The organism is Marinobacter azerbaijanicus (genome assembly GCF_030250645.1).
Taxonomy (GTDB): domain Bacteria; phylum Pseudomonadota; class Gammaproteobacteria; order Pseudomonadales; family Oleiphilaceae; genus Marinobacter; species Marinobacter azerbaijanicus.
On the sequence record NZ_JASSVS010000009.1, the window covers coordinates 1 to 57,671 of the forward strand.

A 57,671-nucleotide genomic window follows, 5' to 3' on the forward strand; every position below is an offset into this window, starting at 1 on the left:
ACATTTTTTTCTGTAAGTTATATACTCTTTTTGTTTGTGGTGTGTGGTTTTTTTTTGTTATGATGCTTTTTTGGTCTTTCCTCAAACTTTAATTAAAAAAAAAAAAAAAAACCCCCCCCCACGCCCCTCCCCCAACCCGACCAGTCTTGACCAAAGCAGAACCAATGCTCCCAATCACCCAAATAATCCCGGACCTCCTGAAAACCCTGGAATCCGAAACCACGGTCCTGCTCCAGGCCCCACCCGGTGCCGGCAAAACCACCAGGGTCCCCCTGGCGTTATTGGATGCACCTTGGCGACAAGGCCGCAGGATTCTGATGCTGGAGCCGAGACGGCTGGCTGCCAGGTCGGCGGCACGGTATATGGCCGGGCAGATGGGGGAGAAACCCGGCCAGACGGTGGGTTATCGAACGCGGCTGGATACGCGGGTGAGCTCCGCGACCGTGATTGAGGTGGTGACGGAAGGCATTCTTACCCGGCTGATCCAGAACGATCCCGTGCTGGAAGACTATGCAGTGGTCATTTTCGACGAATTTCACGAACGATCCCTGCAGGCTGACTTAGGTCTGGCTCTGGTGCGGGAGTCGCGGCAGGCGTTGCGGGAGGATCTGCGGGTGATCGTCATGTCGGCAACCCTGGATACCGCTCCCATTGCACGCCTGCTGGGCGACGTACCGGTACTGACCAGTGAAGGCCGTGCTTTTCCTGTGGAAGTGGCCTATCGACCGCTTCCCCGAAATGGCCGGATGGTAGAGCAGGTAGTGTCGGTGATTCAGGAGGCGCTGGAGGCCCAGACCGGGTCGCTGTTGGTATTTCTTCCGGGTGCCGGGGAAATACGACGGGCCGAAAGACAGCTTCAGGGACAGGTACACAGCAGCGTAATTGTCGCCCCCCTTTACGGCAACCTGAAGAACGACGAACAGGACCGCGCGATTGCGCCAGCGCCCGAGGGTTATCGCAAGGTAGTCCTGGCTACCGCCATTGCGGAATCCAGCCTGACCATCGAGGGTATCCGTGTGGTTATCGACAGTGGCCAGCAGCGCCGGGCTGTGTTCGACGCCAACAGCGGCATGACACGGCTGGTGACCGGCTGGGTTTCAAAGGCATCGGCGGAGCAGCGTAAGGGGCGCGCCGGCCGAATCGAACCGGGTTGCTGCTACCGGTTGTGGAGTGAGTCGGCCCAATTTGGTCTGGCGGAATTCACCCCGCCGGAAATACAGGAGGCCGATCTGGCGCCTCTGGTGCTGGAATTGGCCAAGTGGGGTGCACGGTCGCCGGAACAGCTGGACTGGATTGATCCGCCGCCTGCAGCACACTGGCAGCAGGCTGTGGAGTTGCTGCAATGGCTGGATATGCTTGATGTCGACGGGGCGATAACCGAACACGGCAAGGCAGCGCGGGATATGGGTGTGCACCCGCGGCTGGCCCATATGATTCTCCGGGCTCGTGACCTGGGCCATGGTTATCTCGCGGCGGAGCTTGCAGCTTTGCTCGAAGAACGGGATCTGGCCGGGCGATCAGCCGGAGCGGACATGCAGGAACGGGTACGGATCCTTCGGGGGCAGGGCCCTCGATATGGGATCGATGTGGCAAGGGTAAAAGCCATTGGCAAGTCGGTGTCGCGGTTGGCCGGTCATCTGGAGCGCCCGAACGAGATGCCCGCCGACGACGAAGTGGGTCGTCTGCTTGCCCTGGCCTATCCGGACCGGGTTGCCCGTAAACGCCGCGGAGACGCTCCCCGATACCAACTCAGTAACGGGCGAGGTGCGGCCCTTCGGGACGACGACCCGCTGGCCCGACACCAATGGCTGGCGACGGCCGAGCTTGATGGCGAGGCCAGGGAGGCGACAATCTATCTGGCCGCACCGCTTGACCCTGCGCTACTGGAACAGGACCTTGCCAATCATATTCATGAACGGGAGGAAGCGGCCTGGGACGACAGCCGCGGAACAGTCGTGGCCCGCCGTGTCAGAAAACTGGGGCAGCTGGTGCTGGAAGAAACGGCCTTGCCTGCTCCGTCTGCCGAGCTGGTACAGCAGGGGCTGCTTGCGGCGGTAAGAAAAAAGGGTCTCAAAAGCCTGCCCTGGACGCCCTCTGCAGAGCAGTGGCTTGCCAGGGTCGCCCTGCTGGCCCGTTGTTTCCCGGAAGAATGGCCGGAGGTTGGCGAACGCTGGCTCACGGACAACCTTGAAGCCTGGCTTGGGCCCTTCATGGCAGGAATGACTCGCTGGCGTGATCTTGAAAAGCTCAATCTTTGTCAGGCCCTTGCCAGCCTGCTGGATTACCGGCAACAAAAAGCGCTGGATGAGCTGGCGCCAACCCACCTGACTATCCCTACCGGCCAGTCGGTAACGCTGGACTACACCGGCGAAAGCGGCCCGGTGCTGGCGGCGAAACTCCAGGCCCTGTTCGGCTGGACGGAGACTCCGACTGTGGCCGGTGGTCGGATACCCGTCGTTATCCATCTACTCTCCCCGGCGCAACGCCCACTGGCTGTCACCGCGGACCTGGCCAGCTTCTGGCGCAATGCCTACCCGGAAGTACGCAAGGACATGCGCGGGCGCTACCCGAAACACCCCTGGCCGGAGGACCCGTTTACTGCTGAGGCGAGTCAGGGAACGAAAAAGCGCCCTGCTCGTTGATCCCGCCCGTCACCAGGGATTCCGGAACGGTTTCGAAATAGATGTTCCGGGGGGTAATCCAGTCCCCTTCTGGTGCGTGCAATTCGCTTACCGGCATTTCTTCCAGAGTGACGTCATCACTGGCCTGGTCACTTTTCCTGAAACTGTCTCCCAGCACCCAGAACGGTTTGTGGTGGGCGCGGGCCGCCAGGGCGAGCAGACAGGTCCCACTCTTATTGATGAAGTGCCCATCCGCCAGCCAGGTATCGCAACCGGTTATCACCACATCCGCCCGGGATACGAACAGGCCCATCTGGGCATCGGTAATCAGCGTGACAGCAATGCCCAGATCGTTCAGGGCGAGCGCCAGTTGGTGCCCCTCCATGCCGGGACTGCTCTGGGTGCAGATAACGGAAAACCGGTGCTGCTTCCGGGCAAGCAAACGAAACAGTGCCAGCACAACCGAGCTGGCACTGTGGGTCATGACTACGGCATTGGCGGGAATCTTACTGATGGCATGCCTGGCTATGGCTGAACCGGCGTTGTCCAGTTCACGGGTAACCTGGTTGACTACAGCTTGGGGCATGTCGCCGCCATTTAACAGCGCCTCCACCTTCGCCATGGCGTTACCAATGACAATCATGCTGGGGCGGGCGTTGCGGAGTTCATGCAGCAGAGGGGTGAGATCGGTCGGATGCGGGTCAGTTGCCTCCACATAGGCCGCCAGGCCCCGGAGCGTGTCCAGGGCCAGTGCAGTGGCCCCGGACTCGTAATCCTCCCGGAGCCGGTTCAGTAGTTCCTGTGCTCTGTCATCAAAACGGGTCATCGCTGCTACTCCCTGCCATTCAGGTTCAAGGGTAGCAGCGGGAATACCGGTTGTCCGCGAGGTTTATTCAATCACCGTGCGGCTGGTTTCCAGATACTCTTTGCCATTACTGGCGACGCCTTCGGTATCGGCACTCTCCGAGGCCAGGTGGATCTCTTCCAGCGTTTCCGCCAGTTCGTCAAATTCCTCATTGATGGTGCCGAGGGCGTTTTCCAGCGTGTAGGTAAGCTGATGGATCTCGTTCATGGCTTCTGGAGTCAGTTCTCCGTCCAGGATTTTCTCGAGCTTTTCGTTGTACTCGGAAAAATTGGCCACGGCTTCTTTCAGGTTGGCGGATTCCTTGCCTTCATAGTGTTCAACCTCGTCAGCAAACGAAGACACTGGAAGCGTCAGGGCAACACAGGCGAGCAGTGCCAGGGTCTGTTTTCTCATATCGCTTTCTCCTTGTCGATATCAATAATGATAATAGTTCGCGTTCAAGGTTAGGGTAAGTTTGTTGTGGTGGCAATGATTTCTGTCAGTTTTTTGGGCTCTGGCTTCTGGTAGGACTGGTGATTTTGGTGGGGATCGGGGTGGTGGGGGTATTTTTCCTTGGGAATGGAACTCGCTTCGCTCAGACACCCATTCCTGGCGGAAAAATACCCCCACCACCCCGCTCTTGCTGAAAATGGTGATGTCGTTACTGAAAGCGTTGGTTGGGCTGTGGTTTGACTTCAGATCTTTTCGGATGGACACCCTTGCAGGTGTGGAGATAACAGATTTCCAGATAAGCCCGGGCAAAATCCAGGCAGTTCGTAGCGACAACTGGAGTTACCTAAGGGTATGGGGGTGTTTTATTTTTCAATAAAGAAAATGGTGTCTGAGCGAAGCGAGTTCATTTTCATTTGAAAAATAAAACACCCCCATACCCCTCCTCCAACTCCAACAGTCCTACCAAGCGAATAACCATTGCACCCAACCAAAACCCGTATAAAATGCGACCAACTCAACCAAGCACCCACGCACATGAAACTGGTTTCCTTCGACATATTCCGAACCCTTGGCTTCCCGGACACCAAAGTACTCAAACCCGAACAGTTCCTGGCCCACAAGGAACTGCTGAGAGACGCAGACTGGGTATTGTTCCCGGAATACTGGCAGTTGAACGCCCTGGTCTATGGTTTGAAATGCCGGGTGTTTCCCAGCGTTGCCAGCTATCGCATTGGCCACGATAAGGTGGAGATGACCCGTGCTTTCCAGGTGGTGGCTCCGGAGCACACGCCATGGACATTGATAGAGGCCAATGGCCCCGAGGAACAACAGGCGGTTTGGGATGCCATGGTACTGCCGTTTGTGGCCAAGTTACCGAAGGCGAGCATGGGCGAAGGAGTATGGCTGATCGAGAACCGGGCCGACTGGCAACGTTACTGTGAGAAGACCCCTGTGCTGTATGCACAGGAATACCTGCCGATCGACCGGGATGTGCGGGTGGTGATTGTCGGGGACCGGGTGGTCTCTGCCTATTGGCGGACGCAGGCGGATCAGGGATTCTACAATAACGTGTCGCAGGGCGGACGTATCGATAAGGGCCGGGTGCCGTCCGTGGTAACGGATCTGGCGTTGCGTCTGGCACGGGAGCTGGGTGTGGATCATGCCGGTTTCGACATTGCCCTGGTGGAAGGCTACCCCTACGTGCTCGAGTTCAACCGGTTATTCGGAAACCAGGGGCTGGGACAGGGAAGCGATCTGAAGACTGCAATTCTCGACTACCTGCAGCAACACGCCGAGCCGGAAGATCCCGACGGACCTACCGGGCCGGCGCCGCTTTGGCCGGTTGCGGTGTAGTTCGGGGCGGGCTGAAAGCTGGCGTGGGAGTATGGGTAGATATGCTCATATCCGAGCCGGCGAAAAAGCCCGATGATCGCGCGAATTCACCGGGGAAATCCATCCATGACCGAGTCTGCCAACGCCATCATCGCTGATTACTACGACGCCGAGACCTTTGCCCGTATCAAGGCTTTTGCCGATACCAAGGAAACTCCGTGCGTGGTGATCGACACCGCCACCATCGACCGTCAGTACGACGAACTGGTGGAAGGCTTTCCCTATGCCAACGTCTACTACGCGGTCAAGGCTAACCCGGCCCCGCAGGTTCTGACCATGCTGCGGGACAAGGGTGCCAGCTTTGATATTGCGTCTGTGTATGAACTTGAAAAGGTCATGGGTCTGGGCGTAACCGGCGATCGCATCAGCTACGGCAACACCATCAAGAAGGCAAAGGACATCCGCACCTTCTACGAAAAGGGCGTGCGGCTGTTTGCCACCGACTCCGAAGCGGACCTGCGGAACATCGCCAAGGCTGCCCCGGGCTCGAAGGTGTATGTTCGCATCCTCACCGAAGGCACCCTGACCGCCGACTGGCCCCTTTCCCGCAAGTTTGGCTGCCAGACCGACATGGCCATGGACCTGTTGATCCTCGCCCGTGACCTGGGCCTGGTGCCTTACGGTGTCTCTTTCCACGTGGGTTCCCAGCAACGGGAAATCGGCGCGTGGGACGCGGCCCTGGGCAAGGTGAAAGTGATCTTCGAGCGCCTGAAGGAAGAAGACGGCATCGAGCTGAAGATGATCAACATGGGCGGCGGCTTTCCCGCCAACTACATCACCCGCACCAATGACCTGAAAACCTATGCTGAGGAGATCAAGCGTTTCCTTGATGAGGATTTTGGTGATGATTTGCCGGAAATTATTATCGAGCCGGGCCGCTCGTTGATTTCCAACGCCGGTATTCTGGTCAGTGAAGTGGTGTTGATTTCCCGTAAGTCGCGCACTGCCTTGCACCGTTGGGTATTTACGGATGTTGGTAAATTCGGTGGCCTGATCGAAACCCTGGACGAATCCATCAAGTTCCCGATCTACACCGAAAAATCCGGAGAAGGCGAAGATTGTGTGATCGCAGGGCCGACCTGTGACAGCGCCGATATTATGTATGAGCACCACAAGTACCCGTTGCCGTTGAATCTGGCGATTGGAGACAGAATGTACTGGTTGTCTACGGGTGCCTATACGACCACCTACAGCGCCATTGAATTCAACGGGTTTCCTCCCTTGAAGGACTATTACATCTAAGCTTGAGGTAAGGACGTGGGGTGGGAGGTATATTTTCAGCCAGAAATGGGTGTCTGAGCGAAGCCAGTTCCATTTCCAAGGAAAATATACCTCCCACCCCGCGGCCAGGCACAGCATAGATCAATGGCACCAAACAAAGGGTCAACCCTCGGGTTGGCCCTTTTGTCGTTTCAGGTCCAGGGTAAATGTCAGGGGAAGTACCAGAACGCAGTAGGCGATGATGAAACCCACGGCGTATCGGGCGTCGTTGCCCCAGTCGGCTAACAAGCCGCCAATCATGGGAACTGAAAACGCCAGGGTATAGCCGACCAGGAAGTTTCCTGCTGACAATCTTCCGGTTTCTTTGGATTCCACCAGTACCGGTGGTAACGCCACCAGCAGAATAAGCAGAATACCCGCCGTAAAGCTCATGAACGTTGCACTTGCGATAGCCCACGAGCCGGTAAACAACAGCGTGCCAACTGTACCGATGATGCTGCAACTCGCGGTCACGATGATGGGAAATTTCCGGCCCACCCAGTATCTCGCCATTTTCAGCATAACCAGCGATGCGATCACTTGGGCAAAGTTGTACCAGAACAGGGCGTCCGCAAGCATGTCGAAGTTGCCCTGTTGTTCCAGCAGGTTGCCCATGTAGGCGTTGAGGCCGAAGAACAGGGAGCCGGACAGGCCGAGCAGGAGGCCTATTTTCAGGGTGAGGGGGTTTTTCCAGTCAGGCAGCCATGCGGGTTTTTTTACCGGCCGCGACATTTCTCTTTTGGGCAGGAACAGCGCTGCGGCCACCAGTAAAGCCGGCAATGACCAGGCCAGCAGAGTCGCTCGCCAACTCTCGTCCATCAGCGGCATCAATACCGGCAGGGTGATGCCCGCGCCGATGAACTCTCCCATCAGCATGCCGTTCATGTAGATGGCGGAGCCGATGGCGAGGTGGTGGGGTTCCAGCCATCTGGGTAGCAGTGCGGGCAAAGATGGCTGCATCATGGCAATGCCCAGGCCCATGACGGCGCTGGCCAGCATCAGGGTGACGGTGTCCGGGGAGAGGCCGCGGCCGGCCGAGCCGATGACCATGATCATCATGGCCAGGGCCAGTGTGTTCCGTGGGCCCAGCCGGGCGATGGCCAGGGAGCCGGGCATGGAGCCGATGGCCAGCATCAGTATGGGCAGGGTAGTAAGTGCCCCGGTCAGGGCCTGGGAGAGGCCGAGTTCATCGCTGATGAACGGAGCCAGTGGCGGTGCCACCAATATCGGTATACGCAGGTAAATGCCGGCCAGCCAAAGCAGAACCGCCACCGGGAGCAACTTTGCTACGGGTGGCGGTGCGGTGGTATCTGAGGATTCAGCCACGGTGGCGGGGCTTAAATGTCGCTGGTGTCCAGAGTATAGGCGCCGTCTTCGTCATGGACTTCGCGGCCGGTGACGGGCGGGTTGAAGGCGCAGATCAGGCGCATGTCTTCGGTTCCACCACGGAGAGTATGGGGGTCATTCTTGTCCAGTGCGTACAGGGTGCCGTCGGATATCTCGTGGGTTTCGCCGGTCTCCTTGTCGGTAATGGTGCCGTTGCCCGCGACGCAGTAAACTGCTTCCAGATGGTTCTTGTACCAGAGGTTAAGTTCGGCGCCGGCAGGGATAATGGTCTCGTGAAACGAGAAGCCCATGCCGTCTTTTTTGAGCAGCATACGGCGGCTGGTCCAGCCCGGTCCGGTGACTTCCCGCTCGGTGCCGATGATGTCCTCAACTCGTACAATTTTCATACTTATCCCTCGTTTTTTGGTGGAGCAGTTCTTTAGTATACACGTCCTGGTCAGGTTCGGTTCAACCGCCAGTCGTCGTAGGCGCCCATGGCCTGTTCAATGGCCGTGGTCAATGCCATCCGGGTTCTGTCGTCCAGAGCTCGCTGTTTACGGCAGCGTTCAAGGGCACGGTGAATGATCTGTCGGTTGGCCCGGTCCAGGTGCTCCAGCCAGTGGTTATCTGCCGGCGCCAGGTCCAGCAGTTCGCGACCGGCGTGATTGCGGTGGCTGATATGCCACCAGTGATTGATCGCCCTTCCCAATACAACATAGCCGAACTGGCTGTCCTGTACAGGACCAAAAGTGGCGGTTCTGAGCCCGTTGCTCAGTACACCGGTATTCAGTACCGGTAAAGTCAGGCGGTCGCCATAAAAATAGCTGCCCGCAGCGCCGATCAATCCGCCGACCAGTGTACCGGCTCCCAATGAATGGCCAAGGGCCAGTGCATCCACGCCCGCGCCGCCCACAGCGCCGGCTCCGAATCCGGCTGTCGCCAGGTAGCGGCGGTTAACGCCCCAGGCCTTGCGGCTGTCCTCGCTGAACAGGTCATGCTCATTGTGCCATTCGAGTTCGGCTTCCTGGCGCTCCACGCGGTGATGCTCATAGAGTTTTTCGATGGCAATTCGCAGATGCTGCTCCCGCTTTCGCTGGTTGTGATACCAACTGGCTCGCAACTGCCTGGCCAGTTCCTCATCGGACAGTTCACTGGTCTGTAGTGTCGTCAGCGTTCGTTTCTCGCGGAACGACATCATCTCTTCCAGGGTGCGGGCGATCAGGGCAGCCGCTTCGGTCCTGCGTTGACGCCGCTGGGCCAGGAGAAAGGCGGTTGCCTTCTCCAGGGGTTCTTCCCAGGCGGGCTCAAGCTGGCCAAACGCCCGTAAAAGGCTGATATGTTGCTGAAATGGAGCGCGAACCGCATCGAATTTGCGGACAACCTGGAAGAACTGGCCAAGCGCCATTGTCCAGGTGTCGCTGTAATCATCCTCACCGATGCTGTTGATCAGCGCCAGGCTGGGCCTCCCGGTCCAGCGCAGGATGGTCATTTCGGCTTCATGCTGTGCGCTGTAGGGTACAGAGCCGTCAACCACGTAAATAATGCCCGCGCCCTCGATCAGTGGTGTCAGCAATTCACACTCATCGGTGAATCCGCCATCACCACGATGTTGGATCACAAATGCCCTTACGGTTTCTGCCCGGTCCGAGGCGGTTACGCTGTGGGCTTCCAGCCACTCGAGTACACGGCGGGGACGCTGGAAACCGGGAGTGTCAACCAGGGTGTAGAGGATCTGGCCATCCACTGTCAGCGGGTATTCCTGGCACTGTCGGGTCGTTCCCGGTTCCAGGGCGATTGCGATGGCATCGTTCTGTGACAGGGTGGCGACAATGCTCGATTTTCCCTTGTTGGGATGGCCAACCACGGCAAACACTGGCGCTCTCATGATTGGTATCCGTCCTGCAGAGCGCGGTGTATGCGGGCCTCCGGTGAAGCCATATCAGGAGCGCTGACGACGATCCGGCTGTCTGCGAACCTGTCGACGAAGCGCAGCCATTGGTTCAGTTGATGTTCAGGGGGCGGCTGGTCTGGTTCTGCAGCCACTGGCACCAGGGCAACCAGAGTGGTTGGCGGCCAGGACTTTCGGGCGCCGTGCAGAAAATCCGCCAATTCACCGGTTGGCGGCTCCCAGCTGCGGGTAACGATCACCACCGCCGGTTCGGCGGCGCCAGCAAGCAGTTGACCTGCCTTCTGGATGACATGGTCATCATGCTCAAGGGACGCATTGCCACCCGCTGCGAGCACGTCCTGGTAGCCCACAGTCAGGGCATCGGGAAGTTCGGGTTCACCGGCACCGGCCCAACGGATCAGGACCTGTCCTCCAGGCAGCGGGTGCAACTGCCCATTGGTGCTGGTGTCGGGCTGGTCGGCAGCATCATTATGAAGGTTGCCGGTATCCAGGGCCGGGGTTTCCATACGGTATTGCAGGGCAATCATTCCGGGATGCCGGGCAAGTTCCCTGCGGGCCCTTATGCCGGGATGGATAGTTGCAAGAGCCAGTAGCACCAGCCTTGGCAGGATCACATAGGTGCTCCAGACCATGGCGACAAATGGCCACCACTGGCCCCAGAGTGCGGGATTCCCGGAGCCATCGCTGCCACTGCGGTAAAACCGTGTGGCTTCCACCAGATCCCGGTCGGGAAATGCGGCGGGCCAGAGGTTCTGCCAAGGCTTGGCGAGGGCTGCCAGCAGCTGGTAATAGCTGTCGGACCCCGCCTCGAGGGTCGTACTCCAGCCAAACGCAAGATCCTGAACCACGACAAGTACCAGCAGAGTGAGCAGTCCGGCCAGACCAAACATCAGCCCGCCGGTGTGGGCGGCACGGGCCATCAGCATGGGTTGCAGTGGCCGCAGTACATCGGGTGGGCGGGTCCGGAACAGCTTTCGTAATAACCAGCGCCAGGGCTGCCAGCCGGCAAAGGCCTGCACGGTAGTGATTACGGCCAGCAAACACTGGAGCAGTACGAACGCCAGGATAACCGTCAGGTTGATCCTATTGCCGCCGTCGTAAAACAGAAGCCCAAGCATGGCCATAACACCGGTGATCAGGCCCGCGATGGCAAACCCTGCGGTCAGATGCCGCCACCGGCGCAAGGGGTCTTCGGTCGGTAACGGTGTCCGTAGTCGATGCACATGCTCAAGCCATAGGTCAGGGCTGGGAAGCTGGCCCTTGTCATGGCAGTTCAGTGCGAAACGGCGGTCTCTCCGATGCAGGAACGCCTGCGACTGATCGCTGTCCCGCTGGACCTGGCTGTCAAACTCCAATAATCGTCGAATGGCGCTGTCTGGCATTGATTATCCTGGTGTACTGGGCGGTGTGAGCCGTCCTGGAATGCTAGGATAAGGGTATCCCATAACCTGGTGCCAGACATAACATGACCAACCATCTGATGAACCTGCGTCACGTGCCCGACGACGAGGCGGATGAAATCCGTGACCTGTTCGAGGCCCACAATGTGCCCTACTACGAAACCCCGCCCAGCCGTTGGGGTATCAGCATGGGTGGTTTCTGGGTTAACGATGACGAGGAGGCCCGGCGAGCGAGGGAACTGCTGGATAACTACCAGCGGGAACGTCTGCAACGCCAGCGCGAGATCTACGAACAGGATCTGGCGGCCGGGCGGACAGGCGGGGTCTGGCACCGTTTGCGGCAGAGGCCGGTTACGACCATTGCAGCCTGCCTGGCCATTATTGTCATTCTCGGGCTGACCATAGCTCCTTTTGTCACCCTTTAATTGCCCGCTCTGACTGTTTCCCGGGTGGTCCGGGTGTGCCGAACCAGAAAGCCAGTGGCCTTTTCAACCGCATTACCGGCGGTAAGGAAGCTGGTGACATGGCCCCGCAGATGCATCAGGTAGAGTTCACTCTCAACGCCTTGGTCGGTCAGTCGGGCCCGGAACTCTTTCGCCTGGCTGAAAGGTACCAGCATGTCCTGGGCGCCATGGAAAAGAAAGAATGGCGGCGCGCCGGCAGTAATGTGGGTAATCGGTGAGGCAGCCCGGTAGACACCGGGAATGTCTTCCTGTTCGCCACCAAGAAACTGGCGGATCAGTTTTCCCGAGCCGAAGGCGCGAAGATCGCTGGGCAGTCCTCCCGCAACAACGGCTACTGGCCGGGCATGCTTACCTCCGTAAGGTTGGTTTAACGGGTGTCGGGATTCGGCGACCAGTGCCATCAGGCTGACGAGGTGGGCACCGGATGAGAACCCGAACGCTGTGAAGGCGTCCCGGTCCAGTTGGTAAGTATCTGCCTCTTCATGGAGCCAGTGCATGGCCATCTGCAGATCATACAGTTGAGCGGGAAAGATGTGCTCCGGCGCAAACCGGTAATCAATATTCATGACTGCAAAACCCCTGCCGGCAAGATGCTCGGCAATCCACGTCATATCCTCCCGTGAGCGCCGTTCCCATCCTCCGCCGTGGACAAGAAGCACGGTAGGGAGCGGTTGGTTGCCTTCGGGCAGGTAGAGGTCAGCCTTCAGGGTCTGGGGCCAGCCATCCGGGGAAAAGGTGATGCCTGTTGACGTGTTGAAGCTGGTCTCCGGTGCCTGCTCTACCTGCTCCGGTGCGTTCTGGTGAGAAGCGCAGGCAGTCAGCAGGGCACCAGCGAAAATAACCAGCAGGTAAAGGGGATTCATTCGTTTTCCGTCAGTTTACCGAGCGACACAAACTGATACGGGGAGATGCCGCTGGTGGATGCCTGGCCCAGCGGGAATCGCGCCTATCAAATGTGGACTGTCTGGCAAACAGGACAGTGTTCGGATATCGCTACAGATGCTCGCCGCGGTCCCTGGAGCGCTGAGTGCAGGCTTTTTCGTCTTCTCATCGGGTCTGCATTGTCCGGTTATCCGGAAACCAGCTTCCCGGATTTCAGAAGTTTCTTCATTTCATCTTTAATATCAAAGACCTGCTTTTTTGGCACAGGATACGCATGGCTGCACAACAGGTGCCCGGTGTTCTTCTTGTGCGCCGGGTTCCCAGTGTCAAACAAAAACAACAGGGAATGATCATGAAAACACTACTGCAATGCACGTTAATCGGTGCGGTCACGTTAACCGTGTCTGCCTGCAAGGAAAGTGGCTTACCGTTCAACCAGCTCCCGGACTTCATTCAGGGCGACGTTCAATCAAGTCAGTACGATGGCACTACCAACGACCTGCTGACCGGTGGGCTTGGCGCCAGTGGCCTTGCCAGTGGAACAGCGCCTGCGTTTGACGATCCCATCAATCCAACGGCCGAGGAATTGCGGACGTTGGCTATCTACAATAATTACCGGGCCCTGGTGGACACCGTGCCTGGTGGTGGTTATGGCGAATTCTTCGGACCCCAGGTGGGCAATGGGGGCGAAGGCATGATCCCCGGGGAAGAGCACCTGGCCTATATGTCGGTTGAGGACAGTGATGTACCGGTGACTGTGATGGTCCAGGTTCCGGACAGTTTTGATCTGGACCAGGCCTGCATTGTTACAGCGCCCTCGTCGGGTTCACGGGGTATCTACGGAGCTATCGGCACTGCCGGTGAATGGGGCCTGAAGAAAGGATGTGCGGTGGTTTATACCGACAAGGGTACTGGCACCGGCTCCCATAATCTGGCCACCAATGCCGCGCAACGTATCGATGGAACACTCACCCAGGCCGATGAACCGGTGCAGTTTCGTGCCGATCTGGATGACCAGGCGCGGGCGGATTTCGACGCCACCTGGCCAGACCGTTTTGCCTATAAACATGCCCATTCCCGTGTCAATCCCGAGGCAGACTGGGGTCGGCATGTACTCCAGTCGATCGAGTTCGGCTTTTACGTGTTGAACGAGAAGTTTGGACAGGAAACCGGCATCGGCCTCAAGGTCGTGAAGGTGAAGCCGAAAAATACCCTGGTGATCGCTTCCAGTGTCTCAAATGGAGGCGGTGCGTCCGTTCGCGCGGCGGAACTGGATGATAGCGGGCTGATCGATGGCGTGGCGGTATCGGAACCCAACGTTAACCCGCAGGTGGATACCAGCTTCACCATCCGTCAGGGTGACGGCCCTGTGCTCGCCGAGCACAGTCGTAGCCTGCTGGATTACACCACGGCGCTGGCGGTGTACCAGGGTTGCGCGAATATTGCGCCGGAAATTCGTGATGATGCACCTCTGAACGCTGTGTTCAACAATTTCACCATCGCAGAAAATATCTGTAACTCACTGGCAAACAAGGGTCTGGTTTCCGGTGCTACCACGGATGACCGGGCATCTGATGCACTTCGCATCCTGGAAGAAGAGGTGGGCATCCAGCCCGAACAGAACCTGCTTGCGCCCGTGCACTTCGGCCTGTCGGTGGCTCAGGGAATTTCCGTGACTTACGCCAATGCCTACGGCAAAGCCGGTGTGGAAGACAGCCTGTGTAATATCAGTCTCGCTGCCACGGGAGCCGGGGGAGCGGTTACGCAGCTCAGCGACGCCCAGGAAGCCGCGCTATTCTCGGCAAGCAATGGTATTCCACCCAGTGCCGGGGTGAACCTGGTGTATGACAATGCGGAAGGTCAGCCCACGAACCTCGCAGTCAGCGCCTCGCCCAGTTCCAGCCAGCAGGATTTTGGTCTGGATGCGCTGTTGTGTCTGAGGAGTCTCGCGGTCGGGACGGATGTTGTCTCTGGAGTACCGCTTTCCGGCGCCGCTGCTGACATGTCCGACCGGATTGCCGATGGCATTGGCCAGATTCGCGCCACTGGAAACCTGCAGGGTAAGCCGACGGTTTTCGTAACCGGTCGTGCTGACGCCATCCTGCCCATCAACCATACATCCCGGCCCTATTTTGGCCTGAACCAGCGGGTAGAGGGTAGTAATAGCAATTTGCGGTACTATGAGATCCTCAATGCCCACCATCTTGATGTCCTGAATGGATTCCCGGGACTGGCGGATCGGTATGTGCCCCTGCACCATTACTTCTTCCAGGCGCTGGATCTGGTGTGGGCCAACCTTGCCGACAAGCAGGCATTGCCACCCAGTCAGGTGGTCAGAACAGTGCCGCGGGGAGACATTACGACACCACTGTCGGAGGCCAACCTGACTCCGATTTCGGGCAATCCTGATGTAGGTGACCGCATTGTGTTCGCCGATGATCAGGTAAAGATCCCGGACTGAAGCGCCCTTCAGGCGGCCTGCCGGGGTTGCGGGCCGTCATTATTTGCCCCCGTTCCGGGGGAGCCATATACTTCCGTCACTGCACCCGGTTCGCCGGGTGCCATGGATATTGCCATGAATAACATCCAACCCGGTGGTGCAGGGTACATGACAGAGCTGTTTAGCGAGAATAATAAAAGTGGCCTGACCAGGGACCTTATCGAAGCGCTGTTCCCCATGTTTGAAGAGGCCAGTGCAGGCGCCATAGCGGTGGATCACGAAAGCCGTATTACCTGGATCAATAGCAGTTATTCCCATCTGCTGGGTCTTGGTGACCCTGTCAGTGTGATTGGCAAGCCGGTACGCCAGGTGATTCCCCGGACCCGTATGCCGGAAGTGGTGGAGACGGGTAAACCGCTTTTGCTCGACATCATGGAACACAATAACCAACAGCTGGTGGTAACCCGTTTGCCCTTCTATGACGACGAGGGTCGGATTGTGGGGGCGGTGGCGTTTGTTCTGTATGACGATCTGCAGCCTCTGACGCCACTGGTCGCCAAATATCGACGTCTGCATCAGGATCTGGCAGCGGCCCGCAAGGCGCTGGCGAAAAAGACACGGGGAACCCGCTACAACCTTGCAGACTTTGTCGGAGCCAGTCCCGCGGCTCTGGAGGTTAAACGCCGGGCCCGGTTGGCGGCGGGTCGGGATATGCCTGTGTTGTTGCTGGGTGAGACGGGCACCGGCAAGGAAGTGCTGGCGCAGGCAATTCACGCCGTGTCCACGCGTGCGGAGAAGCCGTTTGTGGGTGTGAACGTTGCGGCCATTCCTGACAACCTGTTGGAAGCGGAGTTTTTTGGTGTTGCGCCAGGGGCCTATACCGGCGCGGACCGACGCACCCGCGAGGGCAAGTTCCAGCTGGCGAACGGCGGTACTCTGTTTCTGGATGAAGTCGGGGATATGCCGTTACCGCTGCAGGCAAAGCTGCTACGGGCTTTGCAGGAAGGTGAAATTGAGCCCCTGGGTTCGAACAAGGTGGCGTCAGTGGATGTGCGCGTCATTGCCGCCACCAGCCGAAACCTGGAGGCAATGATCGCCGAGGGCGAATTCCGCTCGGATCTGTATTACCGGCTGAACGTACTGGAAATACCCATTCCCCCTCTGCGGGATCGGCTCGCCGATCTGGGTGTGCTATGTGAGGCTTTGCTGGGTGAGATCTGTGATGGCCTCGACATGAGGGGAGAGATCACTGATGCCGGTGTTGCTGCTCTGGGCGGTTACGACTGGCCAGGTAACATCCGTGAACTGCGGAATGTTCTGGAGCGGGCCCTGACCATGGGGGAGGATGGTGGTTTGCTGGATGCCGATGCCATTTTCAAGGTATTGCCCCGCAGTGGCAACAGGCCTGCCTCGTCGTTGGTCCCGCAGCCAGTGCGCCCCCTTGCCAAAACCCTGGCTGACGCCGAGGCACAGGCTATTGAGGAAGCGCTGGTGGCAAGCCGTGGCAACCGGACCCGTGCAGCCAAACTGCTGGGTATCTCACGATCAGTGCTTTATGAGAAGCTGGCGAAAATGTCCTGAAACCCGGACACCTGTCCAGCTATCAGCACAAACCCCTACGACTGACGTCTATATGCGTCCGGAAATCCGGACGTTCCTGATTGTTGTGCATTTTTGAGAATTTCTATCTTGCTGATTAATATATTAAAAAAATGATTGGCATAGTGTCTGCTACATCCCGGTTGCAGGACGTCAGAACAACGCAGAAAACAAGACTGGCGCTTTCGTTGGACCCAAATTAAATCTTGTCTGTCTCGTTTCCTGCGATGTCTGACTACACTTGGATCAGGCCCCTCGGGATGCCCCTGTGCGGCCGAATACAACAACAATGTTAGGAGACTTGCCAATGAAACTCTTCAAGGCCCTTACCGGTATCGCCGGTGCGATCGCCCTGACTTCGGGATCGGCTTTCGCGGATGACCTGCGCTGGAAAATGCCGGTCGCCTTCGCCACCAATCTTCCGGGTCTGGGTTCACCTGCCGCCTGGGTTGCCGATAACCTTAACACCGCCTCCGATGGCAGCATCCAGGTTCGCGTCTATGAGCCGGGTAAGCTGGTGCCACCTTTCGATATTCTGCAGTCTGTTTCCGATGGCAAGGTTTCTGCCGGTTATACCTGGATCGGTTATGACCAGGGTAAAGTCCCGGCGATTCCCCTGTTTGCCGCTGTACCCTTCGGCATGAAGCCACCGGCTTACATTGGCTGGTATTACTTTGGTGGCGGTCATGAAATGCTGCAGGAAACCTACGCCAACAAGGGCTTCGATGTGCATGCCCAACTGTGCGGTATTATCGGGCCTGAAACAGCGGGTTGGTATTCAGAGCCAATCGAAACACTGGAAGATTACAAAGGCCTGAAGATTCGCTTCGCAGGTCTGGGTGGCAAGGTTCTGGAAAAACTCGGAGCTTCCGTCACCATGATGCCGGGTGGTGAGCTTTACCAGGCACTGGAGAAAGGCACCATTGATGCGACCGAATTCTCCATGCCTGCCATCGATCAGATCCTCGGCTTCAATCAGGTGGTCAAGTACAACCTGTTCCCGGGCTGGCACCAGCAGTTCACCGCCCAGTACATGCTGATCAACAAGGACGAGTGGAACAGAGCCACTGCTGCGCAGAAAGCACTGGTTGAGGCTTCATGCACCGCTGCTACCACCCGTGGCCTCGCCGAGGGTGAGTACAAGAACGGCAAAGTGCTTGCTGAATTCCAGGACAAGGGGGTTCAGGCTGACCAGATTCCCCGCGATGTCCTGAAAGAGCTGAAGGCGGTTACTGAGGAAGTGCTGGAAGAAGAAGCGTCCAAGGATGCCGACTTCAAGCGTGTTTACGAAAGCCAGCAGGAATTTATGGAAACGTACAAGATATGGGATACACGCGCCTATGTTCCGGCTGATCTGTAAAGTCGGGGGCTGACCTTGAACACCGGAAACAACTCCGGTGTTCTGTGATCAAGTCTGGATGGCCCTTCGGGGCCATCCTTGTTTCACGACAGGCTTTCTGAACGAGGAACTGTTGTATGACAGTGTCTGGAAAAGACTCACCGCAGGATGTGCGGGCATCCGTGTCCGACGCCGGTAAGTTCATTCATCATCACACGGAATTTCCCACAACCTGGCCCAGCCAGGTTATAGACGGTGCAATTTCGGCAATTGGCAAGAGTGCTTCCTGGCTCTGGGTGGTGGTCACCGGCGTGATCATCTATGCAGTGGTGGGCCGCTATGCTTTTGGGCAGGGTTCGGTAATGCTCGAAGAAGTCCAGTGGCACCTGGCTGGTGCCGGCTGGTTGTTGGGGCTGGGCTACACACTGGTGACGGATGATCATGTGAGGGTGGACGTGATTCATGAACGCCTGTCGCTCAGAGGCCAGGCCTGGATCGAACTGTTCGGCCTGGTATTCCTGTTGTTACCTTTTCTCGGGCTGGCGGTTTACGAAATGGTTCCCTACGCCTTCAGTTCCTGGCAACAGGGTGAGACCAGTCAGGCACCTGCCGGGCTTCCTTACCGCTGGATTCTCAAGAGCGTTCTGGCTCTGTCTTTTGTGCTTCTGATCATCGCTGCCCTGTCCCGTCTGCTGAAAGTAACTGCTCTGCTTTTCGGCTTTCCGAAGCCAATCCGGGTCGAGTCCGGCAATAACAAGAAAGAGGATGCGTCCTGATGGAGCTTGAAACCCTATTTGTAATCGGCATGTTCCTGACGTTCGGGGCATTGTTGATGACCGGTTTTCCGGTGGCCTGGGTCCTGGGTGGCACCGCAGTCATCTGGACGGTTGTCGGTGTGGTGGCTGTTGAAAATTTTGGCGCCAATCTGTGGTTTGATTATCCCTCCTCCATGGGGCTGGTGCCTGAGCGGATATGGAAGGTCGTAAACAGCGAGACCCTTGTGGCTCTGCCCATGTTTATCTTCATGGGCATCATGCTTGACCAGTCCGGTGTTGCCGAACGACTGATGAATGCCATGGTAAAACTCTTTGGCGCGGTTCGCGGCGGCTATGCGGTCACGGTCATTGTCATCGGTGTATTGCTGGCGGCCACCACCGGTATCATCGGCGCCTCTGTGGTGCTTCTGGGCATGCTCTCCCTGCCGGTGATGATGGAGAACAAGTACGACAAGGGATTTGCCGTAGGCACTGCCTGCGCCACAGGCACCCTGGGGATCCTGATCCCGCCATCCATCATGCTGGTGTTGATGGCGGACAGGCTGGCGGTGCCAGAAGCATCGGTGGGTGATCTGTTTATGGGCGCGTTCTTCCCCGGTTTAATGCTGGGCGCCATGTACGTGGCCTATGCCATTCTCCGTCCCATGTTGCAGCCTCACATTGCGCCGGTGCCTGAAGGTACCCTGAAAGTATCCTGGAGTATTGTCTGGGAAGTGGCCAAGGCAGTGGTACCCACGGCTGCGCTGATTCTGGGTGTACTTGGTTCCATCTTTGCCGGTATAGCCACGCCGACGGAGGCTTCCGGCGTTGGTGCCCTGGGCGCTCTGATACTGGCGTTGATGGCCAGACGCCTGAACCTGAAAGTACTCAACTCATCGTTGCAACAGACCACTCGCACGTCTGCCTTCATCTTTGCGATTTTCCTGGGTGCGACGGCATTCTCCGTGGTGCTCCGTGGCCTGGGTGGCGACCAGGTGATCGAAGACGCGCTGTTGGGTCTGCCATTCGGACCCTATGGCGTGGTGTTGACCATTCTGTTCGCGGTGTTCCTGCTTGGCTTCTTCCTGGATTGGGTTGAGATCACCCTGATCATCCTGCCGCTGGTGGCGCCAGTGGTTCAGACGCTGGGTTTTGATCTGGTGTGGTTCACCATTCTCTTTGCCATGTGCCTGCAGACGTCGTTCCTGACGCCACCGGTAGGCTTTGCCCTGTTCTACATCAAAGGTGTCGCACCGCCGGAAATCGACGTGATGGACATCTACAGGGGGGTCATACCTTTCATCATCATTCAGCTGGTGGGACTGGCGATCGTGTTCCTGGTGCCCGAGATCGCTACCTGGCTGCCCGGTGTCGCTTACAACTAAGGAGATAATAAAATGCGTCTAGAAAACCGAATAGCCCTGATTACCGGGGCGGGTCGTGGAATCGGCCGGGCCATTGCCGAACAGTATGGCCGCGAGGGCGCCCGTGTTGCCGTGGCCGATCTCACCCTCGAGAGTGCCCAGGAAGCTGTCGACGCTATCGAGCGGGCCGGCGGCACCGCCATGGCCCTGGCCATGGATGTTACTGACGAGAACGCGGTTGACCGGGGGGTTGCCGCCATCGTGGAGAAATGGGGGGGGCTTGATATTGCTCTTGCCAATGCCGGTATCCAGCATATTGACCCGTTGCACAAACTGGCCTTTGCCGACTGGAGCAAGGTGATGAGCGTCCACCTGGACGGTGCGTTCCTGGTTACCCGCGCAGCCCTCAATCAGATGTACGCTGGTGGTGGCGGCACCATACTGTATATGGGATCCGTGCATTCGCTGGAAGCCTCGCCCTTGAAGGCGCCCTATGTGGCGGCCAAGCACGGGATGTTGGGGCTGTGCCGTGCCGTAGCGAAGGAAGGCGCCGAGCACGGTGTCCGCAGCAACATTATCTGCCCGGGATTTGTCCGTACACCACTGGTGGACAAGCAGATCCCGGAACAGGCGAAGGAGCTGGGTATCTCCGAGGAGGAGGTGATCAGCAAGGTGATGCTGAAGAACACTGTCGACGGCAAGTTCACCACCCTGGAAGACGTTGCCGAGCTGGCGGTGCACCTGGCAGCCTTCCCCTCGGCGGCACTGACCGGACAGTCCATTGTGGTCAGCCATGGCTGGCATATGCAGTAAGCAACAGGAGAGACGGATGAGCAACACAGAACAATCACCGGTAGTCTGGTCTCCCTCGGAAGACACACTGAAAAACTGCCAGATGGGTAAATTTCGGGGTTGGCTGGAGCAACAGGGCTTCGGCCCGTTTGCCGATTACCACGCCCTGCACCAGTGGTCGATTGATAACCTTGAGACCTTCTGGCAGAAGGTCTGGGACTACTGCGGACTGGTGTGCGACACCCCGGCCGACAGGGTGCTGGGCAAGCGGGACATGCCGGGTGCGGAATGGTTCCCGGGCATGAAACTGAACTTTGCCGCCAACCTGCTGCGGCTGGCGGAAGGCGAGCACGCCGATCACGAGGCCGTGGTGGCCTACTGCGAAACCCGTCCGGTACTGCGCCGCACCTATGCCCAGCTGAAAGCCGATACCGGTGCCCTGGAAGCCTTTCTGCGCAACAAGGGTATCAAGCAGGGCGACCGCATCGCCGGCGTTGTGACCAATGGCTATGAGGCACTTGTGGGCATGCTGGCGGCCACCAGCATGGGTGCAATCTGGAGCTCCGCCTCCCCGGATTTCGGTGTTGGGGCGATTCTCGACCGCTTCGGCCAGATTGAGCCGGCGGCCCTGATTGTGGTCAACGGCTACGGCTACGGCGGCAAGGTGTTCAAACGCCAGGACGACTTTGCGGGCCTGATTGATGGCCTGCCAACTTTGCGCTGTGTGGTCAGCATCGAACAGTTGCCGGGCGAGCCCGCCATACCCGGTGACAGGGTGACCCACTGGAGCGATGCCCTTGCCGAGGGCCAGGGCCAGGCGCCTTCGTTCACCCCGCTGCCACCGGACCATCCGGTGTATATCCTGTATTCCTCCGGTACCACCGGCAAGCCCAAATGTATTGTCCATGGCAATGCCGGCCTGTTGGTCAACCATGCCAAGGAGCTGATGCTGCACGGTGACGTGGGCCCGGACGACCGCTTCCTGTACTTCACCACCTGTGGCTGGATGATGTGGAACTGGCAGGCATCCGCCCTGCTCACCGGTGCGGCGGTTATAACGGTCGACGGTTCTCCCGGGTACCCGGATCTCAACTATCTGTGGCAGGTCGTGGCTGATGAGAAAGTCACCCATTACGGCACCAGTGCCCGCTTCATTGCCGGCTGCCGCAAGGCGGAACTCGCCCCGGCAAAAAACCTGGACCTGAGCGCCCTGCGTGTGGTGTTTTCCACGGGCTCACCACTGTTGCCCGAAGACTACGACTGGGTCTACAGCGACGGCGCCCCGAACGTACTGCTTGGCTCGATCGCCGGCGGAACCGACATCTGCGGCTGTTTCGTCGGCTCCACACCGCTGCTGCCGGTGCGCAGAGGCGAAATCCAGTGTCGCTTCCTGGGTGTTGATGCCGTTGCCTATGGTGACGATGGCGAACCGGTTACCCACGGTCGCGGTGAACTGGTGTGCCGCCAGCCGCTGCCCTCCATGCCAGTGTGCTTCTGGGACGATCCTGGCGACGAACGCTACAAGGACGCTTACTTCAGCACCTTCCCGGGCGTCTGGGCCCATGGCGACTTCATCGAGTTTACCGAGCACGGCGGCGCCATCATCTATGGCCGCTCCGACGCAACCCTGAACCCCGGCGGCGTGAGAATCGGTACGGCGGAAATCTACCGTCAGGTAGAAACCGTGGCGGAAGTAAAAGACAGCCTGGTCGTCGGCCGCCAGATCGACGGCGACGTGGAAGTGGTGCTTCTGGTAGTACCGGCGGACGGGCAGGCCCTTACCGACGACCTGCGGAAAACCCTCAAAACCCGCATCCGCCAGGGCGCCAGCCCCCGCCATGTGCCCAGGCATATTATCGAGGTGCCGGATATTCCGTACACACGCAGCGGCAAGAAGGTTGAGCTGGCGGTGGCCCGGCTGATCAACGGCTCATCCAAAGCGGATAACCGGGATGCATTGGCGAATCCGGAGGCGTTGGACCGGATTGGTGAGTGCCTTGATGAGGCGGGGTTGTTGCCGAAGGGGTGAGTTCGCCGTTGGGTTGATTGTCGGATTACGCTTCGCTAATCCGACCTACGGTTATTTGTAGGTCGTATAGAGCGGAGCGAAATGCGACGGGGGTGCCGAGTGGACCTGTTGTCGGATTACGGCTACGCCTAATCCGACCTACGCGGAGCCATGGATGGCGGAGCTCAAGCCGCACAGGGATGTCTTGAGGCGGGTTTTGGGAGACAGCCTCTTCACCACGATCCCCCATGCTCCGAAATCCCCAAAATGTCCGAAAGTTTCGTAAAATCCTGCCTTTTCATCGTCCTGTAACGGGTTTTAGCGCATTTTTAGTCGGTTCTTATACTAAGATCGTAACCAGAATTAGCAAAAAAATGCTATCTTAGTAGACCTATCAAAAGTTCCCGAATCAGTCATTGCTCAGGTCGGGCGTTCACAAGACACCTGACCCTGCCATGACCGTCCTGAACTCACCCATTAGCCTGAGGACGAAAATGACATCATCCAAAGCCAAGATCATCTATACACTGACCGACGAGGCCCCCGCCCTCGCTACGAGGTCCCTGCTTCCCATACTGGAAACCTACGCCAAGCCGGCAGGCATTGAATTTGAAACCAGCGACATCTCCCTGGCAGCCCGCATTCTGGCGTTGTTTCCCGATTACCTTGAGGAAGACCAGCGAGTCCCCGACGACCTGAAAGAGCTGGGTGAGTACACCAAGGATCCGGAAGCCAACATCATCAAGCTTCCCAATATCAGCGCCTCGATTCCCCAACTGCGGGCAGCCATCAAAGAGCTCAACGAGCAGGGCTACAAGGTTCCCGAGTACAAGGAAAACCCCGAGACCGACGAAGAAAAGGAAATCCACGCCCGTTACTCCAAGGTACTGGGTAGTGCGGTTAACCCGGTACTGCGTGAGGGCAACTCCGACCGTCGCGCACCGACAGCGGTCAAAGCCTTTGCCCGCAAGCACCCCCACACCATGGGCGAGTGGAGCCCGGCGTCACGCACCCACGTGGCCCACATGCGCGGTGGTGATTTCTACTCCAACGAGCAGTCACTGACTCTGGACAAGGCCACTACTGCCCGCATCGTCTTTGAAAATACCAAGGGCGAGCAGACCGTACTGAAAAGCGAGCTGCCTCTGCAGGAAGGTGAAGTACTCGACGGCATGTTCATGAGTTGCAGGGCACTGCGCAAGTTCTTTGAAGACTGCATCGAAGACTGCGAGAAGACCGGCGTGATGTTCTCCCTGCACGTCAAGGCCACGATGATGAAGATCTCCCACCCGATCGTATTCGGCCACGCGGTGAAGATTTTCTACAAGGAGCTTTTCGACAAGTACGGCGAGCTGTTCGATGAACTGGGCGTGAACCCGAACAATGGCCTGTCCAGCGTTACCGAAAAGATCAAGCAGCTGCCGGAATCCAAGCAGGAGCAGATCCTCGAAGACCTGCACGCCTGCTACGAGCACCGTCCGGAAATCGCCATGGTGGACTCGGTGAAGGGCATTACCAACCTGCACGTGCCCAGCGACGTGATTGTGGATGCCTCCATGCCGGCGATGATCCGTAACTCCGGCAAGATGTGGGCCCGGGACAACAAGCTCAAGGACACCAAGGCGGTCATGCCTGAGTCCACCTACGCCACCATCTACCAGGAAGTGATCAACTTCTGTAAGACCCACGGTGCCTTTGATCCCACCACCATGGGTACCGTGCCGAACGTTGGTCTGATGGCCCAGAAGGCTGAGGAATACGGATCCCACGACAAGACCTTTGAAATCAAGGAAGACGGTATTGTTCGTGTGGTTGCCGAGGATGGCACCGTGCTGACCGAGCACAAGGTTGAGAAGGGTGACATCTGGCGCGCCTGCCAGACCAAGGACCTGCCGATTCGCGACTGGGTCAAGCTGGCGGTAAATCGCGCCCGTGCCACCGGCATGCCCGCGGTGTTCTGGCTGGACGACGAGCGTCCCCACGATGCCGAGCTGATCAAGAAAGTAAATATGTACCTGAAGGACCACGATACCGAAGGTCTGGAGATCCATATCAAGTCTCCGGTACGCGCCATTCGCTGGACCATGGAGCGATTGATCCGTGGCCTGGACACCATCTCCGTGACCGGCAACGTGTTGCGTGATTACCTCACCGACCTGTTCCCGATTCTGGAGCTGGGTACCAGTGCCAAGATGCTGTCCATCGTGCCGCTGCTTAATGGCGGTGGACTGTATGAAACCGGCGCCGGTGGTTCCGCACCCAAGCATGTTCAGCAGCTGCTGCAGGAGAATCACTTGCGTTGGGACTCGCTGGGTGAGTTCCTGGCGACGGCGGTTTCCCTGGAAGAGCTGGGCGAGAAGCAGAACAACGAGCGGGCCCGCCTGCTGGGCCTGACCCTGGACAAGGCCACCGAACGTCTGCTGGAGAATAACCAGTCTCCATCGCGCAATACCGGTGAGCTGGATAACCGAGGCAGCCATTTCCATCTGGCCCGTTACTGGGCGGAAGAGCTGTCAAAGCAGGACGACGACAAGGAACTGAAAGTCTTCTTCGAGAAGCTGTCGAAGCAGCTTGAAGACAACAAGGACAAGATCCTGGAGGAAATGAGCGTGATTCAGGGCCATCCGGCAGACATCGGTGGTTACTACCACCCGCCTGCGGAAAAGGTCTGCAAGATCATGCAGCCAAGCGAGACCTTCAACAGGATCCTGGCGGATGCCCGGGCATCTGTGAAGTAACCCGGTTAGAACAGAAAAAACCGGACAGCCCCCAGGGGCTCTCCGGTTTTTTTGTGCCCGGATTCCGCACTACGCTTTCGAGCGTTGGTCCAGGGCGTTGGTAAAGGTTTGAAGGTCTGCCAGTGACAGGGCCCGCGAGTACCAGAAGCCCTGGTAACCACTGCACCCGAATTGCTGCAGTAACCTGAACTGTTCCTCGGTTTCCACCCCCTCGGCTACCACGCTCATTCCCAATTCTCTGGCCATGGACAGGGTTCCCCGTGTTATGGCGGCATCACGTTCGTTGGAGATAATGCCATTAACGAAGGTACGATCGATCTTGATCCTGTTAACCGGCATATCGCGCATGTAACTGAGGCTTGAGAATCCGGTGCCGAAGTCGTCAATGGCCACTTCGATGCCCATGTTCCTGATCTCCCGTAACTGTCTGATCACATCCTTGGGGTCCTTGAGAAACACGTTCTCGGTTATTTCTACACAGAGCTGGCCAGGCGCCAGCTGATGCCGCCTGTTCAGATCAGCCAGCAGCTTCACCAGGTTATGGCGGTGAAACTGCACTGGTGACAGGTTGATGGAGATGCTCGGCACGCCGAGTTTTGCCAGTTCCCCTGCCCTGGCAAAGGCCTCCTGCATGACCCATTCACTGATCGGGAGGATCTGGCCCGTGCGTTCTGCCAGGGGAATGTACTCCGCGGGTGAAATGTAGCCACGGTCAGGGTGTTGCCAGCGAATCAGCGCTTCGACCCCGATAATCGACAGGTCGTTGTTGAACAGGGGTTGGTAGAAAAGCTCGAACTGGTTCTGGGTCAGTGCCTGCTGAAGCTGCTGGCGCAACGCCACTTCGTGCTGGACTCGACGGTCCAGCGCCTGGTTGAACCATTGCCAGTTGTTCCCGCCCAGCTTCTTCGCCTCGAACATCGCCATGTCGGCGTGCTGGATCAACAGCATGGAGTTGTCAGGCGCATCGGTGCCGGTCGTGATGCCAATAGCCGCAGACAGGGTGATTTCCACATCCTCGTTCAGAAAAGGCCTGGAGAACTGGTCAAGGATCAGGTCGGCAACCCGGCCAACGCTCTGGCTGTCGGTGGGGCCGGGTACCAGCGCGACAAATTCATCCCCGCCAAACCTTATCAGGGTCGCGTCATCCGGCAGGGCTGCTTCCAGCCGTCGCGCTGTCTGGACAAGTATTTCATCGCCAAAGGCATGGCCGAGGCTGTCATTAATGGGCTTGAAACCATCCAGGTCGATGAAAAGGGCATGGATCACCAGTTGCCGGGCCTGGGCCCGTCGACAGATACCCTCGAGGTGGGATTCCAGGTAAATGCGGTTGGGAAGCCCGGTCAGCGAATCATGGCTGGCCTGGAAGGTGAGAACCTCTTCCTGTCGGATGCGGTCACTGATATCAGTCTGGATGCCGATGAAGTGCGTCACCTCTCCAGCGGTGTTTCTAACCGGTGCAATGTAGAGATCGTTCCAGAAGCTGCTGCCATCCTTGCGGTAGTTCACCAGCGATGTGTGGACCTCGCGTAAGGCAGCGAGGCCGGAGCGGATTCTCGCGATGGCAACGGGATTGGTGTCAGGCCCCTGGAGGATACGGCAGTTGCGGCCAATCATCTCTTCCGCGTGGTAGCCGGTCATCCGTTCAAACGCGGGGTTCACGTAGATAAGCGGGAGGTCGGGCATGGTGGCGTCAACAATGGTTACTCCACTCGAAGACGCTTCCACGCTGCGCTCCAGGATGCGCAGGCGGGCCTCTGTTTCGCGCTCACGGGTCCGGTCCCGGGCCTGCCCGTGTACACCGGTAACCTGACCGTCGACGATGATGGGGATATTGAGCACGTCCAATTGCAGAATATCACCGTGTAAATTCTTAATACGGGTTTCGTAGCGCTGATGGTTTCCAGCAAGGGCCTCTTCGAAATGGCGGCGGGTGCGATCCAAGTCGTCGGCCACGATCAGCATTTCATAGTGCTGGCTGATAATGTCTTCTTCTTTTGCCTTGACCAGGTCACAGCCTGCCTGGTTGATCTGCACGAACTCCCCTGCGGGATTCAGGGTAAAAACCGCATCGGGATTATAGGTAAACAGCGAACGATAATGTTGCTCGTTGTAGTCGTGGGAATGCGATAGTGACACCGTTTACCTCTCGGGCTTTGTCAGCGAAGCGTGACGGGATGTCCTGTCATCCTACACCAGGCTGGTTAATGACGAATATCATCTCTGGTGTGTAAACGTAATCAATTGAAACAATACCTCGACGCCCCTCACCTCAGTGACTAACTTCAGGGTATACCATACTCTTGATTATTGATTCCCCCGGTGTACGCGACACCGGGGGCCGAGGCGGAACCCAGGGATACAGACTGAATGGAAAGACTTAAAGGCCGCCTGACGCCGTTACGACGATCCTTGTGGGTTGTGGGCGTCTATCTGTTGGCGGGATGGTTCTGGATCACTTTCTCGGATTATCTGGTCGAACAATGGTTTCCAGATCCGGAAACACTGAGCCGTGTGCAGACATACAAGGGCATACTGTTCGTTCTGGTAACGGCGCTGGTGCTGTTTCTGGCACTGATGCGGCAATTTAGCAGGGATCGGACCCTATTGTCGCTGCATTACCACCAGCGCGAAGAAATCCAACAGCTGAACCAGTTCCGTGAAAGCGTGATCGAGCGGGCCAATGTCTGGATCAACGTGCTTGATCCTTCGGGGCGAGTCGTGCTGTGGAACCGGGCCGCGGAGGAAATCAGCGGGTACCAGCGGGACGAGGTGCTGGGCTCAGACGAGGTCTGGCAGTGGCTTTACCCGGATGAGGAGGAGCGGGCAGGAATCCGTGCCCGTGCCCAAGAGATTCTCCGTGATGAGGGTGAGGTGGTTGGTTATGAAACCTGTATCACCACCAAGGCTGGTCGCAAGCGGCGGGTGTCCTGGAATTCACGCAGCCTGCGGGGTCAGGACGGTGAGATAGTTGGCTCAATAGCCATTGGCCAGGACGTCACTGACATTCGTGAGGCGGAGATCACCATACGCCACCATGAGCGCCAATTGTCCACGCTTATGGACAACCTGCCGGGTATGGCCTACCGCTGCCTTTATGACGAATACTGGACCATGCTGTTTGTGTCCAGTGGATGCCGTGACCTGACCGGGTATGAGCCGGATGAACTGGTCAACAATAAACGGGTCAGCTATGCCGAGCTGATTGCTGACGGCAGTAACGACGAGATCGTGCGTGCCGTGGAGTCGGCCATCGGTAACGCCGAGCCGTTTTCCATTGAATACACTATTATCCGCAAGGATGGTCAGCGTATCTGGGTATGGGAGCGGGGAAGAGCTGTTGAGGACGACGATGGTCTTGTACTTGAAGGCATAATTCTTGATATTTCCGAACGTAAGGCGCTTGAGCAGGAACTGTCCGAGTTGGCAACCAGAGACCCGCTGACAGGCCTGTTCAACCGTCGTGAGATGACCCGGTTACTGGATGAGGAAATAGCCCGGGCCAAACGTTATGACCGTGCCCTTTCGCTACTGTGGATTGATTTTGATCACTTCAAGAGAATCAACGATGAATATGGCCATGCGGCCGGCGATTCTGTACTGAAAGCCACCAGTAAACTGTTGGCGGACAGTGTCCGCAGTGTGGATGTGATCGGCCGTATCGGAGGGGAAGAGTTTGTTGTTCTTCTGCCCGAGATGGATCGGGTCGAGGCAGGGGAAACCGCCGAGCGCCTGCTGAGGCTGATCCGTGAAACGCCGCAACCTCTTGGAGATGGCAGAACGGTGCCTCTGACCATCAGCATTGGTGTGTCAGTATTCCCGGAGAATGGCACTGATTCCGGTGCCCTCTGTGCCGCAGCCGACCGGGCGATGTATCAGGCCAAATCGGGCGGTCGCAACCAGGTGGTCCTGGCACCATTGGCGGAACAGGCCCATAATTCCTGACCAGACACCATTACAAAAAGGTTGATCGATGAATCGAATTGCTCGCCGTGCCCTTCATACCTGTGCTGTTCCCGAGGATCTGGCCTCTGTTACCTGTCGTGATGTGGAAGGTGAACAGCCGGAGCGGGTCGGTGTGAATCCACAGGTAGTCGAGGACGTCTGGCATTGTGTGGAAAAACTGTACCGCACCGGTGTGCACCCGGGGCTGCAGTTGTCAGTCAGGCACCGGGGTGAACAGATCCTGCACCGGGCTATCGGTCACGCCACGGGTAATGGACCCAACGATGGTCCCGATGCGATAAAAGTACCCATGACCACCGACACTCCTATCTGTTATTTCTCCGCGTCCAAGGCGGTTACCGCGCTGCTTATGCATATTCTGGCGGAGCAGGGTCTGGTCAACCTCATGGACCCCGTGTCCTATTACTGCCCGGAGTTTGCCCAAGGCGGCAAACGGACTATTACGGTCCACCAGATTCTTTCGCATCGTGGCGGCATTCCGGCCATTCCCCGGGAAACGCCCATTGAAGTACTCTGGGACAGGGATGAAATCTGGCGGTTGCTGTGCGAGGCAAAACCGGTGGAAGTTGATGGTGCCAAAGTGGCTTACCATGCCATTACCGGTGGCTTTGTGTTGCAACGGGTACTGGAAAAAGTCACCGGCGACAGCATAGAAGCCTTTATTGACCGCTATCTTCGCAAGCCCATGGGCATGCGCTGGTTTACCTACGGAATTGCGCCGGAACATGTCACGGAGCTGGCCAGTAATTACGCGACTGGCCCGACCCCGCGTTTCCCGGTGTCCTGGATCGTGAATCGTGCCCTTGGCGGGGATATCCGCACTGTGGAAAAAGTGGTGAACGATCCTCGCTTCCAGGAAGCGGTGATTCCGGCTGGTAATCTGTGTGGAACCGCAGAAGAGATGGGCCGGTTTTTCCAGATGATGCTCAATGGCGGAATCTGGAATGGCAGGCGGATCTGCAGTGAAATGACTGTCAGGCGCTCGATCCAGCAATTCGGCTCATTGCAGATTGACCGCACCATGATGATTCCCATGCGCTTCAGTGCCGGCATGATGCTGGGCGGTAATCCCATGGGGCTGTGGGGTCAGAGCAGTCGCTATGCCTTTGGCCACGTGGGACTGATCAACAAGCTATGCTGGGCAGATGCAGCTCGGGATATTTCCGTCAGCCTGCTGAACACAGGCATGCCGATTATCGGCCATCATATTCCCGCCCTTGCGCGCTTTGTCTATACCGTCTGCGATCGTTTCCCGCTCATCCCTGAGAACCAGAGGCCGCTGGTAGCGGCCTGACCGACCTTACATTGTGGCCAGTTGTGCCTCAAGTATGCCCAGCACTGACGACAGAATGTCCCGGAAATCTGTCAGTGTCTGGGTCCGCTGAATCACGTCTTCCCGGCTCTCATCCAGTCGCTCCAGCTTGGGCACCACCCGACGTATGCCCTCTGTGATCACCTCGTAGGGGTAGTGGTGGTCCATGATGCTGAGTTTGTTCAGTTCAGCCACTTCCTGGCTGAAGATGCTGATAATGTCGTACAGCATGTCCTTGTGATGTATGGAGCTGGCCTCCCAATAGGCATCATCCAGCAATTCCAGCAGGGAAAGGTATTCCCGCAGTGTATCGGCAACGGATGTCTGGCTCATAAGCAGTGTTCCTGGTCCCTGAATGAATCTGTGCACTGAATGGAACTATAGCAGGGGTTTTTACGTGTAGTTTTCAATGCAGGCCCGTCTTGCAGTCTAAATATATGAAACTCTATTCATTTTTATTGAAGTCTGTCTGACAGTTGTGCAATATTGCGTCAGACCATACACGGTAGCGAGACACTGCTACAGTGAGTGAGAGGGCGACAAAAAGCCCGGCGAAACAAAAGGATGAATTGTTGTTCCGTGATGGCCGAGAAGCCACCCCACCTGATAATGGGCGGAATGAGAAGTTTCGGCGTATTGATCACACATACTCAGTGGAAGAGGACGATCATGGACAAATACACTCAGTCTCAGGCACGCTCAGACCAGCCACGCCCTGTAAAGCTTGATCACCACGACAGTGTTCGTTCCCATGTCTGCCAGCAGATCAGTACGGAAGTGGAGCGCCTGGAGCGTCGTATTGAAACCCTGCGGCTAACCAAAGCCCCTCACGCCGCCATCATGATCTCCACCTATGAGCGGATGATTGATCGCAAGAAGGGCTTCCTGAGGAACTGGAACCTCTAGATCGGTGCCAGTTACTGACGCTGTTCGATAGCCACGGACTCGTAGACCACGGCTTCCTCACCATTTTGCTGGTTGCCGCAGTGGGCCGGATTCGGAGAGCTTGCGCCTGTTTCGCTATCCTCTGTATTGGGTGACTCTCCGGTGGACGTGAATACCCTCACATTGGCCTCTTCGTAATCGATATCCACCCGGATGCAATCGGGTGTTTCGCCATTGATTGTAATCCCCGATGTTTTCGTCAGTGACAGGGTGTCGCTCTTGTTTCCAATGAATTCCTGCCTCAATTCAGCATTGCCGAATTCACGTCCTGTCAGGCTGGTGGCGGCAAATTCAGGCTGGTTGTAACCGCTTACCGAAAAATCGGGGCCGTGAAAGCGCCCACTCCAGAGCGCACTGCGGACTTCCGGAGGGTTGCTGTCGTCCTCTTCCGGGTCTCTGGCGATAAACTGGGCAGCGCGAAAAATCTTGTTCAATTGCGGATTGCTGGTCCAGTCCAACAGTGTGTAGACCCAGAGTTCATCCGGCGCGGGTTCTTCACCGTTGCTGTTGCCGATTTCCGTGAAACGGATCAGCGCATTCTTGTCAGGGGTGTTATATCGTGCGCCTTCATCCGCAGTAATGCTGTCCCGCATCAGGCGTCGCCCCTGGTCGAAATTGTCCACCTGGTTGGAGGCAATCACATTGTGCAGGAAGTCCAGAGGGTTGCGTGCGCTTTTGTAACTGGTGCCGTCGTCGGTGGGAGTGAGCCCCATGAGCAGGTCGAGACGTCCACGCAGCTGGGCTGCCACATCCGCACTTTCGTCGCTCTCCCCTTCAGCCGGCTCGAGCCCGCGGTAGAAATCGTGGAAAATGGTTTGCGGCAATACGTCGGGCAGTCCCTCTACATTTCTGAGTTCGAAGCTCTCGAAAGACAGGGAAACGCTCTCAGCCGGGTTGAGAAAATTACTGCCAGACGATGAGTCCGGCCCGCAGCCGGCCAGAAACAGGGCGAGTAACGGTACGGTGGCGAAAATGCAGGAATGTCTCATTTCATGTCACCCTGAGATGCGTAATGGCCAGTAAGACGCTAAAGTATTTGGCGGTGGTGCCGCTCAAGCCTGTGGCACCCGCGTGACAGCTGACAATAAACCAAAATAAAGGCATCTGCCCTCGCGGAGATCACATTTTGCAGCAATGGGAATGGCATGTCAGATGGCTCAGGAGTCTGTTCCTTGCAGTGCTGGCGGTTGTTATCCCGGCCTCAGCCATGGCACAGGAGCGCTGCCAGGACGGTGAAATCCGGCTGAGTGACGCCACCACCAGTGTCCGTGACCTGGGCAGTTGTATCTGGTACCTGGAGGATCCTGACCACTCGCTGGGCTTCAATGACATCCTGGATGGCAATGCCGGGCCTTTCACCCGTCACCAGGGCGGAGTGCTGAATTTCGGTTACACCGAGTCTGCCTATTGGACGCGATTTGATGTGCAGGTAGGGGCCGGCGCGGCCCTGACGGACTGGATACTGGAGCTTGCACTGCCATTGGTGGATGAAGTGGTGCTCTATGTGGTGCGGGATGGTGAACTGGTGGAGCAGCGGCGGGCTGGCTACGAGGGCGACTGGTCAGGGCGTGACCTGGCGGTGCCCAACCCCACGTTCAGATTGTCCCTGGAGCCCGGTACAGCAACCCGTATCTACCTGCGGATCACCAACACCAATACCTTTCGTCTGCCGATAACTCTGTGGCATCCGGATGCCTATATCGAAAAGGTGTCCGTGGACGAAGCCGTTCGCGGCATCCTGCTGGGAAGCATTCTGGCCATACTTGCCTATAACCTGTTTGTGGCGGTCTCCGTGCGGGAGCGCAGCAACATCTACTACGTGCTCTACCTGGTTTCCGCCACGGTGTTCATCGCCACCGAACAGGTGCATGGTATCCAGTTGCTGGACGAGCGCCCCGCCCTGCTGAACAAGGAGTACCTGCATTACCAGATCATCATGACCTGGTTCTGGGGCCTGTTGATGGCCCGTTCCCTGCTGGAAACAAAGGAGCGGTCGGCGGATCTGGACAAGGTTATCCAGCTTTGCCTGTATTCCATCGTTGTGACGTTTGTGCTGTCACTGTTCCTGCCCTATCACACGGCCATGGAATGGATCGTGTTGGCTTCGATCCTGCTGAGTATGATCCTGATTGTTGTCAGCTATCTGTCATGGCGCTACTACAACCCGGCAGCACGCTCATACTTCTTTGCATGGACTCTGGCGCTGGTGGGTTTTGGCATCTATGGCCTGACGGTGATGGGCTATCTGCCGCTGAATATGTTCACTACCTATGCTCCCCAGTTCGGTCTGACAGCCCAGATTATCCTGTTTTCATTCGCTCTGGCCGATCGTATCAAGCAGGTTCAGGGCGAGGCGTTGGGCTGGAGCCAGCGGGCACTGGCCAACCTGCGCCGCTACCAGTCCCTGTTCGATAATGCCATCGAGGGGGTGTTCCAGATGTCGCTTGACCGGCGGTTTGTCACCGCCAATCCTGCGATGGCAAAGTTAATGGGGTACAGCAGTAGTCGCGAGCTGCTCGATCACAACCCGGACGCCCTGGAAACCTGTTTTGCGGATGAGAGGATGCGCCGGTGGGTTATCAGGCAGCTGGAATCCCGGGGAACTGTCAAGGGCATTGAGGCGCGGTATTTCACCCGTTCCGGAGAAGAGCGCTGGGCTACCATTTCACTCCACACGGTGTATGACAGCGATGGCGAGCCGGCACACCTGGAGGGTACCTGCATTGATGCCACCGAACGGCACCAGCGCCAGCGCATTGAGCGTGAGCGGGAGCAGGAGCGCCTGGAGAAGGAGCTGGCCCGTAACTCGGCAGAGGCGAAAAGTCAGTTCCTGGCCAATATGAGTCATGAGATCCGCACACCGCTGGCGGCGATCATAGGCTATGGCGAAACCCTGCTCGACCCGGACCTTACCGAAAAGGAAAAAAACAGCAGCGCGGAGACAGTGGTCCGCAGCGGTCGACATCTGCTGGACCTGATCAACGATATCCTGGATCACTCCAAGATCGACGCCAATAAACTGGATGTCGATGTCGTGTCGGTGAACCTTCCGGAACTGCTGGACGAAATCCGCGCCTTCTTTGCACCGAGGGCCCGGGAAAAAGGGCTTGAGTTCGATATCATCTGCGAGTTTCCATTACCGGAGAAAATTGCCACGGACCCGACACGGTTCCGGCAGATCATTATTAACCTGTGTGGAAATGCTCTTAAGTTCACAGAAAAAGGGTCGATATCCCTGAATATCCGCTGCGACCGACAGCACCACAAGCTCGTTGCACGGGTTGTCGATACCGGTATAGGAATGAAACCGGAACAGCTGAGCCGACTGTTTGATCCCTTTGCCCAGGGCAGTGCCGCCATCGCCCGGCAATATGGCGGCACCGGACTGGGTCTGAGCATTTCCCGCCGGCTGGCGGAATTGCTCGGGGGTGAGATCTCGGTCGCCAGTACCTATGGCGAGGGTAGCGAATTTGAGCTTTCCATAGATACCGGCCCACTGGAGGATGTCCATTTTCTGCGCGACGCTTCAGAAATGTCGCAGCGCAGGCGCAGTATTCCCATGGTGGTGGCGCCCCGGCTTTCCGGCCGCATTCTGTTAGCAGAGGACAACGAGGTAAACCGTCACCTGGTGTCGCTGTTGGTGAGCCGGACCGGCGCAGAGCTTGTCCATGTGAGTAATGGTGCCGAAGCGCTGGACCTGGCGTTACGGGAATCGTTTGATCTGATTCTGATGGACATCCAGATGCCGGTCATGAATGGCCGGGATGCTACAGCCGCGATCCGGGAGGCCGGCGTAAATACGCCGGTGATTGCCCTCACTGCCAATGTGATGGCCGAGGATATTGCTGATTACCGCATGGCCGGCTGTAATGATCACCTGGCCAAGCCCATCGACAAGCAGCGATTCTACGAGGCTCTCTCGCGCTATCTTTCGGTGGAAGCGCAGAGCGGGCAGGGCTCCCGGCATTATGCCGGCACGGTGCTGGTGGCCGAGGACAATGAGGATAACCGCCGGCTGGTAGAGCGACTGCTTCGCGCCCAGGGTCTGGAAGTCATCACCGTTGCCAGTGGTGACCAGGCGGTTCGCAGCGCGCTGTCGGACTCTGTACAGCTGGTGCTGATGGATCGCCACATGCCTGAGCTGGATGGAGTGGAAGCGACCCGACTGCTCCGCCAGGCGGGCTTCCGGCGCCCGATCATCGGTTTTACCGCCGGCGATCAGTGCGAGAATGAAGCTCTGTTGGAGGCCGGGTGCGATGGTGTGCTCGACAAGCCCATCGACCGCGACCAACTGCTGGCCATATTGACCCGTTACCTTGTTGGTGCGGATAGCGTCGAGAGTGCCGCTGTCGGTGATGAGGATATTGCCCATCTGGTTGAACGCTTTCTTGACGGGTTGGCAAACCGAAAGCAGGTGATGTGTGAGGCGGCAAGCGCCCGCCATCGTGAACGCCTGCAATCCGAGGCCCATCAGATCAAGGGCACTGCAGGGGCTGTGGGCTATCCTGAGATGACACGGCAGGCAGGTATACTGGAAGCCTGCACGAAAGCCGAACAGCCAGATTGGGATCGGGTTAACGGTGTACTGCAAACACTGAATGACATGATCGATATGGCATTACAGGCCCGAGAGATACATTCATGATAAACGGCGCCGCCACCATCAATAACAGGATGTCCCAGCAATGAGCGAAAACCAGCCGTCTAACGAACAGTATTCGCTGAGCATGATGTACGGTACCTATGCCGACATCCTGTTCGTTCTGTTTCCTTTCCTGGTGATCAGTATGCAACGGTTATGGGACGGCCAGCTTTACGAAACGCTGCTGCGACCCGATCTCAGTATCGCCGCAGCCATACTGGCGGGCCTGGCCATCGGTAAGTTCGTGCTGGGTCTGGTGAGTAATCGGGACCTTGGGCGCTACAAGGAGCGTATTGTGTTCTTCATTGCGTTGACACTGTTCCTGGTTCTGGGGCCGGCCATGATTCTGATGCTCAGTATTACCGGGAATCGTGAAGTGCCCGGTTTTGTGGCGTTTGTTCAGCCAATTCTGTTGATCATCGCCATCTCCCTCTACACGACGGCGGTGAGTATCAGTAACATCCTGACCCGGTCCGGGCCGGACGCTGGCGGTACCACCGGTTTGTCCCCGGGCAGTGACCGGCAGCCGGCACCGGCCACCACGGAACACGAACCGCTGGCAATCCCCCGGCGCACCGGCAATGATCCCCTTTGAGGCACAGGGCAGTGCCCGGATATCAAACAGAATCAGGAGGCAGGGTATGAGTGATCTCAGAATACTGGTGGTGGAAGACGAACCGGTCATGAGGGAGAGGCTGGTGGAGATGCTTTACAACGCCGGTGCGACCGCCGTGGTTGAGCGGGAAGACATTGCCGGTGCCAGGACAGCTTTCGCGGAGAGTGAGTTTCAGATCATACTTCTGGACCTGGGGCTTCCGGATGGTAATGGTCATGAACTGATGAAAGAGTTCAAGGCGGCGAGAAAGGACCAGCATATTGTCCTGGTGACAGCGGATGACTCCATTGACAGTATCCAGAAAGCCATCAGCGCCGGTGCCAACGGCTACGTGGTAAAGCCTTACTCCCAGGAAAAGATCCATGACGTGGTTAGTAATTATGCAATGGTGCATGGCGGGGATGCCACCATGCTTCAGGGCCTGAACCGTCAGCATTGACGGTTCGGCCCCAACGGTGTTCCGTTACGCGACCTGGCGAGCGATCCAGGAATTGTAACGGGTGGCAAGAGCCCTGACATAGCGTGCTTCGGCGTCATTCGGGTTGGCCAGTACGCCCTTGAAAATCCACCCCCGCTCGTACAATCCCAGCACCCGTTGTTCATCGTCGAGGTTGACTCGCTGGTTCAGTTTCTTGCAGATGGCATCCAGCAGCGGCAGCTTTTCCGGGCGCCTGATTGGCCCCATGCGGCTGCTGGCCGGCTGGTTCGCTGCTTTTGTTGGATGTCTTTTCATGATCCTCTCCTTATGGTTTTGCGGCTGCAAAAACAAAACCCCGGTGCCTTGGGCCACCGGGGTCTGTCGGAGAAGCTCGCCCGGTCGCTCCAATGGCTCCCGGGACTGACCGAAAGCCGTCAGATATCTTTCACCATGGTGCACGCACACATCCCGTTGTTGCGGCGTGCGAAAGCGTCAATCACTGTATGTTTCTGGTTTTTTGGCATATCTTCTGGCTCTTTGCCGGTGTAACCCACCGGAGTTTTCTGCTTCGGTACTGATATCAGTGTATAGCTTGCCCAAGGCTTTGCAAGAGGCAAAGTGCTTCGGCAAACCCCTACAGACGCAGTCGGGAAACGTGATCATAATTTGCACTGTCACGTGTTTTACGTTGTGCAATCCGCCAGTGTTCACCTGTCATCCGTGGCGCACTGCATGGATCTCTCCTTTATACGCAGCCCAATGGGCTGCGTTTTTTTATGCCCTCCCCTTGTGGAAACTTCGTAGCCACTAGTTCGTACAGACGTGTTTGCGCCTATCAGCGATAATTCGCACACTAATCAATACGTACTGTTGCCAAATACAGGGGTTGAAACCGAACAAAATGTCCGATGTAAACGGATCAGCACAAGCCAGATTCCAGACCCATGCCATCATTGAAGTTTTACTGCTACTGGTGCTGCTTGCCTACATGACGCTCGCCCGGAGCAGGGGTGTGGGAGAGGATTTTTCATTCACGGTAGTTGGGGCCGTACTGATGGCGCTGGTTACCTACTGGACCCTGAATACCCTGCGGGACGGGCTGGAACTGATCGCCATCAGAATTGGCCGCTCAAGGCACTGAAGCTGCAACCCTGAAATCGAACGGGCGGGTTGGCCAGAACTATCGTGCCTGGTCGGGACCTGCTGCTTCCATTGCCAGCAGCTGAATGTCTTCCCAGGTCTTGTGCAGGATCAGGGCATCATTGGCAGCCCTGTGCACAGGCAGTCCCAGTTGGTTGATGACCCGCTGCCGTGAGTTTGCCCAGAGTCTCACCTCATCCGCGTTCAGCAGCATGGAAACGGACTCAAGCTGAAATTCTGCCCGCATGTTGGCGGCGCGGAACAGACGGTGTAACCAGAAGCTGTCGAAGGTCCAGGCGTCGCAGTAAACCGGCCCTGTGAGCAGGCGGTTAAGGGCGGTTGCCACCTGATAAACGGGTGTGCCCTCCCGCTCCAGCGTCTTCCGGGTGATACCGTGGATTTTCTCGGCGCTCTCCGACCAGTCCTGCCAGAGAATATGGGGTTGAATGAGCCAGCTGTGCAGCGTGCCGTCAGGTAGGCAGATGCCGACCTCGATGGGGTAACTTGCGATCAGGTCAAGACTGGAGGCCTCGAAGTCGATAAACGCTGGGCTGTGCTGGGTTATCATTCCATCAGATTTTTTGTTGGTGAGCTGTTTTATGAGTTTACCCGCCCACTCCCGCAGACGCGAACCCATGATTGCATTCCACTGTTACAATATGTCCACAGATGTTAGTGCACTCATGTTACAAATCCCTTGAAGGCCCCTTGGCCACGGGGGACAAGCACCAGGACTCCTTGATGACCGATACCGTTGTTGTGATTTACTCCGGAGGCATGGACTCGTTTACTCTGCTCCACCTTGCCCGTGCTCGCGGGTACCAGGTTCATGCCCTGTCGTTTGACTATGGCCAGCGCCATGTTCGCGAACTGGAATGCGCGCGCCGTGTCTGTACCGAACTGTCGATTCCCCATAAGGTAATCGATATCCGTGCACTTGCGGAGGTGATGGCAGGGTCGGCATTGACTGGTAAAGGGGCTGTGCCGGAGGGGCACTATGAAGAAGAGAGCATGAAGGCCACTGTCGTGCCCAATCGCAACATGATCCTGCTGTCGCTGGCCACCGGCTATGCGGTAACAGCGGGGGCCGTGGCCGTCTGGTATGGCGCCCATGGCGGGGACCATGCGATCTACCCTGATTGCCGGCCCGAGTTTGTGGAAAAAATGGACGCCGTTTGCCGGGTCGCCAACTATGAGCCAGTGGGTATCGAGGCACCGTTCATGGGGTCTGACAAAGGCGCCATTCTGGCGGAAGGTGTGAAACTGGGGCTGGATTACAGCAAGACCTGGACCTGTTACAACGGCCGCAAAAAGGCCTGCGGCCGGTGCGGCTCCTGTGTGGAACGCCTGGAAGCCTTTGCCGCAAACGGCTTGTCCGACCCGCTGCCGTATGAGGTAGAGCGCTGATGTATCGGGTGAAAGAGGCTTTTTACACCCTTCAGGGGGAAGGCGCACAGGCTGGCAGGGCCGCGGTGTTTTGCCGTTTCAGCAAATGTAACCTCTGGACTGGCCGGGAAAAGGACCGGGCCAGTGCGGTGTGCAATTTCTGCGATACGGATTTTGTTGGAACCGATGGCCAGAACGGGGGCCGGTTCGAGACGGCGGATGCCCTGGCCTCCCATATCAGAAGCCTCTGGCCCGATGCCCCGGGGCGGCCTTATGTGGTCTGTACCGGGGGCGAGCCCCTGCTGCAACTGGATGAAAAACTGATCGACGCGTTCCACCGTGCGGGCTTCGAAGTGGGGGTTGAAACCAACGGCACCCTGCCTGCGCCAGCCGGCATCGACTGGCTGTGTGTCAGCCCGAAAGCTGATGCACCGGTGGTATTACGCCAGTGTGATGAGCTGAAAGTCGTCTATCCTCAGCCGCTGGCAATGCCTGAGCGTTTCGCCGATATTCAGGCCAGCCACTATTTTCTCTCTCCCATGGCCTCGCCAACGCTTCCGGCAGGCGAATCTGATCCGGTCAAACAGAGTAATACCCGTAAGGCGACGGATTACTGCCTGGCCCACCCGCAGTGGCGGTTGACCCTGCAGATGCACAAGATTATCGGCATCGACTGAGCCGGTCAGGCCATGACATGGACAGAGCCCCGGCCCGCTGGCGCTTTGTGTGGCCGTGTTTCACGGTGACGATACTGGCTGGGGCTCTGACCGGTCCAGCGCTTGAAGGCGCGGGTAAAATTGGCAGCGTCAGCATAACCCAGTGCATCAGCAATCTGACTCAGGTTCATGGTGGTTTTTTCCAGCAGCTCGCCGGCCCGCTCCAGCCTTACCTGGTCCACCAGATGCTGGAAGCTGGCCTCTTCCGCCTGAAGCCGGCGCTTGAGGGTGCGCTCGGAGACAAACAGTGTGGTGGCAACCCGTGCCAGTTTGGGTGGAAAAGGATGGCTGGTTTCAATCACCCGTCGTACGCGGCAAGCGAAGCCCGCGTCCTCGGTGAGCAGTCTCAGAGCCTCTTCACATTGGGCCTTTGAAGTGGCTGCCAGTTGGTCGTCGGTAAAACGGATGGGTAGGGCCAGCTTCTGACGCGGGATCACAATAGCGTCTTCGGCGGCTCCATAGACCACCGGCACCGGAATCTGCTGGCGGAACCGGTAGAAATACGCAGGTTCCGGACCACGACGGTGGATGGACGATCCGGCCACAGGCGATCCCGTCAGTTGTGCGCCCATGGATGCACAGCCAAACAGCATGGCATCCATGATAAAGCCCTGGAGTGGTCCCAGGTCGATATCACAGGAGATGGCAAAGATGGCGAGGTCTTCCCGTTGACGACGGCTAACCTGCAAGTGGGGAGCTCTCAGGGTCAGGTAGCGGGTCATCAACTCAAGGGCCTCGTCCAGGGTGCGGCTGCTCATCACTGCGGTTCCCAGGGCGCCGTGGAGGGGTAAACGAAGCTCCCGCGCCAGCATGATGCCCAGCCCCGGTTCACCACTTTCGATAATAGCCCGGGTAACAAATTCGCTGGCCTGGGACTGGCTCACCCGCAGATCCGTGGATTTCAGCCTGACCGGGTCCAGGCCAACACGTTTGAGCAGCGCCGTTTCATCAACGCCGATGGTACGTAACAATTCCGCCAGCAAATGCAGGTAAATGGCCGGCATGCCCAGATCCTGAGTTGTAGATACTGAGGCGCGCATGGGGTTTCCTCGTGTTTCCTGTTGTTGTTATGTCAGGGATGAAACTTCTTGCAGGATTATGAACCGAACAACCTCTTCACCCCATGACTTCGCTGACGGGTCAACGGGATATGTAGGCCAATTAGAGATCGGTGACGGCTCGGTCGCTTATGCCGTGGCGCTCCACGAACCCGACCAGTGCGCGGGCTGAAGGTCCGGGGCTCTCCAGCATCGGAAGGTGCCCTACATTGCGGAACAGACGGATGTCGGCATCGGGGGTAGCGTTACGGAACCAGTCCACGCAACGTGTCGGGGTAATGACATCGCGGTCACCCCACTGTACCTGTAACGGTGGCGTATCCGGGCCCAGATAACGCGCCGGCGCCAGAGCATCAGCCAGCATGTCATTGAAGATGTGTCGCAGGGCATCGGTACGATTCATCAGGTCCGGCCCCAGAAGCCCGGTCATGGCCACGCCCATGGCGGTGGGTTTGCCATTGCCCACGCTGTTGAACATGCGGTAAACACCGGCCCAGTCCCTCGGAATCAGGAGTTTGTCCCGGTCTGATTCAAAGGGGGCGTCGATATCCACATCCGGATGTTCGGGAATACCGGCGCTGTTAAGCAGAGTCAGCGATGCCGGTGTCATCTTGTGGGCCAGCACGACGGCGATGGCACCCCCCATGGAGCTGCCAGCAATGTGAACATCACCGGCGGGCAGGGAGGCTAGCCATTCCCTCATCCGTAGCGCCTGATCTTCGTAACGGTAGCGCGCGGAGGGGTGGTAGTCACTTTCCCCGAACCCCGGCAGGTCCGGTACCAGAATATGCCAATGGCTGGGCAGGCGTTGCAGCCAGAGTGCCCAGTTTTCCTTCATGGCGGCAAAGCCGTGGAGCAGCAGCAGGGTGGGACGACCGACAGTTGGCGTGCCCTTTTCCAGATATACCATCCGGTGTCCGTCAACAGTGCTTTCCCGTCGTTTTGCCTGCAGCAGCCAGCGTTGGCCGGTTCTTGCGGCTGGCCATAGATTGGGAGTGGGTATTTTCACAGGATGCGTCCGCTCTGAGTTGATTAACCCAGTGTACCCATTATCCAGTGCCGGGCTTTGGCCTGTCCGCCCTGGCTCTGCGGCAGCGGGGCAAGGTCCGCATCAGAGGGAGAAATCGGTAATGACCGGATCGTGGTCCGAAGAACGCCAGGGCTGATCTTCGGGAGCGGGAACCACCCCCCTGTAGCTCAGAGCTCGGGGCTCGTCGGCGTTAATCGGCCAGGTAGTGGCGCCGACGACTCGCCCGACCAGCTCTGCGGAGACCAGACTGTAGTCGAGTGTGCCAGTGCGGCCCCTGTAGCTATAGCTGGTCCGGTTGCAGGCTGTTTCATTGCAGTTATGGAAATGCCGGACGGCGTTGGTATATCCCGCCTCGGTCATCAATTGCAAAGGCGTTTCCCGGGCATAGCTGTTCATATCGCCGGTGATCAGTGTACCGGCCAGGATGTCAGGTTTCGGCAAAGTATCAATCCAATGGAGCATGGCCCGGGTGGCCTGCTCGCGGCTGTGACTGTAGCAGCCCTGGCCGTCGTTCTGGTCCTGGTTGGGGCCTTTGGCGCCCCGACAGGCTTTGGATTTCAGGTGGGCAACAATGATTCGAACCGGACTGTCGCTGTTTTCCGGTCTGAATAACTGGGCTACCGGTGGTCTGCCAATCGTATGGAGGGTTCCGGAGGCGGGGCGCTGGGCGTTCCCCTCTGGTTCTACCCGGTCGCTGCGGTACAGAAGATCGGTTCGAATCGCGTCATTACCGGTGCCGCCGGGGCTTTTCACATACCGCCAGTGTTCCCCGAGTGCCGAAGCCAGATCGGCGATTGCGCTGTGGTTGTCGTAACCATCGTTTTCCACTTCCGTCACCGCAATGATGTCGGGGTCCGGAGTCCTGAGTGCGGTTGCCAGTCTTGCCAGCTGCTTTTCAAACTCACGGAGGGACTCCGCGCCCCGTTCAGCGGGAAACCCGCTGCCCCGCCCATCACCGTTGAACAGGTTTCCCAGGTTCAGGGTGACGACCCTGAGAGTGGCCGCCTCGGGTCGTATTGGAGTAACAGGCCGGGGATTCGCGTGCTGGAAGATGGGGGGATAAAGTGGCTGCACCCTCCAGGCACCAAACCGGAAGTCCAGCACGCCGGAAAGCTCTCTGACGCGGTCACCGATACGAACCGTATTGTTTGCAGAAAGTTCCGGCGTGGGCCAGGGTACCGGCAGCGGGCCTCGCAGCCCCTTGCCGTCATCAAGCACCAGTCGGTTGTGCTGCTGGAACTGAAAAAGCGCTTCTGCGGCTGGCCCGGGTTCCATCGTTTCCGTGGGTATGGTCTGGACACCGGCTGCCAGTGTCAGCTCACCATAGGGGGCGAGGTTATAGTGATCAATCACCGTTAACGCACCGGATACGGAGACCCGCATGTTCTCAAGGTATTCCGGCTGCCGGTCACCGGGCCAGGGCAGTGAGATTGGTATGGGCCCTGGCAGCTGCGCTTTTCCACATACGGCGATGGCATCAATGTCAGTCATCTCGGTCAGGCCGTGGAATTCCTTGACCCGCCCGGTTACACGAACCCTTTCTCCGCGCTTGCCGACTGAGCGGTTGGTGTAGATAAACAGGGCTTCCGAGGTTTGCGGATTGTCGTCGGTTTCGTTGTCAGCCTGTTGCAGGTAGAAGCCGCGGAATCCGCCCTTATGGCGGGAATCCATGGTAATGATACCTTCCACGGTCACGGACTGGCCGGCGAGCGGAGAGCTTTGTCCCGGCCCCTGAATCCGGGAGATTGTTGTTGCCGGCGTGCCGCAGCCTTCCGCTGCTGCGATGGCGGGCAGCCATAGCAGCAGGAGAAGAAAAGGGAGTCTGAGGGTCGGTGCAGTGGATGTGGTCACCGGCCCAGTCTAGCAGAGGCCGGCTACGGCTTTAATAGCCCTCTCACGAGCGGACTCAGCAAGCCCGAGCTGTTCTTCGTTGGCCAGCTCCAGTTGCTGGACCATCGGATCCGGGTGGCGGCTTTCAGTATTCAGGCCCAGCCGCGAGAGTACGTAAGGAGCCAACGCCGCGCGGGTTGTAAGCTCCAGGCGGTTGTCGTTCATGCCATAATCAGCGGCAACAATTTCCTGCTGGATACTGTTAAGCCGGCTGTCAGGCACTATCGACATGGAAATCTGCCGGTTCCAGTCATCATCCTGATGGATGGTATGGCGGATTCGCTGCCGGATGGTTTCCGGCCTTCCGCGAAAGCGGCTGAGAGCGAAATCGCGGAACTCCCGGTTGGATTCGCACCAGGCGCGGAGATGCCAGCTCTGACCAACGCATACCAGGGTGTGGGGCTCCAGCACACGCTGCGAGGTGCCGGCAGGGCTGAGGGATGCGTATTCTGCTTTCATCACCCTGCCATAGCGGGTGGCAGCGACGGCGGCCCGCATGACTTCCGGCTTGATCACGCGCTGTGGGCCGCGGACGATGGTGCTTTCAGGGAGGCTGATGTCCAGCGACTCGAAGGTGTCACTGAGACTGTCCTGACGGGCCAGCAGGTCCTGATATTCGCTGACGTGGCCGGTAGTGACCATTGGTTTGAAATTCGACGAGGGCACATAGCCCTTCAGGTGGCGATCGTAGACCAGGTTGTCCGGCGCCAGTTCTCGCAGGTAGGTATTTATATCCTTGGAAGCCTGCTGTCGCCCTATGCCGAAACTGTGGCAGATGTGATTGGTGGTGAGTCGTCCTTCCCAGAGGGCGATGATTTCAATCAGCCGGTAGCGAAGCAACAGATCCCACCGAATGGGCCAGTCCGTTTTTTTCATAACCAGGCGCTCATGGTTGGCGTGGATTGCATGAGTTGAGAGACTCGTGGGTTAAGATGGACAGTGATGATAACTATCTCATCTTAACCCCTTGAGTCGTCTGCGTGTGTTACGTCACCTTAATGTAAAATAATGTTAAATCCGGTAACAGTGTTGCTACAAGCCGTTCAGGACTTCGGCAAATGCGTAGTGGTGTCATTGGTGGCGCCCTGTTTTAATTCGTATTCGGCAATGTTCCGGCGTTGCTGCTACTTTTCTATCACACCCCAGCATCAACCGATTCCCTAAACGCCGGAGCCCCTCTGATGACCCGCATGGTCACCTCACTGTCAGCCCTTATCCTCAGTATAGTTCTGCTGGTCAGCGGCAATGCTTTTCTGATGACCCTGCTGGGTATTCGCCTGAGTATTGAGTCGGTATCACCGGACATCATTGGCTGGATTCTGGTCTGTTATTCCATTGGCTTTGTGCTGGGCACGCTTTATGTGCATCACATTATTGGCCGTGTCGGGCATATTCGTGCATTTGCGGTATTTGCAGCGATGGCTGCAGTATGCGCTCTGCTTTACCCGATGGCGGTGTCGGAACCGTTCTGGGCGGTATTGCGGGCACTCTCCGGTTTCAGTGTGGCCGGCGTCCTGGTGGTGATCGAGAGCTGGTTCAGCAGCCGCGCAACCAATGCCAATCGTGGTGCGCTGTTTGCGATCTATCAGATTGTTTTCTATCTCTCCGCTGCCGGTGGCCAGCTGTTGATCAACGTGGGTGAACCCGCTTCCTTTATTCCTTTCTCACTGGCCGCCGTGCTACTGACGCTGGCGCTGATACCTCTATCCCTGACGCGAATGGATGCGCCGGCAATTGAACAGCACCAGCGCCTGTCATTCTTTACCCTTGCCCGGGAATCGTTTACCGGTGTATCCGGGGCGTTGATCTGTGGTGTGATGATTGGCTCCTTTTATGCGCTGGGCCCGGTTTACGCCACTCTGGTTGGACTGGAAGTCAGCCGGGTGTCTACCTTCATGGCCAGCGCCATTGTTGCAGCCATGATTCTGGCCTGGCCTCTTGGACTGGTGTGTGACCGTTTTGATCGCCGCCGTGTGATGTTCTGGGTTGCTGTAATGGCGGGCCTTTCGGCGGTGACGGTTGGTGTATCCGGCGCTGAGCGGATGTGGCTGCTGACGCTGATGGTGGGCTTGTTCACTGGCCTGTCCGCAACGCTTTATCCGATTGCTGTGGCGATAACCAATGATCGCATGGAAAGTAACCGTATTGTCTCTGCCAGCGCAACGCTGCTGCTGAGCTACGGCGTGGGCAGCGTTATCGGTCCTGTTGTCATGGCGGAGCTGGTGGCCATATTTGGTCCTCAGGGCCTGTTCTTCGGCAATGCGGGATTTCTTGCGGTACTCGCGGTTATTACCAGCTATCGTATAAGCCACACTGAAGATGTGGCTGTAGCTGACCAGGAACATTTCATTCCCGCCATGCCTGAGTCTTCTGTGGTTCTGACGGAAATGGATCCGCGCAACGAGGAGTTTCAGGAATCACCGGCGGTGGTGGACATGCACGCAGAGGATCTCCGCCGGACCGGGTGATCAGAGGGCCTCTCGGTTTTCCCCAATTCTGTTTTACCTTTCATATCTGTTTTTATGTCAATGGTTAGCTTACTATTGGTAACGTTTTTTATCACTGTATTGTTCATCGTTTATCAGTGATGCCCGTTATACTTGTAAGCCATTGATATTACTTGTTGGAGTTCCAGACCATGAGAGATCAGTTTCCCTTTGCCGTAGCCAGGGTAACCCGGCGCTGGCGCAAGTTACTTGACGAGCGCCTTAAGGATCTGGGTGTTACCCAGGCTCGCTGGACAACCATGGTCTACCTGCAAAAAGGCGGCGAAGGGTTGACCCAGCGGGAACTTGCCCGCCTGATGGCCATAGAAAACCCAACCCTGGTGCGCCTGCTGGACAGCCTGGAGCAACAGGGGCTGATTGAGCGCCGCCCCTGCCCGAATGACCGCCGTGCCCGCCGCCTTCATCTGACACCGGACGGGACCAGGTTCATGAATGTGCTGACGGAGCGGGCCGCGGAGCTGCGCGAGGAGATGCTGGCAGGCATCAGCGACGAGGAAATCGAAGGCGCCGTGGAAGTGTTTCATAAAATCATGGAGAACGCTGAACGCCAGAAATAACCGTGTCTGTCCGGTTGGGAGGTTGTTGGTCTGAGTGATAACACGGTTGCCGGGCTGAAAGCCCGATACGGTGAACGCTGGCGCTGGCTCGCTGTGGCTACGGTGATGCTGGGGACCATGGCCACTGTGCTCAGCGCCACCGTTGTCAATGTTGCCCTGCATGACATCATGCTGGAATTCGGTATACGGCAGGGTCAGGTCCACTGGCTGGCCACCGGATTCATCGCGGCCATGACGACGACCATGCTGGCCTCCTCATGGCTGCTTGACCATTTTGGTGTGCGTAAGACCCTGGCTACGGCCATGTTCCTCTTCACCCTGATCTCATTGCTCGGCGGCTTTGCGGCCACGCCGCAACAATTGATTGCCGCCCGTATCGGGCAGGGGGCCATGGCGGGTCTCATGCAGCCTATGGGAATGTACCTGGTTTTCAGGATTTTCCCACGAAACCGCCGTGGCCAGGCCATGGGCATCTATGGCATGGGTGTGATTCTGGCGCCTGCCCTGGGTCCGGTGCTGGGTGGCTTCCTGGTGGACCAGTTGGATTGGCGTTTTGTCATGTTTGCGCCGGTTCCGGTTACCCTGGCAGGCGTATTCATGGCCTGGCGTTTCCTGCCGCTTCCGGTTTCCCAACCGGCGCCCTACCGCTTTGACCTGCCCGGACTGGTGTTGCTGGGCGCCACCATCGGATTATCCCTGGATACTCTCAACCGGTTGCAACAGTTTTCCGGTCAGCAAGGGCGAATAATGGCCGAAGGTGCCGTTGCACTCTGCCTTCTGGCCCTGTTTGTGGTGCGGGAGCGAAAAACCCGGCACCCATTGGTGAACATCGGTCTGTTGCGTAACCCGAGCTTTGTTTACGCCAACCTCGGGGCCATGGCCCTGGGGCTTGCGCTGTTTGGTTCCACCTATCTGGTGCCGCTGTTTGTCCAGAGCTCCCTTGGTTTCTCGGCCACCCAGGCGGGCCTGCTCATGCTGCCCGCAGGTATTGTCCTGGGTATTACTTTCCCCCTGGCGGGCCGGCTGGCAGACCGCTTGAGTGCCCGCAAGCTGGTTATCTTCGGGATCAGTCTGTTCGCCACGTCCGCCATCCTGTTTGCCCTGTCTGATCTGGAACTGGCCTTTGGCTGGCTGGCGCTGTGGACGGTGCTTGGGAGAATCGGTATCGGCTTCATGCTACCGGCACTGTCCACTGGCGCACTGAACCCGCTGGCACCGGAACAGCTGGGCGCCGGGTCCAGCACGATAAACTTTACCCGCCAACTGGGCGGTGCCTTTGGCGTGAATATTGTTGCGCTGACGATTGAATTCGGCGATCACAGTGGCGGCATACCCACGATTGAAGCTTTTCATTCAGCCTGGTGGCTGGTGGCCGTCTTCGTGGCGGTGGCAGCGATTCCGGTATGGAAAATGCGGGCATAGTTGTCTTTTCCCCGGCGATTCATTAACATTCCCGAACTCTTCAGGGGAGTAGCCTCCGTGCCGGAGAAGTTTTCACGGCGCGGATGGTAGTCAACATACTTGGAGCCCAATCTCCATGGCTATCATGTTCCATCCGCGCAGCGGTGGAACTGGCAAGACCTGAGGCAGTTTCACCTCCATAGGGCGGACGGTGGACTGTCTCATGTCTGGATGTCCGCCCTGGAGTTTTTCATGGACGCTTTTCTTGCCTCTACGCTTGCCGTCGCCGTTGCCGAAATTGGTGACAAGACCCAATTGCTCTCCCTTTTCCTCGTTGCCCGTTACTCCAGTCGTCTGCCCATCATCCTGGGTATTTTTGTCGCTACAATACTGAACCATGCACTATCGGCTTTGTTAGGGGCTTGGATAGCTGAGTGGATACCTGAAGCATGGCTGCCCTGGATCCTGGCTGTCAGCTTTATAGCCATTGCCTTGTGGTTGCTGATCCCGGACAGGGATGACAGCGAGGATTCCGCTTTCCTCGGTATGGGCGCGTTCATGGCAACGACCGTGATGTTCTTCCTGGCGGAGATCGGTGATAAAACCCAGATAGCGACAGTGGTTCTGGCAGCCCGCTATGCCGAAACCTTCTGGGTCATTATGGGCACCACCGTTGGTATGCTTTTGGCCAATATACCGGTTATCATGGCCGGTAGATGGCTGATGGAAAGGCTGCCATTGGCAACGGCCCGAATCGGGGCAAGCATTCTGTTTGTGATGCTGGCAGTGATTACTCTGTGGTCGGCTGTGATGTCAGTTTGAACAGGCGAGTCAGTAACCTGAAGTGCCAGATACCGGATATTAAACCTATGTATGGTAAACAGCTCACCGTTTTTTTCGTCTCCCTGCTGGCACTGGTGCTGGCCAGTCCCCTGCAGGCAGAGCCCGGGCGACAGGCTGCCGGTGAAGAGCTCAACAGCGAGAAGTCCGGGGATGACATCGCCAGGAAGCCCCGAGTCCCGACGTTTGCCATCGAGGGCGATCTCGCCGGGGAGCTGTCGGTCATCTCTACCCGCTACGAGGATACCTTTGCAGCAATTGGTAACCGCGACAGCCTGGGCTATCTGGAGCTGGTGAAAGCCAATCCGGGAGTGGACCCCTGGCTGCCGGGTGAGGGTACCCGTATTACCCTGCCACGGCACTACGTGCTGCCCGATGTGAAACGGGAAGGCATTGTTATCAACCTGGCGGAGTACCGGCTGTACTATTTCACCGAAAACGGGGTTCAGGTGTATCCGGTGGGTGTTGGCACGGAAGACAATCCCTCACCACTGACGGACGCTGAAGTGACGATGCCACTGGAGTCGCCGGCCTGGTACCCGCCTGCAAGTATCCGTGCCGAGTACGAGGCGGACGGAGACTATCTTCCGCGAATGATTCCTCCAGGTCCGGATAACCCCCTTGGAAGCCATGCCCTGATGCTGAGTGAGAAAGGTTACCTGATCCACGGCACCAACAAGCTGTTCGGGGTGGGTATGCAGGTCAGCCATGGCTGCTTCCGCATGTACAACGAGGACATATCCCGGTTCGTTTACCAGGTAAGCAAGGGCACGCCGGTGCGGGTGATCAGGGAGCCTGTGAAAATCGGCATGAAAGGCAACGAGGTCTGGTTGGAGGTGCACCGTCCGGAAGAGCAATACAGTCAGCAGGACCGTGAAAAACTCTGGCACGAAGTCTCAAGGGCTGTTGAAGAATTCCGCAGCAGAATGCCCGGTGTTGAAGTCCAGCGAATGGCTATCGAGCTGGCTCTTGACCAGGCCGACGGGCTTCCGCGGATGATCGGCGAGCGCGTTACCCGGGTTGCCAATGAAACCACAGAGCCGGCGTACAATACCCCTGATAGTGAGGAAGGCAGAGAACAACGACTCTGGTTCTGAGACTGATTAGGTGCCGACAAGGAGATCCAATGACCCGCACCATACTGATTACAGGCGCCAGTTCAGGCCTTGGTGAAGGCATGGCGCGGGAGTTTGCCGCGCGCGGCAACAACCTGGCGCTGTGTGCCCGTCGTACCGAGCGGCTGGATGAGTTGCGGGATGAATTGCTGGGAAAGCATCCTGGCCTGACCATCAGTGTTCGGGCTCTGGATGTGAACAATCACGACCAGGTATTTGAGGTATTCCGGGAGTTTGCCACGGAATTCGGCACGCTTGACCGTATTGTCGTCAATGCCGGTATCGGGAAGGGGCAACCCCTCGGTACCGGTAACTTCGCGGCGAACAGGCAGACTGCTGAAACCAACTTTGTATCGGCGCTGGCACAGATGGAAGCGGCGATGGAAATATTCCGGGCGCAGAACCGGGGGCACCTTGTGGTCGTATCTTCTGTATCTGCGGTCCGGGGCATGCCCAAAAACGTCACCACCTACGCCGCTACCAAGGCCGGGCTGGCATCTCTGGCTGAGGGTCTGCGGGTAGAACTGGTGAAGACCCGTTCACCGATACGCGTGTCTACCCTCTATCCCGGCTATATTCGTACCGCGATTAATGAGAAGGTAAGAAATGCGCCGTTTATTGTTGACGCGGCGACCGGCTGCAAGGCCATGGTGCGGGCCATTGAGTCCGGTAAAGCGGAATGCTATGTGCCTTCGTGGCCCTGGCGACCGATCGGCTTTCTGATGAGGAGGTTGCCGGTCGCGGCCCTGGCCCGTCTGTTCTGATCCGTCAAACGGATTCGGGGGAGGAATGATGAACGCGAACCGAGCCACCAGATCAATTCCATCCAGCCGCCTGCAATGGTGGCTGGCTACCTTCCTGCTCGGCCTTGCACTTGCGCTGGGCTCACTGACTCATACCGTTTTTGCGCAACAGGGAAACACCAACCCCACCGGTCTTGTACTCACCGTGGAAGGGGCCATAGGCCCGGCTACCATGGACTATGTGGTGCGGGGTATCCGCCGTGCGGAATCCGAAGGCGCCGACCTGTTAATCATCCAGATGGACACGCCTGGCGGTCTGATGGATTCCATGCGCGATATTATCAAGGCGATCCTGTCTTCCCGGGTACCTGTGGTTACCTGGGTGTCACCTGCGGGGGCTCGCGCCGCCAGCGCGGGCACTTACATCCTTTATGGCAGCCACGTGGCGGCCATGGCGCCAGCCACGCACCTGGGTTCTGCCACCCCCGTGCAGATGGGCGGCCTGCCCGGCTCAGAACAACCGGAGCCGAACACCGAAGATGACGCTGGTAGCAGCACCGAGGATAGCGGCGACGGAGAAACAGAGGAAAAAAGCGGGGAATCTGAAAAACGACGCGGTGGTTCGGCGATGGAGCGCAAGGTACTTGAAGATGCGGTCAGTTACATTCGAGGCCTGGCGGAACGGCATGGTCGCAATGCTGACTGGGCGGAAGAGGCCGTGAGGGAAGCCGTTAACCTGGGTGCCACGGAAGCGCTGGAAAAGAATGTGGTGGATGTGGTCGCCGACAACATGACCAGCCTGCTGGAGCAGCTGGATGGCCGAACCGTGAAAATGGCCGAGGGTGAAAAGACCCTGGCCACTGCAAATATGGAGCTGACCCGGGCGGAACCGGATTGGCGAACCCGCTTGTTGTCGGTGATCACCGATCCCAATGTCGCCTATTTCCTGATGATCATCGGGTTTTACGGCATCATATTCGAGCTATCGAACCCAGGCGCTATCTTCCCCGGTGTGATTGGTGCCATCAGCCTGATCCTCGCCCTGTTTGCATTCCAGGTGCTGTCCGTCAATTACGCCGGGCTGGCGCTGATCCTGTTGGGGCTGGCCTTTATTGTCGGCGAGGCCTTTATGCCCAGCTTCGGCATATTGGGGATCGGGGGGATTGTGGCTTTTGTGACCGGATCCATCATCCTGATGGATGGCAGTCATCAGGACATTTCCCTGCCCACCATTGGAGGCACGGCACTGGTCGCCGCCGGTTTCACCCTCTGGACGGTTATCCGTTTTATTGGCCTGCGCCGGAAACACCCAGTCAGTGGCAGCGAACAGATAGTTCACGAACGGGTGACGGCACTTGATGATTTCCAGGAAAAGGACGGGCGGTACAAGGGCCATGTCCGGATGAGCGGTGAACGCTGGAACGCTGTGAGCTCGGCGCCTGTCAAAGAAGGTGACAGGTTGCGCGTAACAGCCATTGAGGGGTTGATGGTCTATGTTGAAGCAGAGTCCTGAGAATCCGTCCTGGAAGTTTATTTCAGGTGTCCGGGTAATAGAGCAACCAAGGAGGCGTTATGAATATTGCTGACCTGATTCCCTACATTGCACCTACGGTGGTGCTGCTGCTGATTCTAGGATCGGCGATCAAGATCCTGCCGGAATACGAACGCGGCGTCGTGTTCTTTCTGGGTCGTTTCCAGGGCGTAAAAGGCCCGGGTCTGATTATCATTATCCCCGGAATCCAGCAGATGACCCGGGTGGATTTGCGGGTGATCACCCTGGATGTACCAAGCCAGGACGTCATTTCGAAGGACAACGTCACGGTGCGGGTCAATGCTGTGCTCTATTTCCGGGTGGTTGATCCCGAGCGGGCGATCATCCGGGTGGAGGATTTCGGCTCGGCAACCAGTCAGCTTTCTCAGACCACGCTACGTTCGGTCCTGGGTAAACATGATCTGGATGAAATGCTGTCGGAACGGGACAAGCTCAACTCCGACATCCAGGAGATTATTGATGCCCAGACAGAAGAATGGGGTATCAAGGTTGCCAATGTTGAAATCAAGCATGTTGACCTGAACGAGTCCATGATTCGGGCTATCGCCCGTCAGGCTGAAGCCGAGCGGGAGCGTCGTGCCAAGGTTATCCACGCCGAGGGTGAACTGCAGGCGTCGAAAAAACTGGTGGAGGCTGCGGAAGTGATGTCGACGGATTCGGGCGCCATGCAGCTGCGCTACATGCAGACCCTGGCTGATATGAGTACCAATAACAGTTCCACGATCGTATTCCCGCTGCCTATGGAAATGCTGTCGGCCTTCACGAGCAAGCATTCACCCAAAGCGCCAAAGAGTGATAACGGCGACAACGACGAAACCTGAGGGACGGTTTTCAGGCACAAAAAAAGGCCGGGATTTCCCGGCCTTTCTGCTTCGCGGCAACCTTACTTCTGGCTGGCACGCTCGAGCATGCGCTTGGCGCGCTCGTTGGCTTCGTCAGCAGCTTTCTGGGCAGCTTTTGCAGCAGCCAGCGCTTCATCAGCAGTGCGCTGTGCAGAGCGTGCTGCGCTGGAAGCGCTGTTGGCGGTGTTCAGTGCATTTTCAGCAGTCTGCTCGGCGGAAGAAGCGTTTGCGTTTGCTTCATCGATAGCGCCCTGGTCAGTAGTCGCACAACCTGCGGTCAGTACGGTGGCCAGTGCAAACCCTGCGATCGTCAGTTTACGCATTGTATATCCCCTTATTGGTCGTTTTATTTCCTGCGTTCCAGAAGTCGTTGGTGCAGAGCTTCTGTCAAAACGGGGCCGCCAGCGATAGCTGACAGCGTCGTCAAACAGTGTAAAACACTCTAGACGGAAATGTTAACTAAGGATACGTAAAAGTACCCCGGTTATGACAACAACTTAATTTTACAGTAACGGTCTACGACCTGGGAAAGAGGATGGATCAAAGGCGTCAGGGTACGATCCTGATGGGGGTTCCGTCGGCGACCAGTTGCCAGATCTCGTCCATCTCTTCATTACTGACCGCAATGCAGCCATCCGTCCAGTCCAGGCCGAGGAAAGCAAATGCCAGGTCTCCGGCGTCGTTGGGCAAGCCGTGGATCATGATGCTGCCGCCCGGGTCGAGTCCCCAGGATGATGCCAGTTCGCGGTCCTGCTGATTCGGATAGGAAATATGGATGGACTTGTAGAAGTCGCTGTTGGGATTGCGCCAGTCCAGCACGTACTCACCCTCGGGAGTGCGTTTGTCGCCTTCGTAGAGCTTATGGCCGAAGGGATTATCGCCAAGGCCGATGCGGTAACTGCGCACGACCTGTTCACCTGACAACAGGTAAAGCCTGCGTTCCTCCTTGCGAACCAGTACCTCACTGACTTCCGGTGCGTCAGCCATGGCGCCCATGGGCAACTCCGATGCCATCACCGGGTTGCCTGCAAGTAAAGCCAGACAGGCGAGAGCCGCCACCAGTGTGTTGAGCCGTGCGATAAAAGAGGACACAAAAGTCTCCAGTGACATGGTCGATCCAATCATTAATCTTTGTACACTTTATAGCACACTGATTTTAGTAACCGAACCAGCGTTTTGACGTGATTTTGTTAACGTTCTTTATTGATTGTCCATTTTCAGGCCCACCTTGGTCACGCTGTCTGCCTCGGTTGCCCTGGCCACCAGTGTAACCGGTCCCAATACCACCTTGTCACCCACCACCGGATGGCCCTTGGTGCGGCGGGCAAAGCACTCTGCAAGCGACAGTTCCGGCGGTAATTCGTCAAACTCGATACCGTAGACCTGCTCCACATCACCCAGCAGGGCATCTCCGTTGAGGACGAAATCGCCGAAGAAAGCCCGCTCTGCAAGATAGCGCGGGGCATGGCGACCGCTGAGAGCCTTGCCCAATTCCGGCAGCACCTCGGGAGTGGCGAACATGGCCAGCACGTCCCCGGTAGATACCTCCATATCCGGGCTGGGTTGATGGCAGGTGCGCTTACGGAAAACACCGGCAATGGCCGTATTGTCCGGAAGCCTTAGCTGACCCAGGGGCTTGGGTGTTTCCCAGGCCTCTCCCCGCAAGGGGAAAAGCATCAGTTCGTGATCACCGGCGGCGGGAACATCCAGTGGCAGGCGCCGGTAGGGGCCTTCGCCAGTTGGAACCTCAAGCCGCAGTTTCCTTGCCAGCGGGGCCATGGTAGTGCCCTGGACAACCAGTGAAACCAGCACGATGAAGAAGGCCACATGGAAAATCAGCTGGGCCTGGGGGATGTCTGCGATGATGGGGAACAGTGCCAGTACAATCGGTACGGCACCCCTCAAACCAACCCAGCTTATGAATCCCAGTTCCCGGCGGTTAAAACCGAATGGCCAGAGTGTGCCCATGACCATAATCGGCCGGATCAGGAATATTAATGCAAAAGCGAGAATCAGGCCGCCGCCGGCCAGGGGTAGAAGTTCCGACGGTGTAACCAGCAGACCGAGGATCAGGAACAGGCACAACTGGGCGAGCCAGGCCAGGCCATCGTGAACCTGCAGAATCATCGGCATCATGCGCACGGGCCTGTTGCCGATAACGACCCCGGTGAGGTAGATCGCAAGGAAGCCACTGCCACCCAGGATATTGGTGCCGGAAAATACGGTAATACCAGCTGCCACTACCAGTAACGGGTACAGGGATGGTGTAAGCCTGATGCGGTTGGCCATTTCCACCACAATGAATCCACCGGCCACGCCCACGGCACCGCCAATGCCGAGCTGCTTTACCAGCATCAGCAGCGCCATCCACCCTTCGGAGGCACCACCGGCTTCGATCATGGTGACCAGCATCAGGGTCAGGAATATGGCCATCGGGTCGTTGCTGCCCGATTCGATTTCCAGGGTGGCGCTGACCCGTTCATTCAGGTGAAGGCCACGGCCCTGGAGCAGAGAAAACACCGCTGCCGCATCGGTAGAGGAAATAATGGCACCCACCAGCAGTGCAGTCAGCCAGTGCAGGTCAAAGACCCACCAGGCCACAAATCCTGCGCCTGCGGCGGTCAGGAATACACCGACTGTTGCCAGGATCAGAGCCGGGCGCAGCCCCACGCGAAAGGTCTCGGCCCGGGTTCGCATACCGCCATCGAGCAGAATGACACCCAGGGCCAGGTTGGCTATCAGGAAGGCCAGCTCGAAGTCGTCAAATAGCAGCCCGCCCGGGCCATCCTCTCCCATCATCATGCCGACGACGAGAAAGATCAGTAGTACCGGCATGCCAAGCCTGCTGGACAACGGGCTGAGCATGATGCTGATAACCAGCATCAGTGCGCCGATAAGGGTAATAATCGGATCCATTCATGCTCCGGGTCGGGATTCTACATATCGATGATAGCAGTTAGAGATCCGTGTCAGTGCAGTTTCAGGCGTGGATGCATGGCGCGGGTAATCCGGTCCATGAGCCAGATGACTCCGGTTCGCAGGAAGCCGTGCAGCGCTACCTGGTGCATACGGTACAGGGATACGTAGAAAAGCCGCGCCACCTTGCCTTCAATGTACATGCTGCGGCCGGAAAGATTGCCCATCAGATTGCCAACTGTTGTGTAGCGGCTGAAGTTGATCAGCGAGCCATGGTCGTTGTAAACGAAGGGCACAGCCTCCCCTCCCTGCAGACGGTTGCGCAGGGTTTTGAACAGTACATCTGCCTGTTGATGTGCTGCCTGGGCACGAGGGGGCACCGGACGATCGGAATCCGGTTGCGGGCATTCTGCGCAGTCACCGAAGGCAAAAATATCCGGATCGGTGGTGGATTCGAGCGTCTGATTGACCTTGATCTGGTTGCCGCGATTGGTCT

49 protein-coding genes (1 of these 49 running past the window's edge) are annotated in these 57,671 nt (G+C 57.6%); 29 read left to right on the forward strand and 20 right to left on the reverse strand.

The window, feature by feature from the left end:
* Positions 1 to 164: 164 nt before the first annotated feature.
* Positions 165 to 2,642: an ATP-dependent helicase HrpB gene (gene hrpB / locus QPM17_RS16190; protein WP_285391958.1), complete on the forward strand. Its 2,478-nt coding sequence runs from the start codon at positions 165 to 167 to the stop codon at positions 2,640 to 2,642.
* Here hrpB and QPM17_RS16195 read toward each other — a convergent pair.
* Both QPM17_RS16195 and QPM17_RS16200 read right to left on the reverse strand, forming a co-directional pair.
* A complete protein-coding gene (locus QPM17_RS16195; RefSeq protein WP_285391959.1) occupies positions 2,596 to 3,447 on the reverse strand; it encodes an eIF2B alpha/beta/delta subunit family protein in 852 nt (283 codons plus the stop codon). The two genes, hrpB and QPM17_RS16195, sit on opposite strands and share 47 nt — an antisense overlap.
* Before the next feature lie 63 nt (positions 3,448 to 3,510).
* On the reverse strand, positions 3,511 to 3,879 hold the full coding sequence (locus tag QPM17_RS16200) for a DUF6746 family protein (RefSeq protein ID WP_285391961.1): 369 nt from the start codon (positions 3,877 to 3,879) through the stop codon (positions 3,511 to 3,513).
* A gap of 573 nt (positions 3,880 to 4,452) precedes the next feature.
* On the opposite strand from QPM17_RS16200, the gene QPM17_RS16205 reads away from it, so the two are divergent.
* Together QPM17_RS16205 and QPM17_RS16210 are read left to right on the forward strand one after the other, a co-directional pair.
* Positions 4,453 to 5,271, forward strand: a complete 819-nt coding sequence (locus QPM17_RS16205) for an ATP-grasp domain-containing protein (protein WP_285391962.1) — start codon at positions 4,453 to 4,455, stop codon at positions 5,269 to 5,271.
* 105 nt (positions 5,272 to 5,376) lie between these two features.
* Positions 5,377 to 6,552, forward strand: a complete 1,176-nt coding sequence (locus QPM17_RS16210) for a type III PLP-dependent enzyme (protein WP_285391963.1) — start codon at positions 5,377 to 5,379, stop codon at positions 6,550 to 6,552.
* Between the two features lie 141 nt (positions 6,553 to 6,693).
* On the opposite strand, the gene QPM17_RS16215 is transcribed toward QPM17_RS16210, so the two are convergent.
* Genes QPM17_RS16215 through QPM17_RS16230 form a run of 4 tightly spaced genes read right to left on the reverse strand, consistent with a single transcriptional unit; the run spans position 6,694 to position 11,187 of the window.
* Positions 6,694 to 7,896 carry an MFS transporter gene (locus QPM17_RS16215; protein WP_285391964.1) on the reverse strand — a complete coding sequence of 401 codons (1,203 nt, stop codon included), beginning with the start codon at positions 7,894 to 7,896 and terminating at the stop codon, positions 6,694 to 6,696.
* An 11-nt stretch (positions 7,897 to 7,907) separates the two neighbouring features.
* Entirely contained in the window at positions 7,908 to 8,303 is a 396-nt protein-coding gene (locus QPM17_RS16220) for an ectoine synthase (protein WP_127329184.1), read from the reverse strand.
* Positions 8,304 to 8,353: 50 nt separating this feature from the next.
* Entirely contained in the window at positions 8,354 to 9,784 is a 1,431-nt protein-coding gene (locus QPM17_RS16225) for a GTPase/DUF3482 domain-containing protein (RefSeq protein WP_285392154.1), read from the reverse strand.
* Entirely contained in the window at positions 9,778 to 11,187 is a 1,410-nt protein-coding gene (locus QPM17_RS16230; protein ID WP_285391965.1) for a DUF2868 domain-containing protein, read from the reverse strand. The genes QPM17_RS16225 and QPM17_RS16230 overlap by 7 nt, the downstream gene beginning before the upstream one ends.
* Positions 11,188 to 11,270: 83 nt before the next feature.
* On the opposite strand from QPM17_RS16230, the gene QPM17_RS16235 reads away from it, so the two are divergent.
* Complete coding sequence (locus tag QPM17_RS16235) at positions 11,271 to 11,630, forward strand: DUF6164 family protein (RefSeq protein ID WP_285391966.1); 360 nt, start codon at positions 11,271 to 11,273, stop codon at positions 11,628 to 11,630.
* Here QPM17_RS16235 and QPM17_RS16240 read toward each other — a convergent pair.
* The gene (locus tag QPM17_RS16240) at positions 11,627 to 12,532 is read right to left on the reverse strand and encodes an alpha/beta hydrolase (protein WP_285391967.1); all 906 of its coding nucleotides are present in this window, start codon (positions 12,530 to 12,532) and stop codon (positions 11,627 to 11,629) included. The genes QPM17_RS16235 and QPM17_RS16240 overlap by 4 nt on opposite strands.
* Positions 12,533 to 12,903: 371 nt before the next feature.
* Between QPM17_RS16240 and QPM17_RS16245 the strand changes: the two genes are divergently transcribed.
* From QPM17_RS16245 to QPM17_RS16280, 8 genes are all read left to right on the forward strand, one after another.
* The gene (locus QPM17_RS16245; protein ID WP_285391968.1) at positions 12,904 to 15,012 is read left to right on the forward strand and encodes a 3-hydroxybutyrate oligomer hydrolase family protein; all 2,109 of its coding nucleotides are present in this window, start codon (positions 12,904 to 12,906) and stop codon (positions 15,010 to 15,012) included.
* Between the two features lie 114 nt (positions 15,013 to 15,126).
* A complete protein-coding gene (locus QPM17_RS16250) occupies positions 15,127 to 16,572 on the forward strand; it encodes a sigma-54 interaction domain-containing protein (RefSeq protein WP_285391969.1) in 1,446 nt (481 codons plus the stop codon).
* Positions 16,573 to 16,897: 325 nt separating this feature from the next.
* The gene (locus QPM17_RS16255; RefSeq protein ID WP_285391970.1) at positions 16,898 to 17,950 is read left to right on the forward strand and encodes a TRAP transporter substrate-binding protein; all 1,053 of its coding nucleotides are present in this window, start codon (positions 16,898 to 16,900) and stop codon (positions 17,948 to 17,950) included.
* Positions 17,951 to 18,066: 116 nt separating this feature from the next.
* Positions 18,067 to 18,705 (forward strand): TRAP transporter small permease subunit, encoded by a 639-nt coding sequence (locus tag QPM17_RS16260; protein WP_285391971.1) that lies wholly within the window; start codon positions 18,067 to 18,069, stop codon positions 18,703 to 18,705.
* On the forward strand, positions 18,705 to 20,069 hold the full coding sequence (locus QPM17_RS16265) for a TRAP transporter large permease (RefSeq protein ID WP_285391972.1): 1,365 nt from the start codon (positions 18,705 to 18,707) through the stop codon (positions 20,067 to 20,069). Before QPM17_RS16260 ends, QPM17_RS16265 begins: the two co-directional genes overlap by 1 nt.
* Positions 20,070 to 20,081: 12 nt before the next feature.
* Complete coding sequence (locus QPM17_RS16270; RefSeq protein WP_285391974.1) at positions 20,082 to 20,861, forward strand: 3-hydroxybutyrate dehydrogenase; 780 nt, start codon at positions 20,082 to 20,084, stop codon at positions 20,859 to 20,861.
* Positions 20,862 to 20,877: 16 nt separating this feature from the next.
* Positions 20,878 to 22,869, forward strand: coding sequence for an acetoacetate--CoA ligase (locus QPM17_RS16275; protein WP_285391975.1), 1,992 nt, complete (start codon positions 20,878 to 20,880; stop codon positions 22,867 to 22,869).
* Between the two features lie 473 nt (positions 22,870 to 23,342).
* Positions 23,343 to 25,586, forward strand: a complete 2,244-nt coding sequence (locus QPM17_RS16280; RefSeq protein WP_285391976.1) for an NADP-dependent isocitrate dehydrogenase — start codon at positions 23,343 to 23,345, stop codon at positions 25,584 to 25,586.
* A gap of 69 nt (positions 25,587 to 25,655) precedes the next feature.
* Here QPM17_RS16280 and QPM17_RS16285 read toward each other — a convergent pair whose 3' ends face one another.
* The gene (locus QPM17_RS16285; RefSeq protein WP_285391977.1) at positions 25,656 to 27,722 is read right to left on the reverse strand and encodes a sensor domain-containing protein; all 2,067 of its coding nucleotides are present in this window, start codon (positions 27,720 to 27,722) and stop codon (positions 25,656 to 25,658) included.
* A 231-nt stretch (positions 27,723 to 27,953) separates the two neighbouring features.
* Here QPM17_RS16285 and QPM17_RS16290 point away from each other — a divergent pair, with 231 nt between their 5' ends.
* Both QPM17_RS16290 and QPM17_RS16295 read left to right on the forward strand, forming a co-directional pair.
* Positions 27,954 to 29,528 carry a sensor domain-containing diguanylate cyclase gene (locus tag QPM17_RS16290; RefSeq protein ID WP_285391978.1) on the forward strand — a complete coding sequence of 525 codons (1,575 nt, stop codon included), beginning with the start codon at positions 27,954 to 27,956 and terminating at the stop codon, positions 29,526 to 29,528.
* 28 nt (positions 29,529 to 29,556) lie between these two features.
* A complete protein-coding gene (locus QPM17_RS16295; RefSeq protein ID WP_285391979.1) occupies positions 29,557 to 30,843 on the forward strand; it encodes a serine hydrolase domain-containing protein in 1,287 nt (428 codons plus the stop codon).
* A 6-nt stretch (positions 30,844 to 30,849) separates the two neighbouring features.
* On the opposite strand, the gene QPM17_RS16300 is transcribed toward QPM17_RS16295, so the two are convergent.
* A complete protein-coding gene (locus QPM17_RS16300; protein WP_285391980.1) occupies positions 30,850 to 31,194 on the reverse strand; it encodes a hypothetical protein in 345 nt (114 codons plus the stop codon).
* Positions 31,195 to 31,530: 336 nt separating this feature from the next.
* Between QPM17_RS16300 and QPM17_RS16305 the strand changes: the two genes are divergently transcribed.
* On the forward strand, positions 31,531 to 31,767 hold the full coding sequence (locus QPM17_RS16305; RefSeq protein ID WP_285391981.1) for a hypothetical protein: 237 nt from the start codon (positions 31,531 to 31,533) through the stop codon (positions 31,765 to 31,767).
* 11 nt (positions 31,768 to 31,778) lie between these two features.
* On the opposite strand, the gene QPM17_RS16310 is transcribed toward QPM17_RS16305, so the two are convergent.
* Complete coding sequence (locus QPM17_RS16310; RefSeq protein WP_285391982.1) at positions 31,779 to 32,795, reverse strand: hypothetical protein; 1,017 nt, start codon at positions 32,793 to 32,795, stop codon at positions 31,779 to 31,781.
* Positions 32,796 to 33,013: 218 nt separating this feature from the next.
* On the opposite strand from QPM17_RS16310, the gene QPM17_RS16315 reads away from it, so the two are divergent.
* Genes QPM17_RS16315 through QPM17_RS16325 form a run of 3 tightly spaced genes read left to right on the forward strand, consistent with a single transcriptional unit; the run spans position 33,014 to position 37,503 of the window.
* Positions 33,014 to 36,451: a response regulator gene (locus tag QPM17_RS16315; protein WP_285392155.1), complete on the forward strand. Its 3,438-nt coding sequence runs from the start codon at positions 33,014 to 33,016 to the stop codon at positions 36,449 to 36,451.
* Positions 36,452 to 36,491: 40 nt separating this feature from the next.
* Complete coding sequence (locus QPM17_RS16320; RefSeq protein ID WP_285391983.1) at positions 36,492 to 37,043, forward strand: hypothetical protein; 552 nt, start codon at positions 36,492 to 36,494, stop codon at positions 37,041 to 37,043.
* Between the two features lie 46 nt (positions 37,044 to 37,089).
* On the forward strand, positions 37,090 to 37,503 hold the full coding sequence (locus QPM17_RS16325) for a response regulator (protein WP_285391984.1): 414 nt from the start codon (positions 37,090 to 37,092) through the stop codon (positions 37,501 to 37,503).
* A gap of 24 nt (positions 37,504 to 37,527) precedes the next feature.
* Here QPM17_RS16325 and QPM17_RS16330 read toward each other — a convergent pair whose 3' ends face one another.
* A complete protein-coding gene (locus QPM17_RS16330) occupies positions 37,528 to 37,797 on the reverse strand; it encodes a hypothetical protein (protein WP_285391985.1) in 270 nt (89 codons plus the stop codon).
* Between the two features lie 586 nt (positions 37,798 to 38,383).
* Here QPM17_RS16330 and QPM17_RS16335 point away from each other — a divergent pair.
* On the forward strand, positions 38,384 to 38,623 hold the full coding sequence (locus QPM17_RS16335; RefSeq protein ID WP_285391987.1) for a hypothetical protein: 240 nt from the start codon (positions 38,384 to 38,386) through the stop codon (positions 38,621 to 38,623).
* 39 nt (positions 38,624 to 38,662) lie between these two features.
* Here the strand turns inward: QPM17_RS16335 and QPM17_RS16340 are convergent, their stop codons facing one another.
* Positions 38,663 to 39,190 carry a 3'-5' exonuclease gene (locus QPM17_RS16340; RefSeq protein ID WP_285392158.1) on the reverse strand — a complete coding sequence of 176 codons (528 nt, stop codon included), beginning with the start codon at positions 39,188 to 39,190 and terminating at the stop codon, positions 38,663 to 38,665.
* A gap of 173 nt (positions 39,191 to 39,363) precedes the next feature.
* On the opposite strand from QPM17_RS16340, the gene queC reads away from it, so the two are divergent.
* Together queC and queE are read left to right on the forward strand one after the other, a co-directional pair.
* Positions 39,364 to 40,029 (forward strand): 7-cyano-7-deazaguanine synthase QueC, encoded by a 666-nt coding sequence (queC, locus tag QPM17_RS16345; RefSeq protein ID WP_285391988.1) that lies wholly within the window; start codon positions 39,364 to 39,366, stop codon positions 40,027 to 40,029.
* A complete protein-coding gene (gene queE, locus QPM17_RS16350; RefSeq protein ID WP_285391989.1) occupies positions 40,029 to 40,685 on the forward strand; it encodes a 7-carboxy-7-deazaguanine synthase in 657 nt (218 codons plus the stop codon). Before queC ends, queE begins: the two co-directional genes overlap by 1 nt.
* Positions 40,686 to 40,690: 5 nt before the next feature.
* Here the strand turns inward: queE and QPM17_RS16355 are convergent, their stop codons facing one another.
* From QPM17_RS16355 to QPM17_RS16370, 4 genes are all read right to left on the reverse strand, one after another.
* Positions 40,691 to 41,764 carry an AraC family transcriptional regulator gene (locus QPM17_RS16355; RefSeq protein ID WP_285391990.1) on the reverse strand — a complete coding sequence of 358 codons (1,074 nt, stop codon included), beginning with the start codon at positions 41,762 to 41,764 and terminating at the stop codon, positions 40,691 to 40,693.
* Between the two features lie 121 nt (positions 41,765 to 41,885).
* The gene (locus tag QPM17_RS16360) at positions 41,886 to 42,791 is read right to left on the reverse strand and encodes an alpha/beta fold hydrolase (RefSeq protein WP_285391991.1); all 906 of its coding nucleotides are present in this window, start codon (positions 42,789 to 42,791) and stop codon (positions 41,886 to 41,888) included.
* A gap of 102 nt (positions 42,792 to 42,893) precedes the next feature.
* Positions 42,894 to 44,663 (reverse strand): ExeM/NucH family extracellular endonuclease, encoded by a 1,770-nt coding sequence (locus QPM17_RS16365; protein WP_285391992.1) that lies wholly within the window; start codon positions 44,661 to 44,663, stop codon positions 42,894 to 42,896.
* A 9-nt stretch (positions 44,664 to 44,672) separates the two neighbouring features.
* Positions 44,673 to 45,578, reverse strand: coding sequence for a BrxR family helix-turn-helix transcriptional regulator (locus QPM17_RS16370; protein WP_285391993.1), 906 nt, complete (start codon positions 45,576 to 45,578; stop codon positions 44,673 to 44,675).
* A 305-nt stretch (positions 45,579 to 45,883) separates the two neighbouring features.
* On the opposite strand from QPM17_RS16370, the gene QPM17_RS16375 reads away from it, so the two are divergent.
* The 8 genes from QPM17_RS16375 (at position 45,884) to QPM17_RS16410 (ending at position 54,238) form a co-directional block, all read left to right on the forward strand.
* Entirely contained in the window at positions 45,884 to 47,170 is a 1,287-nt protein-coding gene (locus tag QPM17_RS16375; protein WP_285391994.1) for an MFS transporter, read from the forward strand.
* A 170-nt stretch (positions 47,171 to 47,340) separates the two neighbouring features.
* Positions 47,341 to 47,766, forward strand: a complete 426-nt coding sequence (locus tag QPM17_RS16380; protein WP_285391995.1) for a MarR family transcriptional regulator — start codon at positions 47,341 to 47,343, stop codon at positions 47,764 to 47,766.
* 30 nt (positions 47,767 to 47,796) lie between these two features.
* Positions 47,797 to 49,188, forward strand: coding sequence for an MDR family MFS transporter (locus QPM17_RS16385; RefSeq protein ID WP_285392161.1), 1,392 nt, complete (start codon positions 47,797 to 47,799; stop codon positions 49,186 to 49,188).
* Between the two features lie 231 nt (positions 49,189 to 49,419).
* A complete protein-coding gene (locus QPM17_RS16390) occupies positions 49,420 to 49,989 on the forward strand; it encodes a TMEM165/GDT1 family protein (protein WP_285391996.1) in 570 nt (189 codons plus the stop codon).
* A gap of 47 nt (positions 49,990 to 50,036) precedes the next feature.
* Entirely contained in the window at positions 50,037 to 51,104 is a 1,068-nt protein-coding gene (locus QPM17_RS16395) for a L,D-transpeptidase family protein (RefSeq protein WP_285391997.1), read from the forward strand.
* A gap of 29 nt (positions 51,105 to 51,133) precedes the next feature.
* The gene (locus QPM17_RS16400) at positions 51,134 to 51,886 is read left to right on the forward strand and encodes an SDR family oxidoreductase (protein WP_285391998.1); all 753 of its coding nucleotides are present in this window, start codon (positions 51,134 to 51,136) and stop codon (positions 51,884 to 51,886) included.
* Between the two features lie 28 nt (positions 51,887 to 51,914).
* Positions 51,915 to 53,378 (forward strand): NfeD family protein, encoded by a 1,464-nt coding sequence (locus tag QPM17_RS16405; RefSeq protein ID WP_285392164.1) that lies wholly within the window; start codon positions 51,915 to 51,917, stop codon positions 53,376 to 53,378.
* Positions 53,379 to 53,437: 59 nt separating this feature from the next.
* Positions 53,438 to 54,238, forward strand: coding sequence for a slipin family protein (locus QPM17_RS16410; RefSeq protein ID WP_285391999.1), 801 nt, complete (start codon positions 53,438 to 53,440; stop codon positions 54,236 to 54,238).
* Between the two features lie 62 nt (positions 54,239 to 54,300).
* Here the strand turns inward: QPM17_RS16410 and QPM17_RS16415 are convergent, their stop codons facing one another.
* The 4 genes from QPM17_RS16415 to QPM17_RS16430 all read right to left on the reverse strand — a co-directional run.
* Positions 54,301 to 54,582 (reverse strand): Lpp/OprI family alanine-zipper lipoprotein, encoded by a 282-nt coding sequence (locus tag QPM17_RS16415; RefSeq protein ID WP_285392000.1) that lies wholly within the window; start codon positions 54,580 to 54,582, stop codon positions 54,301 to 54,303.
* A gap of 226 nt (positions 54,583 to 54,808) precedes the next feature.
* Entirely contained in the window at positions 54,809 to 55,273 is a 465-nt protein-coding gene (locus tag QPM17_RS16420; RefSeq protein WP_285392167.1) for a L,D-transpeptidase family protein, read from the reverse strand.
* Between the two features lie 186 nt (positions 55,274 to 55,459).
* Positions 55,460 to 57,175, reverse strand: coding sequence for a potassium/proton antiporter (locus tag QPM17_RS16425; RefSeq protein ID WP_285392001.1), 1,716 nt, complete (start codon positions 57,173 to 57,175; stop codon positions 55,460 to 55,462).
* A 53-nt stretch (positions 57,176 to 57,228) separates the two neighbouring features.
* Positions 57,229 to 57,671, reverse strand: partial view of an NAD(P)/FAD-dependent oxidoreductase gene (locus tag QPM17_RS16430; RefSeq protein WP_285392002.1) — the end only. Its footprint extends 868 nt past the window's final position; the window shows 443 of its 1,311 coding nt (coding positions 869–1,311); the start codon falls outside the window, past its right edge — the gene reads right to left on this strand; it ends in the stop codon at positions 57,229 to 57,231.

Bases quoted from the DNA above. Each gene is read 5' to 3' on its own strand.
- hrpB (WP_285391958.1), top strand. From the start codon at position 165: ATGCTCCCAATCACCCAAATAATCCCGGACCTCCTGAAAACCCTGGAA.
- QPM17_RS16195 (WP_285391959.1), bottom strand. From the start codon at position 3,447: ATGACCCGTTTTGATGACAGAGCACAGGAACTACTGAACCGGCTCCGG.
- QPM17_RS16200 (WP_285391961.1), bottom strand. From the start codon at position 3,879: ATGAGAAAACAGACCCTGGCACTGCTCGCCTGTGTTGCCCTGACGCTT.
- QPM17_RS16205 (WP_285391962.1), top strand. From the start codon at position 4,453: ATGAAACTGGTTTCCTTCGACATATTCCGAACCCTTGGCTTCCCGGAC.
- QPM17_RS16210 (WP_285391963.1), top strand. From the start codon at position 5,377: ATGACCGAGTCTGCCAACGCCATCATCGCTGATTACTACGACGCCGAG.
- QPM17_RS16220 (WP_127329184.1), bottom strand. From the start codon at position 8,303: ATGAAAATTGTACGAGTTGAGGACATCATCGGCACCGAGCGGGAAGTC.
- QPM17_RS16230 (WP_285391965.1), bottom strand. From the start codon at position 11,187: ATGCCAGACAGCGCCATTCGACGATTATTGGAGTTTGACAGCCAGGTC.
- QPM17_RS16235 (WP_285391966.1), top strand. From the start codon at position 11,271: ATGACCAACCATCTGATGAACCTGCGTCACGTGCCCGACGACGAGGCG.
- QPM17_RS16240 (WP_285391967.1), bottom strand. From the start codon at position 12,532: ATGAATCCCCTTTACCTGCTGGTTATTTTCGCTGGTGCCCTGCTGACT.
- QPM17_RS16245 (WP_285391968.1), top strand. From the start codon at position 12,904: ATGAAAACACTACTGCAATGCACGTTAATCGGTGCGGTCACGTTAACC.
- QPM17_RS16250 (WP_285391969.1), top strand. From the start codon at position 15,127: ATGAATAACATCCAACCCGGTGGTGCAGGGTACATGACAGAGCTGTTT.
- QPM17_RS16255 (WP_285391970.1), top strand. From the start codon at position 16,898: ATGAAACTCTTCAAGGCCCTTACCGGTATCGCCGGTGCGATCGCCCTG.
- QPM17_RS16260 (WP_285391971.1), top strand. From the start codon at position 18,067: ATGACAGTGTCTGGAAAAGACTCACCGCAGGATGTGCGGGCATCCGTG.
- QPM17_RS16265 (WP_285391972.1), top strand. From the start codon at position 18,705: ATGGAGCTTGAAACCCTATTTGTAATCGGCATGTTCCTGACGTTCGGG.
- QPM17_RS16270 (WP_285391974.1), top strand. From the start codon at position 20,082: ATGCGTCTAGAAAACCGAATAGCCCTGATTACCGGGGCGGGTCGTGGA.
- QPM17_RS16275 (WP_285391975.1), top strand. From the start codon at position 20,878: ATGAGCAACACAGAACAATCACCGGTAGTCTGGTCTCCCTCGGAAGAC.
- QPM17_RS16280 (WP_285391976.1), top strand. From the start codon at position 23,343: ATGACATCATCCAAAGCCAAGATCATCTATACACTGACCGACGAGGCC.
- QPM17_RS16290 (WP_285391978.1), top strand. From the start codon at position 27,954: ATGGAAAGACTTAAAGGCCGCCTGACGCCGTTACGACGATCCTTGTGG.
- QPM17_RS16295 (WP_285391979.1), top strand. From the start codon at position 29,557: ATGAATCGAATTGCTCGCCGTGCCCTTCATACCTGTGCTGTTCCCGAG.
- QPM17_RS16300 (WP_285391980.1), bottom strand. From the start codon at position 31,194: ATGAGCCAGACATCCGTTGCCGATACACTGCGGGAATACCTTTCCCTG.
- QPM17_RS16305 (WP_285391981.1), top strand. From the start codon at position 31,531: ATGGACAAATACACTCAGTCTCAGGCACGCTCAGACCAGCCACGCCCT.
- QPM17_RS16310 (WP_285391982.1), bottom strand. From the start codon at position 32,795: ATGAGACATTCCTGCATTTTCGCCACCGTACCGTTACTCGCCCTGTTT.
- QPM17_RS16315 (WP_285392155.1), top strand. From the start codon at position 33,014: ATGGCACAGGAGCGCTGCCAGGACGGTGAAATCCGGCTGAGTGACGCC.
- QPM17_RS16320 (WP_285391983.1), top strand. From the start codon at position 36,492: ATGAGCGAAAACCAGCCGTCTAACGAACAGTATTCGCTGAGCATGATG.
- QPM17_RS16325 (WP_285391984.1), top strand. From the start codon at position 37,090: ATGAGTGATCTCAGAATACTGGTGGTGGAAGACGAACCGGTCATGAGG.
- QPM17_RS16330 (WP_285391985.1), bottom strand. From the start codon at position 37,797: ATGAAAAGACATCCAACAAAAGCAGCGAACCAGCCGGCCAGCAGCCGC.
- QPM17_RS16335 (WP_285391987.1), top strand. From the start codon at position 38,384: ATGTCCGATGTAAACGGATCAGCACAAGCCAGATTCCAGACCCATGCC.
- QPM17_RS16340 (WP_285392158.1), bottom strand. From the start codon at position 39,190: ATGATAACCCAGCACAGCCCAGCGTTTATCGACTTCGAGGCCTCCAGT.
- queC (WP_285391988.1), top strand. From the start codon at position 39,364: ATGACCGATACCGTTGTTGTGATTTACTCCGGAGGCATGGACTCGTTT.
- queE (WP_285391989.1), top strand. From the start codon at position 40,029: ATGTATCGGGTGAAAGAGGCTTTTTACACCCTTCAGGGGGAAGGCGCA.
- QPM17_RS16355 (WP_285391990.1), bottom strand. From the start codon at position 41,764: ATGCGCGCCTCAGTATCTACAACTCAGGATCTGGGCATGCCGGCCATT.
- QPM17_RS16370 (WP_285391993.1), bottom strand. From the start codon at position 45,578: ATGAAAAAAACGGACTGGCCCATTCGGTGGGATCTGTTGCTTCGCTAC.
- QPM17_RS16375 (WP_285391994.1), top strand. From the start codon at position 45,884: ATGACCCGCATGGTCACCTCACTGTCAGCCCTTATCCTCAGTATAGTT.
- QPM17_RS16380 (WP_285391995.1), top strand. From the start codon at position 47,341: ATGAGAGATCAGTTTCCCTTTGCCGTAGCCAGGGTAACCCGGCGCTGG.
- QPM17_RS16390 (WP_285391996.1), top strand. From the start codon at position 49,420: ATGGACGCTTTTCTTGCCTCTACGCTTGCCGTCGCCGTTGCCGAAATT.
- QPM17_RS16395 (WP_285391997.1), top strand. From the start codon at position 50,037: ATGTATGGTAAACAGCTCACCGTTTTTTTCGTCTCCCTGCTGGCACTG.
- QPM17_RS16400 (WP_285391998.1), top strand. From the start codon at position 51,134: ATGACCCGCACCATACTGATTACAGGCGCCAGTTCAGGCCTTGGTGAA.
- QPM17_RS16405 (WP_285392164.1), top strand. From the start codon at position 51,915: ATGAACGCGAACCGAGCCACCAGATCAATTCCATCCAGCCGCCTGCAA.
- QPM17_RS16410 (WP_285391999.1), top strand. From the start codon at position 53,438: ATGAATATTGCTGACCTGATTCCCTACATTGCACCTACGGTGGTGCTG.
- QPM17_RS16415 (WP_285392000.1), bottom strand. From the start codon at position 54,582: ATGCGTAAACTGACGATCGCAGGGTTTGCACTGGCCACCGTACTGACC.
- QPM17_RS16420 (WP_285392167.1), bottom strand. From the start codon at position 55,273: ATGGCATCGGAGTTGCCCATGGGCGCCATGGCTGACGCACCGGAAGTC.
- QPM17_RS16425 (WP_285392001.1), bottom strand. From the start codon at position 57,175: ATGGATCCGATTATTACCCTTATCGGCGCACTGATGCTGGTTATCAGC.